General features: G+C 72.5%; 53 protein-coding genes (2 of these 53 only partly in view). 28 read left to right on the top strand and 25 right to left on the bottom strand.

Going from position 1 to position 56190, the window contains the following annotated elements; genetic code table 11:
• The 9 genes from atpB to CXR04_RS09400 all read left to right on the top strand — a co-directional run.
• Positions 1-410: the 3' portion of a F0F1 ATP synthase subunit A gene (gene atpB / locus CXR04_RS09440; protein ID WP_101421410.1), read on the top strand. The gene continues 301 nt to the left of window position 1, outside the view; 410 of the gene's 711 nt are visible here — the last part of the coding sequence; its start codon lies off the left edge, out of view; its stop codon occupies positions 408-410.
• 81 nt (positions 411-491) lie between these two features.
• Positions 492-737, top strand: coding sequence for an ATP synthase F0 subunit C (atpE, locus tag CXR04_RS09435; RefSeq protein WP_101421409.1), 246 nt, complete (start codon positions 492-494; stop codon positions 735-737).
• 29 nt (positions 738-766) lie between these two features.
• Positions 767-1333: a F0F1 ATP synthase subunit B gene (locus CXR04_RS09430; protein WP_101421408.1), complete on the top strand. Its 567-nt coding sequence runs from the start codon at positions 767-769 to the stop codon at positions 1331-1333.
• Positions 1334-1391: 58 nt separating this feature from the next.
• Positions 1392-2207, top strand: coding sequence for a F0F1 ATP synthase subunit delta (locus tag CXR04_RS09425; RefSeq protein WP_101421407.1), 816 nt, complete (start codon positions 1392-1394; stop codon positions 2205-2207).
• A 104-nt stretch (positions 2208-2311) separates the two neighbouring features.
• Positions 2312-3883, top strand: a complete 1572-nt coding sequence (gene atpA / locus CXR04_RS09420; protein ID WP_101421406.1) for a F0F1 ATP synthase subunit alpha — start codon at positions 2312-2314, stop codon at positions 3881-3883.
• A 2-nt stretch (positions 3884-3885) separates the two neighbouring features.
• Positions 3886-4827, top strand: a complete 942-nt coding sequence (locus CXR04_RS09415) for a F0F1 ATP synthase subunit gamma (protein ID WP_101421405.1) — start codon at positions 3886-3888, stop codon at positions 4825-4827.
• Between the two features lie 2 nt (positions 4828-4829).
• On the top strand, positions 4830-6281 hold the full coding sequence (gene atpD / locus CXR04_RS09410; RefSeq protein ID WP_101421404.1) for a F0F1 ATP synthase subunit beta: 1452 nt from the start codon (positions 4830-4832) through the stop codon (positions 6279-6281).
• Positions 6282-6391: 110 nt separating this feature from the next.
• Positions 6392-6772 carry a F0F1 ATP synthase subunit epsilon gene (locus tag CXR04_RS09405; protein ID WP_101421403.1) on the top strand — a complete coding sequence of 127 codons (381 nt, stop codon included), beginning with the start codon at positions 6392-6394 and terminating at the stop codon, positions 6770-6772.
• Between the two features lie 36 nt (positions 6773-6808).
• Entirely contained in the window at positions 6809-7249 is a 441-nt protein-coding gene (locus CXR04_RS09400) for a DUF2550 domain-containing protein (RefSeq protein WP_018842171.1), read from the top strand.
• A 99-nt stretch (positions 7250-7348) separates the two neighbouring features.
• Here the strand turns inward: CXR04_RS09400 and CXR04_RS09395 are convergent, their stop codons facing one another.
• The 3 genes from CXR04_RS09395 to CXR04_RS09385 form a co-directional block, all read right to left on the bottom strand.
• Entirely contained in the window at positions 7349-9103 is a 1755-nt protein-coding gene (locus CXR04_RS09395; RefSeq protein WP_234380730.1) for a glycoside hydrolase family 18 chitinase, read from the bottom strand.
• Positions 9104-9418: 315 nt separating this feature from the next.
• The gene (locus CXR04_RS09390) at positions 9419-10672 is read right to left on the bottom strand and encodes a glycoside hydrolase family 18 protein (RefSeq protein WP_101421401.1); all 1254 of its coding nucleotides are present in this window, start codon (positions 10670-10672) and stop codon (positions 9419-9421) included.
• Between the two features lie 254 nt (positions 10673-10926).
• Positions 10927-11253 carry an ATP/GTP-binding protein gene (locus CXR04_RS09385; protein ID WP_101421400.1) on the bottom strand — a complete coding sequence of 109 codons (327 nt, stop codon included), beginning with the start codon at positions 11251-11253 and terminating at the stop codon, positions 10927-10929.
• 199 nt (positions 11254-11452) lie between these two features.
• Here CXR04_RS09385 and CXR04_RS09380 point away from each other — a divergent pair, with 199 nt between their 5' ends.
• Positions 11453-12484: an LLM class flavin-dependent oxidoreductase gene (locus CXR04_RS09380; protein WP_101421399.1), complete on the top strand. Its 1032-nt coding sequence runs from the start codon at positions 11453-11455 to the stop codon at positions 12482-12484.
• A gap of 67 nt (positions 12485-12551) precedes the next feature.
• Here the strand turns inward: CXR04_RS09380 and CXR04_RS09375 are convergent, their stop codons facing one another.
• On the bottom strand, positions 12552-12944 hold the full coding sequence (locus CXR04_RS09375; RefSeq protein ID WP_101421398.1) for an SCO5389 family protein: 393 nt from the start codon (positions 12942-12944) through the stop codon (positions 12552-12554).
• Between the two features lie 217 nt (positions 12945-13161).
• On the opposite strand from CXR04_RS09375, the gene nucS reads away from it, so the two are divergent.
• Positions 13162-13833: an endonuclease NucS gene (gene nucS, locus CXR04_RS09370; protein ID WP_047018161.1), complete on the top strand. Its 672-nt coding sequence runs from the start codon at positions 13162-13164 to the stop codon at positions 13831-13833.
• Positions 13834-13949: 116 nt separating this feature from the next.
• On the opposite strand, the gene CXR04_RS09365 is transcribed toward nucS, so the two are convergent.
• The 4 genes from CXR04_RS09365 to CXR04_RS09350 form a co-directional block, all read right to left on the bottom strand.
• Complete coding sequence (locus CXR04_RS09365) at positions 13950-16685, bottom strand: ATP-binding protein (protein WP_101421397.1); 2736 nt, start codon at positions 16683-16685, stop codon at positions 13950-13952.
• 109 nt (positions 16686-16794) lie between these two features.
• Positions 16795-17079 carry an STAS domain-containing protein gene (locus tag CXR04_RS09360; RefSeq protein ID WP_047020398.1) on the bottom strand — a complete coding sequence of 95 codons (285 nt, stop codon included), beginning with the start codon at positions 17077-17079 and terminating at the stop codon, positions 16795-16797.
• A gap of 321 nt (positions 17080-17400) precedes the next feature.
• Positions 17401-18255, bottom strand: a complete 855-nt coding sequence (locus tag CXR04_RS09355) for a 3-hydroxyacyl-CoA dehydrogenase family protein (RefSeq protein WP_101421396.1) — start codon at positions 18253-18255, stop codon at positions 17401-17403.
• 320 nt (positions 18256-18575) lie between these two features.
• Complete coding sequence (locus CXR04_RS09350) at positions 18576-19232, bottom strand: TetR/AcrR family transcriptional regulator (RefSeq protein ID WP_101421395.1); 657 nt, start codon at positions 19230-19232, stop codon at positions 18576-18578.
• A gap of 79 nt (positions 19233-19311) precedes the next feature.
• On the opposite strand from CXR04_RS09350, the gene CXR04_RS09345 reads away from it, so the two are divergent.
• From CXR04_RS09345 to CXR04_RS09335, 3 genes are all read left to right on the top strand, one after another.
• Positions 19312-20097: an ABC transporter ATP-binding protein gene (locus CXR04_RS09345; protein ID WP_101421394.1), complete on the top strand. Its 786-nt coding sequence runs from the start codon at positions 19312-19314 to the stop codon at positions 20095-20097.
• Between the two features lie 99 nt (positions 20098-20196).
• The gene (locus tag CXR04_RS09340) at positions 20197-20952 is read left to right on the top strand and encodes an ABC transporter permease (RefSeq protein WP_101421393.1); all 756 of its coding nucleotides are present in this window, start codon (positions 20197-20199) and stop codon (positions 20950-20952) included.
• 23 nt (positions 20953-20975) lie between these two features.
• A complete protein-coding gene (locus tag CXR04_RS09335) occupies positions 20976-21548 on the top strand; it encodes a cob(I)yrinic acid a,c-diamide adenosyltransferase (protein WP_101421392.1) in 573 nt (190 codons plus the stop codon).
• Here CXR04_RS09335 and CXR04_RS09330 read toward each other — a convergent pair.
• Positions 21465-22115 carry a hypothetical protein gene (locus CXR04_RS09330; protein ID WP_101421391.1) on the bottom strand — a complete coding sequence of 217 codons (651 nt, stop codon included), beginning with the start codon at positions 22113-22115 and terminating at the stop codon, positions 21465-21467. The genes CXR04_RS09335 and CXR04_RS09330 overlap by 84 nt on opposite strands.
• A 167-nt stretch (positions 22116-22282) precedes the next feature.
• On the opposite strand from CXR04_RS09330, the gene CXR04_RS09325 reads away from it, so the two are divergent.
• Positions 22283-23554 (top strand): sensor histidine kinase, encoded by a 1272-nt coding sequence (locus CXR04_RS09325; protein WP_101421390.1) that lies wholly within the window; start codon positions 22283-22285, stop codon positions 23552-23554.
• The gene (locus CXR04_RS09320) at positions 23547-24212 is read left to right on the top strand and encodes a response regulator (protein WP_101421389.1); all 666 of its coding nucleotides are present in this window, start codon (positions 23547-23549) and stop codon (positions 24210-24212) included. The genes CXR04_RS09325 and CXR04_RS09320 overlap by 8 nt, the downstream gene beginning before the upstream one ends.
• 67 nt (positions 24213-24279) lie before the next feature.
• Here the strand turns inward: CXR04_RS09320 and CXR04_RS09315 are convergent, their stop codons facing one another.
• The 7 genes from CXR04_RS09315 to mce all read right to left on the bottom strand — a co-directional run bounded on the left by CXR04_RS09315 (position 24280) and on the right by mce (position 33514).
• Positions 24280-25245 carry an ABC transporter permease gene (locus CXR04_RS09315; RefSeq protein WP_101421388.1) on the bottom strand — a complete coding sequence of 322 codons (966 nt, stop codon included), beginning with the start codon at positions 25243-25245 and terminating at the stop codon, positions 24280-24282.
• Positions 25242-26417, bottom strand: coding sequence for an ABC transporter ATP-binding protein (locus CXR04_RS09310; protein WP_101426275.1), 1176 nt, complete (start codon positions 26415-26417; stop codon positions 25242-25244). The genes CXR04_RS09315 and CXR04_RS09310 overlap by 4 nt, the downstream gene beginning before the upstream one ends.
• Before the next feature lie 151 nt (positions 26418-26568).
• Positions 26569-27348 (bottom strand): ABC transporter permease subunit, encoded by a 780-nt coding sequence (locus tag CXR04_RS09305; protein WP_101421387.1) that lies wholly within the window; start codon positions 27346-27348, stop codon positions 26569-26571.
• Between the two features lie 5 nt (positions 27349-27353).
• Positions 27354-28364, bottom strand: coding sequence for an ABC transporter ATP-binding protein (locus tag CXR04_RS09300; RefSeq protein WP_101421386.1), 1011 nt, complete (start codon positions 28362-28364; stop codon positions 27354-27356).
• Positions 28365-28509: 145 nt separating this feature from the next.
• Positions 28510-29445, bottom strand: a complete 936-nt coding sequence (locus tag CXR04_RS09295) for a cellulose-binding protein (protein ID WP_101421385.1) — start codon at positions 29443-29445, stop codon at positions 28510-28512.
• Between the two features lie 103 nt (positions 29446-29548).
• Positions 29549-32923, bottom strand: coding sequence for a polarized growth protein Scy (gene scy / locus CXR04_RS09290; protein WP_101421384.1), 3375 nt, complete (start codon positions 32921-32923; stop codon positions 29549-29551).
• A 153-nt stretch (positions 32924-33076) separates the two neighbouring features.
• Complete coding sequence (gene mce, locus CXR04_RS09285) at positions 33077-33514, bottom strand: methylmalonyl-CoA epimerase (RefSeq protein WP_101421383.1); 438 nt, start codon at positions 33512-33514, stop codon at positions 33077-33079.
• Positions 33515-33646: 132 nt separating this feature from the next.
• Here mce and CXR04_RS09280 point away from each other — a divergent pair, with 132 nt between their 5' ends.
• Positions 33647-34855 (top strand): acetyl-CoA C-acetyltransferase, encoded by a 1209-nt coding sequence (locus tag CXR04_RS09280; protein WP_101421382.1) that lies wholly within the window; start codon positions 33647-33649, stop codon positions 34853-34855.
• Between the two features lie 88 nt (positions 34856-34943).
• Positions 34944-35906 carry a methylmalonyl Co-A mutase-associated GTPase MeaB gene (gene meaB, locus CXR04_RS09275; RefSeq protein WP_101421381.1) on the top strand — a complete coding sequence of 321 codons (963 nt, stop codon included), beginning with the start codon at positions 34944-34946 and terminating at the stop codon, positions 35904-35906.
• Between the two features lie 57 nt (positions 35907-35963).
• Here meaB and CXR04_RS09270 read toward each other — a convergent pair whose 3' ends face one another.
• From CXR04_RS09270 to CXR04_RS09260, 3 genes are read right to left on the bottom strand one after another with little or no spacing between them, the layout of a single operon-like run.
• Entirely contained in the window at positions 35964-36653 is a 690-nt protein-coding gene (locus tag CXR04_RS09270) for an AIM24 family protein (protein ID WP_101426274.1), read from the bottom strand.
• A 23-nt stretch (positions 36654-36676) separates the two neighbouring features.
• On the bottom strand, positions 36677-37327 hold the full coding sequence (locus CXR04_RS09265; RefSeq protein WP_101421380.1) for an AIM24 family protein: 651 nt from the start codon (positions 37325-37327) through the stop codon (positions 36677-36679).
• Entirely contained in the window at positions 37328-37966 is a 639-nt protein-coding gene (locus CXR04_RS09260) for an AIM24 family protein (RefSeq protein WP_101421379.1), read from the bottom strand. It abuts the gene before it with no gap.
• Between the two features lie 121 nt (positions 37967-38087).
• Between CXR04_RS09260 and CXR04_RS09255 the strand changes: the two genes are divergently transcribed.
• The 3 genes from CXR04_RS09255 to CXR04_RS09245 all read left to right on the top strand — a co-directional run bounded on the left by CXR04_RS09255 (position 38088) and on the right by CXR04_RS09245 (position 42437).
• Positions 38088-38441, top strand: a complete 354-nt coding sequence (locus tag CXR04_RS09255) for a DUF3817 domain-containing protein (protein ID WP_442802366.1) — start codon at positions 38088-38090, stop codon at positions 38439-38441.
• 132 nt (positions 38442-38573) lie between these two features.
• Positions 38574-40499, top strand: a complete 1926-nt coding sequence (locus tag CXR04_RS09250; RefSeq protein ID WP_101421378.1) for a glycosyltransferase family 2 protein — start codon at positions 38574-38576, stop codon at positions 40497-40499.
• A 3-nt stretch (positions 40500-40502) separates the two neighbouring features.
• Positions 40503-42437: a galactose oxidase-like domain-containing protein gene (locus CXR04_RS09245; protein ID WP_101421377.1), complete on the top strand. Its 1935-nt coding sequence runs from the start codon at positions 40503-40505 to the stop codon at positions 42435-42437.
• A 132-nt stretch (positions 42438-42569) separates the two neighbouring features.
• On the opposite strand, the gene CXR04_RS09240 is transcribed toward CXR04_RS09245, so the two are convergent.
• Together CXR04_RS09240 and CXR04_RS09235 are read right to left on the bottom strand one after the other, a co-directional pair.
• Positions 42570-43577: a glycoside hydrolase family 6 protein gene (locus CXR04_RS09240; RefSeq protein ID WP_101421376.1), complete on the bottom strand. Its 1008-nt coding sequence runs from the start codon at positions 43575-43577 to the stop codon at positions 42570-42572.
• 121 nt (positions 43578-43698) lie between these two features.
• Positions 43699-44691 (bottom strand): ArsR/SmtB family transcription factor, encoded by a 993-nt coding sequence (locus CXR04_RS09235; protein ID WP_101421375.1) that lies wholly within the window; start codon positions 44689-44691, stop codon positions 43699-43701.
• Between the two features lie 81 nt (positions 44692-44772).
• On the opposite strand from CXR04_RS09235, the gene CXR04_RS09230 reads away from it, so the two are divergent.
• Together CXR04_RS09230 and CXR04_RS09225 are read left to right on the top strand one after the other, a co-directional pair.
• A complete protein-coding gene (locus tag CXR04_RS09230) occupies positions 44773-46134 on the top strand; it encodes an MFS transporter (protein ID WP_234380129.1) in 1362 nt (453 codons plus the stop codon).
• A gap of 21 nt (positions 46135-46155) precedes the next feature.
• Positions 46156-46662 (top strand): MarR family winged helix-turn-helix transcriptional regulator, encoded by a 507-nt coding sequence (locus tag CXR04_RS09225; protein ID WP_101421373.1) that lies wholly within the window; start codon positions 46156-46158, stop codon positions 46660-46662.
• 61 nt (positions 46663-46723) lie between these two features.
• Here CXR04_RS09225 and CXR04_RS09220 read toward each other — a convergent pair whose 3' ends face one another.
• Positions 46724-47065, bottom strand: coding sequence for a DUF3817 domain-containing protein (locus CXR04_RS09220; protein ID WP_101421372.1), 342 nt, complete (start codon positions 47063-47065; stop codon positions 46724-46726).
• Positions 47066-47217: 152 nt separating this feature from the next.
• On the opposite strand from CXR04_RS09220, the gene CXR04_RS09215 reads away from it, so the two are divergent.
• Entirely contained in the window at positions 47218-48918 is a 1701-nt protein-coding gene (locus CXR04_RS09215) for an acyl-CoA mutase large subunit family protein (protein ID WP_101421371.1), read from the top strand.
• Between the two features lie 55 nt (positions 48919-48973).
• Here CXR04_RS09215 and CXR04_RS09210 read toward each other — a convergent pair whose 3' ends face one another.
• Together CXR04_RS09210 and CXR04_RS09205 are read right to left on the bottom strand one after the other, a co-directional pair.
• Entirely contained in the window at positions 48974-49948 is a 975-nt protein-coding gene (locus CXR04_RS09210) for an NAD(P)-dependent alcohol dehydrogenase (RefSeq protein ID WP_101421370.1), read from the bottom strand.
• A 66-nt stretch (positions 49949-50014) separates the two neighbouring features.
• Complete coding sequence (locus tag CXR04_RS09205) at positions 50015-50683, bottom strand: TetR/AcrR family transcriptional regulator (RefSeq protein WP_101421369.1); 669 nt, start codon at positions 50681-50683, stop codon at positions 50015-50017.
• Between the two features lie 196 nt (positions 50684-50879).
• Here CXR04_RS09205 and CXR04_RS09200 point away from each other — a divergent pair, with 196 nt between their 5' ends.
• From CXR04_RS09200 to CXR04_RS09185, 4 genes are all read left to right on the top strand, one after another.
• Positions 50880-51866 carry a tetratricopeptide repeat protein gene (locus CXR04_RS09200; RefSeq protein ID WP_101421368.1) on the top strand — a complete coding sequence of 329 codons (987 nt, stop codon included), beginning with the start codon at positions 50880-50882 and terminating at the stop codon, positions 51864-51866.
• Between the two features lie 465 nt (positions 51867-52331).
• Positions 52332-52961, top strand: coding sequence for a DUF6230 family protein (locus tag CXR04_RS09195; protein ID WP_101421367.1), 630 nt, complete (start codon positions 52332-52334; stop codon positions 52959-52961).
• Positions 52962-53051: 90 nt separating this feature from the next.
• Positions 53052-53612, top strand: coding sequence for a DUF6114 domain-containing protein (locus tag CXR04_RS09190; RefSeq protein ID WP_101421366.1), 561 nt, complete (start codon positions 53052-53054; stop codon positions 53610-53612).
• Positions 53599-54927, top strand: coding sequence for a hypothetical protein (locus CXR04_RS09185; RefSeq protein WP_101421365.1), 1329 nt, complete (start codon positions 53599-53601; stop codon positions 54925-54927). The genes CXR04_RS09190 and CXR04_RS09185 overlap by 14 nt, the downstream gene beginning before the upstream one ends.
• A 21-nt stretch (positions 54928-54948) precedes the next feature.
• Here the strand turns inward: CXR04_RS09185 and pyk are convergent, their stop codons facing one another.
• A protein-coding gene (gene pyk, locus CXR04_RS09180; RefSeq protein WP_101421364.1) for a pyruvate kinase crosses the window boundary here: on the bottom strand, positions 54949-56190 show its 3' portion. It continues 183 nt past the right edge of the window; only the last 1242 of its 1425 coding nucleotides appear in the window; the start codon falls outside the window, past its right edge; it ends in the stop codon at positions 54949-54951.

Raw genomic sequence — 56190 nt, 5'->3', positions numbered from 1 at the left:
CCTTCCCCGCCGCGCTGGCGATCCTGGTCTGGGTGACCTGGATGTCCCTGACCTTCAAGCGGCACGGCTTCGCCGGCGGGTTCAAGAACCTCACCGGGTACGACAAGTCGCTGGGCGGCGTGCTGCCGCTGGTCATGCTGATCGAGTTCTTCTCCAACGTGCTCGTGCGGCCCTTCACGCACGCGGTGCGGCTCTTCGCGAACATGTTCGCCGGCCACCTGCTGCTCGTGATGTTCACCATCGCCACCTGGTTCTTCATGAACAGTTGGGGCTTCGCCTACGCGCCCGTGGCCTTCGTGATGGTGCTGGTGATGGTCGCCTTCGAGCTGTTCATCCAGGCCGTCCAGGCATACGTGTTCGTCGTGCTGACCGCCAGCTACATCTCGGGCGCGCTCGAAGAGGCGCACTGAGGTCACCGCACCACCCGCACCACCCCGAATCGTCCGGTGGCCAACCCCCACCGGCCCGTAGAAGAGAAGGAAGAAACACCCATGGCTGTCATGGAGACTCTCGCCGCCACCGCCGGGATCAAGGGCAACCTCGGCTCCATCGGCTACGGCCTCGCCGCGGTCGGCCCCGGCATCGGCATCGGCTACATCTTCGGTAACGGTGTGCAGGCCATGGCCCGCCAGCCCGAGGCCGTCGGCCTGATCCGGCAGAACATGATCCTGGGCTTCGCCTTCTGTGAGGCGCTTGCCCTCATCGGCATCGTCCTGCCGTTCGTTTACCCGTCCTGAGCGGACTCCTTCCGACGAAAGGCACCGATGTGAACCTCCAGCAGATCGCGGCATCAGGGGATCAGAACCCTCTCATCCCGCCGTTGCCGGAACTCGTCATCGGCCTGATCGCCTTCCTCATCGTCTTCGGCCTGCTGGCCAAGAAGCTCCTGCCGCGTATCAACGAGGTGCTTGAGGAGCGCAAGGCGGCCATCGAAGGCGGCATGGAGAAGGCCGAGGCCGCCCAGATCGAGGCGGAGCAGACGCTCGACCAGTACAAGGCCCAGCTCGCCGAGGCCCGGCACGAGGCCAACCGGCTGCGCGAGGAGGCTCGCGAGCAGGGTTCGGCCCTCATCGCCGAGATGCGGGCCGAGGGCCAGCGGCAGCGTGAGGAGATCATCGCTGCCGGTCACGCCCAGGTCGAGGCCGACAAGAAGGCCGCTTCGCTGGCGCTGCGCCAGGACGTCGGCGCGCTGGCCACCGAGCTGGCCGGCCGGCTGGTCGGCGAGTCCCTGGAGGACCACGCCCGGCAGAGCCGCGTCGTCGACCGGTTCCTGGACGAGCTGGAGGCCAAGGCCGCCGCCCAGTCCGGGACGAAGGCCGAGGCCGGGGCGTGAACGCCGGAACGGCGACGAGTCGAGCGAGCGCCAGCGAGCGAGACGAGGAGCGAGACCGATGAACGGAGCGAGCCGCGAGGCGCTGGCCGCCGCCAGGGAGCAGCTCGACGCGCTGACCGACAGCACCTCGGTCGACGCGGCGGAGCTGGCCGGAGAGCTGGCCGCCGTGACCGTCCTGCTGGACCGCGAGGTGACGCTGCGGCGGGCGCTGACCGACCCGGCGCAGCCCGGCGAGGCCAAGGCCGAGCTGGTCCGCCGGATCCTCGGCGGGCAGATCGGCGGCGAGGCCGCCGACCTGGTCGCCGGGATGGTACGGGCCCGCTGGTCGCGGGCGCGTGACCTGGTCGACGTGCTTGAGGAGCTCGCCGACACCGCGGACCTCACCGCCGCGCAGCGGGCGGGGCAGCTCGACGAGGTGGAGGACGAGCTGTTCCGGTTCGGCCGGATCGTCACGGGCGACAAGCAGCTCCGCGGGGCGCTCACCGACCGGGTGGGCACCGGAGCCGCCAAGGCCGGGCTGCTGCACACGCTGCTGGGCGGCCGGGCCAACCCGGTCACCGAGCGGCTGGTCGTGCGGCTCGTCGAACGGCCGCGGGGTCGTAGCCTGGAAGGGGGCCTGGAGGCCCTGTCCAAGCTCGCCGCGGAGCGCCGGGACCGGATGGTCGCGGTCGTGTCCACCGCCGTGCCGCTCAGCGACGGGCAGAAGGAGCGCCTGGGCGCCGCGCTTGCCCGGCTGTACGGCCGGGACATGCACCTGAACCTGGACGTGGACCCCGCGGTCCTCGGCGGGATCTCGGTGCGGGTGGGCGACGAGGTCATCAACGGCTCCGTCGCCGACCGCCTCGACGAGGTGAAGCGCGGTATGCGGGGCTGACGGTCACCCACCGTCACACACCAACTCCAGAGCATCACCAGCGGCCCGAGTTGGGCCGTGGACGCAAGAACTTACGGGCCCAACAAGGAGAGCAGGGAACCCAGATGGCGGAGCTCACGATCCGGCCGGAGGAGATCCGGGACGCGCTGGAGAGTTATGTCCAGTCGTACCAGCCGGACGCGGCCTCGCGCGAAGAGGTCGGCACGGTATCGCAGGCCATGGACGGCATCGCCAAGATCGAGGGGCTGCCCTCGGCGATGGCGAACGAGCTGCTGAAGTTCGAGGACGGCACCCTCGGCCTCGCCCTCAACCTGGAGGAGCGGGAGATCGGTGCGGTCGTCCTCGGCGAGTTCAGGGGCATCGAGGAGGGGCAGCCGGTCACCCGTACCGGAGAGGTCCTCTCCGTGCCGGTCGGCGACGGTTACCTGGGCCGGGTCGTCGACCCCCTGGGCAATGCGGTGGACGGCCTCGGCGAGATCGCGACCGAGGGCCGCCGTGCGCTGGAGCTGCAGGCTCCCTCGGTCATGCAGCGCAAGTCGGTGCACGAGCCGATGGAGACCGGCTACAAGGCCGTCGACGCAATGACCCCCATCGGCCGCGGCCAGCGCCAGTTGATCATCGGTGACCGGCAGACGGGCAAGACCGCCCTCGGTATCGACACGATCATCAACCAGCGCGACAACTGGCGCTCCGGCGACCCGAACAAGCAGGTCCGCTGCATCTACGTGGCGATCGGCCAGAAGGGCTCCACCATCGCCGGCGTGCGCGGCGCGCTGGAGGAGGCCGGTGCGCTGGAGTACACCACGATCGTGGCGGCCCCGGCGTCCGACCCGGCGGGCTTCAAGTACCTGGCCCCCTACACCGGCTCGGCCATCGGCCAGCACTGGATGTACCAGGGCAAGCACGTCCTGATCATCTTCGACGACCTGTCCAAGCAGGCCGAGGCGTACCGCGCCGTGTCGCTGCTGCTGCGCCGCCCGCCGGGCCGCGAGGCGTACCCCGGTGACGTCTTCTACCTGCACTCCCGGCTGCTGGAGCGCTGCGCCAAGCTCTCGGACGACATGGGCGCCGGCTCGATGACGGGCCTGCCGGTCATCGAGACCAAGGCGAACGACGTGTCGGCGTACATCCCGACCAACGTGATCTCCATCACCGACGGCCAGTGCTTCCTGGAGTCCGACCTGTTCAACTCGGGCCAGCGCCCGGCGCTGAACGTCGGTATCTCCGTCTCCCGCGTCGGTGGCGCCGCCCAGCACAGGGCGATCCGGCAGGTCTCCGGACGGCTGAAGCTGGACCTGGCGCAGTTCCGCGAGCTGGAGGCGTTCGCCGCCTTCGGCTCCGACCTGGACGCCGCCTCCAAGGCGGCCCTGGAGCGGGGCCAGCGGATGATGGAGCTGATGAAGCAGCCGCAGTACGCGCCCTTCCCCACCGAGGACCAGGTCGTGTCCGTGTGGTCCGGCACCAACGGCATCCTGGACGACGTGCCCGTCGCGGACGTCAAGCGGTTCGAGCGCGAGCTGCTCGACCATCTGCACCGGGAGAGCAAGGACCTGCTCACCGGCATCCGTGAGGGCGGCAAGATGCCCGACGAGACCATCGAGGCGCTCCGCGAGGCCGTCGAGTCCTTCAAGCGGCAGTTCGAGACCTCGGACGGCAAGCTGCTGGGCGAGGGCTGAGCATGGGCGCCCAGATGCGGGTCTACAAGAGGCGGATCCGTAGCGTCTCTGCGACCAAGAAGATCACCAGGGCGATGGAGATGATCGCCGCCTCGCGCGTCGTCAAGGCGCAGCGCCAGGTGGCGGCCTCCACCCCGTACGCGACCGAGCTGACCAGCGCCGTCACGGCGGTGGCCGCGGGCTCCGAGACCAAGCACCCGCTGACCACCGAGGTGGAGCGGCCGGTGCGGGCCGCGGTGCTGATGATCACCAGCGACCGCGGTCTGGCCGGCGGCTACAACTCCAACGCCATCAAGCAGACCGAGGCGCTGACCAACCGGCTGACCGGCGAGGGCAGGCAGGTCGACCACTTCATCGTCGGCCGCAAGGGCGTGTCCTACTTCGGCTTCCGCGAGCGGCGGGTGGCCGAGTCCTGGACCGGCTTCACCGACAACCCGACGTACGCGGACGCGAAGCGGGTGGCCGCGCCGCTCATCGCGGCGCTGAGCAAGGAGACCTCGGAGGGCGGCGTGGACGAGATCCACATCGTCTACACCGAGTTCCACTCGATGATGACGCAGACCGCGGTGGACAGGCGGCTGCTCCCGATCGTCTTCGAGAAGACCGCCGCGGACTCCGCGGAGGTCTTCGAGGAGGCGCGCAAGAAGGAGCAGGAGTACCACGCGCTGTACGACTTCGAGCCGTCCGCGGACGGCGTGCTCGACGCGCTGCTGCCGCGGTACGTCGAGAGCCGGATCTACAACGCGCTGCTGCAGTCGGCCGCCTCCAAGCACGCCGCCACGCGCCGTGCGATGAAGTCGGCGACGGACAACGCCGAGGAGCTCATCAAGTCGCTCACACGGCTTGCCAACCAGGCCCGCCAGGCCGAAATCACCCAGGAAATCAGCGAGATCGTCGGTGGCGCGAACGCCCTGGCCGACGCCTCTGCGGGGAGTGACCGATAATCATGACCACTGCTACGACCACCGAAGCGAAGGCCACGGCGACCGGCCGCGTCGCGCGGGTCATCGGCCCGGTCGTCGACGTGGAGTTCCCCGTCGACGCGATGCCCGACATCTACAACGCGCTGACCGTTGAGGTCGCCGACCCCGCCCACGCGGGCGAGATCAAGGTGCTGACCCTGGAGGTCGCGCAGCACCTCGGCGAGGGCGTGGTCCGCGCCATCTCGATGCAGCCCACCGACGGCCTGGTCCGCCAGGCCCCGGTGACCGACAGCGGCGAGGGCCTGACGGTCCCCGTCGGCGACGTCACCAAGGGCCGCGTGTTCAACACCCTGGGTGAGATCCTCAACGACGAGGTCGACGACTCGGAGATCCAGGAGCGCTGGGCGATCCACCGCACGGCGCCCCCGTTCGACCAGCTCGAAGCCAAGACCGAGATGTTCGAGACCGGTCTGAAGGTCGTCGACCTGCTCACCCCGTACGTCAAGGGCGGCAAGATCGGCCTGTTCGGCGGCGCGGGCGTCGGCAAGACCGTGCTCATCCAAGAGATGATCATGCGTGTGGCCAAGCTGCACGAGGGCGTCTCGGTGTTCGCCGGCGTCGGCGAGCGCACCCGTGAGGGCAACGACCTGATCGCGGAGATGGCCGAGTCCGGCGTGCTGCCGCAGACCGCGCTGGTCTTCGGGCAGATGGACGAGCCGCCGGGCACCCGGCTGCGCGTCGCCCTGGCCGGTCTGACGATGGCGGAGTACTTCCGCGACGTGCAGAAGCAGGACGTGCTGTTCTTCATCGACAACATCTTCCGCTTCACCCAGGCCGGCTCCGAGGTCTCCACCCTGCTGGGCCGCATGCCCTCCGCGGTGGGCTACCAGCCGAACCTGGCGGACGAGATGGGCCTGCTCCAGGAGCGGATCACCTCGACCCGAGGCCACTCGATCACCTCGATGCAGGCGATCTACGTGCCCGCGGACGACTACACCGACCCGGCCCCGGCGACCACCTTCGCCCACCTCGACGCGACGACGGAGCTGTCCCGTCCGATCTCGGAGAAGGGCATCTACCCCGCGGTGGACCCGCTGGCCTCCACCTCCCGGGTGCTCGACCCGCGCTACATCGCGCAGGAGCACTACGAGTGCGCCACGCGTGTGAAGGCGATCCTGCAGAAGTACAAGGATCTCCAGGACATCATCGCCATTCTGGGTATGGACGAGCTGTCCGAGGAGGACAAGCTCACCGTCTCCCGCGCCCGCCGGATCGAGCGCTTCCTGTCGCAGAACACCCACGCGGCGAAGCAGTTCACCGGTCTCGACGGATCCGACGTGCCGCTGGACGAGTCGATCGCCGCGTTCAACGCGATCGCCGACGGCGAGTACGACCACTTCCCCGAGCAGGCGTTCTTCATGTGCGGTGGCCTGGAGGACCTGAAGGCCAAGGCGAAGGAGCTGGGCGTCTCCTGACCGGTGCGCCCGCGGTTTTCACCGGCTCCGAGCCAACCGGGGGCGGGGTTCGCCCCGCCCCCGGCCCGCAAACCAGTTATTCTCTGCTAAACCCCAGTTGAGGAGCCATCGTGGCCGAGCTGCACGTCGAGTTGGTCGCCGCGGACCGTAGCGTCTGGTCCGGCGAGGCCAGCCGGGTCATCGCGCGCACCCCGTCCGGTGACATCGGCATCATGCCCGGACACCAGCCGCTGCTCACGGTGCTGGAGTCCGGCCCGGTGACGATCCGTACGACGGGCGCCAGCGGCGAGGGCACGGTCCTGGCGGCCGTGCACGGCGGCTTCATCTCCTTCGCTGACAACAAGCTCTCGCTGCTCGCCGAGATCGCCGAGCTCTCCGACGAGATCGACGTGGAGCGTGCGGAGCGCGCCCTGGACCGGGCCAAAGCCGACGCGGACGCGGGAGCGGAGCGACGCGCGGAAGTGCGGCTCCGGGCCGTGGCGGGTCACTGAGGCCACGCGAGAGGAGCGGCGAGGAGGTCTGTGGAGATGTTCCTCGCTTTGCTGCTGGCCGGGGCGGTGGTCGCCCTGCTGCTGCTCGGCCTCTTCCTCTTCGGCTTGCGCCGCCGTCTCATCCAGCGGGCCGGCGGCACCTTCGACTGCAGCCTGCGCTGGTCCGCCCGCGCCGACCGGCCGGGGAAGGGCTGGGCGTACGGCGTCGCCCGCTACAGCGGTGACGTCATCGAGTGGTTCCGCGTCTTCTCGTACGCACCGAGGCCGCGCCGCGTGCTGCGGCGGGACGGCATCGAGGTGCTGGAGCGCCGGGCCCCCGCGGGCGAGGAGGAGCTCGCCCTGCTCTCCGACGCCGTGGTGCTGGCCTGCCGGCACGACGAGGACCGGATCGAGCTGGCGATGAGCGAGGACGCGCTCACCGGCTTTCTCGCCTGGCTGGAGGCGGCCCCTCCAGGACAGCGCGTCAACGTGGCGTAGCGCCTGAGGAGACTCGTCCGTGGGAACGGGAAAGGGCCTGAACCCGGGGCGGGGAGGCGAGCGCACGCCGGATACCCCGGGCTCAGGCCCGTCTGAGGGTCAGCCGAGACCGTTGTGGACCGCGGTCATCAGCTCGCCGTTGGCGGTGTCACCGCTGAGTTCCCAGATGAACGCGCCGCCGAGGTTCTGGTTCTTGGCGTAGGTCATCTTCGCGGTGAGTGTCGCCGGGGTGTCGTAGCTCCACCACTGGTTGCCGCAGTGGGCGTACGCCGTGCCCGCGACCGTTCCGGTGGCCGGGCACCTGGCTTTCAGCTCCTTGTAGTCGTCGATGCCCTGCTCGTACTTGCCGGGTGCGGGTCCGGTCGCGCTGCCGCCGGGTGCGCTCTGCGTCACGCCGGTCCAGCCGCGGCCGTAGAAGCCGACGCCGAGCAGCAGCTTGCTCGACGGGATGCCCATGCCCTTCAGCTTCTGGATCGCGGCGTCGGAGTTGAACGCGGCGATCGGGATGCCGTCGTACGAGGTGAGGGGCGAGTGCGGGGCGGTGGGGCCCTGGGCGTCCCAGGCGCCGAAGAAGTCGTACGTCATGACGTTGTACCAGTCGACGTACTGGGCCGCGCCGGCGTAGTCGGCCTTGTCGATCTTCCCGCCGCTGGAGGGGTCGGCCGTGATGGCGGCGGTGAGGAGCTTGTTGCCGAACTTCGCGCGGAACGCCTGCATCATGTTCTTCATGACGGCCGGGCCGCTGCTGTCACAGGTGAGACCGCAGGCGTTGGGGTACTCCCAGTCCAGGTCGATGCCGTCGAACAGGCCCTGCCAGCGCGGGTCGTTGACCAGGTCGTAGCAGGACTGGGCGAAGGCCGCGGGGTTCTGCATGGCCTGGGTGAAGCCGCCGGACCAGGTCCAGCCGCCGAAGGACCAGAGGATCCTGATGTGCGGGTACTTCTTCTTCAGCTTGAGCAGTTGGTTGAAGTTGCCGCGCAGCGGCTGGTCCCAGGTGTCGGCCACGCCGTCGACGCTCTCGCCGGCGCCGTACGCCTTCTCGATCGCGGCGTAGGAGTCGCCCATGGTGCAGCGGCCGTTCTGGACGTTGCCGAAGGCGTAGTTGATGGTGTTGATCTTCTGCGCCGTGCCGGAGGTGTCGAGGTTCTTCGCGTGGTAGTTGCGCTGGTAGACGCCCCACTCGGTGAAGTACCCCATCTTGATCTTGCCGCCGCCGGGGCCGCCGCCGCCCGTCGTGGTGACGGTTCGCGAGCCGCTGGAGGGGCCGACCTGGTCCGCGGTGTCGCGTGCGCGGACGCTGTAGGTGTACGGGGTGCCGGCGGTCAGGCCGGTGTCCGTGTACTTGGTGTCGGTGACCGTGGCGACCTTGGTGCTGCCGCGGTACACGTCGTAGTTCTTGATCCCCTTGTCGTCGGTGGCCGCCGTCCAGCTCAGCGCGACGGAGGTGTCGGTGATGGTCCCGGCGCTGGGCGTGCCGGGAGCCGAGGGGGCGCTGTCGCCGGGGACGCCGCCGCCGTCGCAGGGGTCGCCGTTCAGGGTGCAGTTGGTGACGTTGCCGCCGCCGCTGCCCGAGCCGTTGAAGCCGAAGGTGAGGCTGGCGCCCGGGGCCAGGCTGCCGTTGTAGGACTTGTTCTTGGCGGTCCAGCGGGTGCCGGTGCTGGTGACGTCCGCGTCCCAGGAGGATGTGACGCTGGTGCCGGCGGGGAAGTCCCAGGAAATGGACCAGGAGGAGAGGGGCGCGGTGCCGGTGTTCTTCACCGTCCACCTGCCCTCGAAGCCGGTGCCCCAGTCTGATGCCTTCTGGTACGTCGCGGTCGCCCCGGCCGCCTGGGCGGGGCTGGCGAGTCCGACCATGGCGGCGAGCGGGATGGCCACGGCGGCCACGATGGCCGTGGCGCGTCTCAGCAGGCGACTGCCGGTGGGGGATCTCAAGGTGTGTCTCCCTCGTCGAGTGCCGTTCCGTCAGGTGCGGGCGGCGCGTCCGCGCGTACGGCCGCCCGTCGTACACGAGCCAGATTCTTGTTCATGCCATGACACTCACTCGCCAGGGAGGCTATTGGTACATACCAATGCGGTCAATAGGTCTGGACCAAATGGAAGAAGCCCGGGTCGGCGGGGGCGACACCACCGTCCCGGGCTCCGGCCGGCGCGGCGGCCGGCCGAACGGCCTCAGCCGAGGCCGCTGTTGACGGCGGACATCAGCTCGCCGTTCGCGGTGTCACCGCTCAGCTCCCAGATGAACGCGCCGCCGAGGCCCTGCTGCTTGGCGTAGGACATCTTCCCGCCGATGGTCTGCGGGGTGTCGTAGCTCCACCACTGGTTGCCGCAGTGGGCGTACGCGGTGCCGCCGACGGTGCCGGTGGCGGGGCACCTGCCCTTCAGCTCCTTGTAGTCGTCGATGCCCTGCTCGTACTTGCCCTGCGCGGGCCCGGTCGCGGTGCCGCCGGGCTCGGCCTGGGTCACGCCGGTCCAGCCGCGGCCGTAGAAGCCGATGCCCAGGAGCAGCTTGTTCGCCGGGACGCCGGCGGCCTTGAACTTCTCGATCGCCGCGGTGGAGTCGAAGCCCTGCTTCGGGATGCCGTCGTACGAGGCGAGCGGCGAGTGCGGGGCGGTGGGGCCCTGGGCGTCCCAGGCGCCGAAGAAGTCGTACGTCATGACGTTGTACCAGTCGACGTACTGGGCCGCGCCGGCGTAGTCGGCGGCCTCGATCTTCCCGCCGGCGGAGGCGTCGGCGGTCACGGCCGCCGTCACCAACTGGTCGCCGAACTTGCCGCGGAACGCCTGCATCATGTCCTTCATCACCGCGGGACCGCTGCTGTCGCAGCTCAGCCCGCAGGCGTTGGGGTACTCCCAGTCCAGGTCGATGCCGTCGAACAGGCCCTGCCAGCGCGGGTCGTTGACCAGGTCGTAGCAGGACTGCGCGAAGGCCGCGGGGTTCTGCATGGCCTGGGTGAAGCCGCCGGACCAGGTCCAGCCGCCGAAGGACCAGAGAATCCTGATCTGCGGGTACTTCTTCTTCAGCTTGAGCAGTTGGTTGAAGTTGCCGCGCAGCGGCTGGTCCCAGGTGTCGGCCACGCCGTCGACGCTCTGGTCGGCGGTGTAGCTCTTCTCGGTGGCCGCGAAGGAGTCGCCCATGGTGCAGCGGCCGCCCTGGACGTTGCCGAAGGCGTAGTTGATGGTGTTGATCTTCTCCGCCGTGCCGGAGGTGTCCATGTTCTTCACGTGGTAGTTGCGGTCGTAGACGCCCCACTCGGTGAAGTAACCCATCTTCACGCCGGCGGCCTTGGGGCCCGCGGGGGTCGTCGCGGCACCGGCGGTGCTCGACGGCGCCAGGGTGGCCAGCACGGTGAGCGGGATCGCGAGCGCCAGGGTCAGCAGGATGCCGATGACGCGGGTGCGGGTGCGTACGTGGGGGGATCTCAAGGGCGTGCTCCTCGAGCTAGGTCCGGATATGTGTGGGGGTGGGACCTGCGTCGCCCGGTGGGCATGCGAATGTCATGCTCACCGCAGTGATGGGCGAGCGTAGGGAAGGTCTGCACCAATCGTCAATAGGTCTGGACCACAGGGGGTTTGCGCGGTCCGCCGCGAGCGGTGCCTTACGGGCAGGCGGGCGCGGGCGCCGGTGGCGCGGGTGCCGGTGGTCCGGGCGCCGGTGGTCCGGGCGTCAGCGGCGCGTGTCAGTGGCGCGGGGCGTTCCGCGAGCGCTGCGGCCGGGTGCCGCGGCGGTCGCGCGCGTTCCAGCAGGCCGTGTGCCAGTGCCGGCGCAGGTCCGCGCCGCGGTGCTCGGGCCACGCCACCACGTGCGGCGTGCCGGGGCGGATCTCCTGGTCGCAGCCCGGGCAGCGGTAGCTCTTGTCGGCCGCGGAGCCGGCGACGCGGCGGACGAGGAACTCCTCGCCCCCGTAGTCCGCCGCGTCGGGCGTGCCGACGCGGCCGGCGAGGTCGTCGTCCGCGGACGGACGGGCGGCGCCGCGGGAGTGCGGCTTGTTCCGGCGGGGGGACACGTCGGCACCTCGGAAGATCGTCGTGACGGAATGCCTTACCAGGGTACGGGGTGCGAAGTCCAGCCCCGGGTACAAAGAATGACGATTCACCCGTCGATCGCCAACAATGAAGACGACTTCGGGGTTGCGCCCCGTCGCCGCAGGTGACGGGCCGTTCGTACCCCGCGCGCGACAGCACCATCGGTACACAGGGGGCAGGATGCACATCGGCTCGTTCGTGCTCGGCGCCCAGTTCCCCGGCCAGGGACAGGGCGACGCCCTGCACCGCGCCGTGCGGACGGGCGTCGCGGCGGAGGAGGCGGGGCTCGACTCCGTCTGGCTCGCCGAGCACCACTTCATCCCGTACGGCACCTGCCCCTCGGCCGTCACCCTCGCCGCGCTGCTCCTCGGCCGCACCAGCCGGATCCGCGTCGGCACCGCCGTCAGTGTGCTGCCCACCCAGCACCCCGTCGCCCTCGGCGAGCAGGCCGCGCTGCTGCACCACGCCGCGCAGGGGCGCTTCGTCCTCGGCGTCGGGCGCGGCGGGCCCTGGGTGGACCTGGAGGTCTTCGGCACCGGGCTCGCGGCGTACGAGAGCGACTTCCCCGAGTCGCTGGACCTGCTGCTGCGCTGGCTGCGTGAACCGCGGGTCGGGGCCGGCGGCGACCGGTACGCGTTCCGCGAGGTCGCCGTCGTGCCCCGGCCGGCCGAGGCGCTGCACGGCGCGGAGGACGTACCGGTGCTCGTCGCCTGCACCTCGCCCGGCACCGTCCGGCTCGCCGCGGGACGCGGGCTGCCGATGCTGCTCGGGATGCACTGCGGCGACGAGGAGAAGGCGGAGATGGTGCGGCTGTGGCGGCGTACCGCGCGGGAGGCCGGGATGAGCCCGGAGGCGATCGACGCGGCGGGCCACGTCTCGGCCGGCGTCGCCCAGGTCGACGACACCCCGGAGGGCGCGGCGGAGCTGCTGCGCACGGCCCTGCCGGGGGCCCTCCGCAGCGGCGTGGGGGCGATGGAGACGGTGGACGGCAGAAGGCGTCCGATGCGCGATCCGGAGGCGTACACGGAACTGCTGTGCGCGCTGCACCCGGTGGGCCCGCCGCGGCTCTGTGCCGACCGGCTGGCGGCGACCGCGGAACGTACCGGCATCACGCGCTTCGCGCTGCTCGTGGAGGGCTCGGGGGAGCTGGGCGCCACCGAGCGGAACGTACGGCGTATCGGTGCGGAGGTGCTGCCGCTCCTCGCTCGCTGACCACCCGAGGGGGCGGCGCGAGCGGACGGCGTGGGGAGCGGCAGCGTGGGGGGTGTCCTGGGGCCCGTCAGCAGTCACGCAGCTCCGGTGACTGGTTGAGCAACTGCGCCCGCACAGAGGTGAAGCGGGCCAGCGGCTCCTCTGCCGAGGCTTCCAGGGGGAAGACCGCCACGCGATGACAGTTCTGGAAAGCGAGCCGGACGCCGAAGTGGCGCTCCAGCGCCCCCCGTATCGCATTGCTGGCGAGCGCGCGCAGGAGCTGGCCGCGGGCGTGCTCGTCCGGGGGCGGTACCTGGTTGTCGGCGAAGTTTCCGCCGTCGACCTTCAGTTGTGCCACCAGGGAACTGATCATGTCCCAGGCATAGGGAAGCGAGGTCCGGACGCAGTCGACAAACTCCCTTTCGTCGACCTCGCCCCGCTCGGCTTGATCGAGCAGAGCAGGTGGGACGTCCAGCGACATGGATTCTCCTCTCGCAGCCCCGCGGGGTTCGGGCGGGGCCTGACCGGACAGGTACGACGATCACCACTCTCGGTGCCCATATGGCGACCGACTGCTTCCACCGTAGGGCGGAGGATGCCGCTCCACCACAAGAACGCGTACACAACTGGCCATTACCGAAAGGTGCATCAGGGGTCAGATCGCTGTGTGTGCCAGGAGTCGAGTAGCGTGGTGCGCCATGCGCCTCGTCATCGCCCGCTGCTCCGTCGACTACGCCGGGCGGCTCACCGCCCACCTCGCCTCCGCGCCCCGGCTGATCCTGGTCAAAGCAGACGGCAGCGTCTCCGTCCATGCCGACGACCGTGCGTACAAGCCCCTCAACTGGATGTCACCGCCGTGCACTCTGAAAGAAGGTGAACAGGACGGTGTCGCCGTGTGGACGGTCGAGAACAAGGCAGGCGAAAAATTGATCATTACGATCGAGGAATTGCTGCACGACTCGTCGCACGAACTGGGCGTCGACCCGGGCCTGGTCAAGGACGGGGTGGAGGCGCACCTCCAGGAACTGCTCGCCGACCGCATGGAGGCGCTGGGCGAGGGCTGGACCCTCATCCGGCGCGAGTACCCCACGGCGATCGGCCCCGTGGACATCCTGGGCCGCGACGAGAAGGGGACGACCGTCGCGGTGGAGATCAAGCGGCGCGGCGAGATCGACGGGGTGGAGCAGCTCACCCGCTATCTCGACCTGCTGAACCGCGACCCGCTGCTGGCCCCGGTGCGGGGGGTGTTCGCGGCGCAGGAGATCAAGCCGCAGGCGCGGGTGCTGGCCGCGGACCGCGGGATCGAGTGCGCGGTGCTGGACTACGACGCGCTGCGCGGAACGGACGACGGCAAGCTGAAGCTGTTCTGACCCGGGGGCGTTCGCCGCGCCCGCCGGCGGCCCCGTACGGCTCCGCGGCCGGTACGGGGCCGTCCCCCCGTACGAAACCGCTGACTTACGGGCTCACGGGGCCGTCGCGGCCGGCGTCAGGCCGCGTCGCCGGACGGGGCGCCGTCCGCTTCGCCGGATGCCGCCGAGTCGGTGCCGGTGGTGGTCGTGCCCTCCACCGTCCCGCCGTTGTCGGTGGTGCCGCCGTTGTCGGTGGTCCCGCCGTCGTCGGTGGTGCCCCCGTCGTCGGTCGTCCCGCCGTCGTCCGTCGTCCCGCCGTCGTCGGTGGTGCCCCCGTCGTCGGTGGTGCCGCCGTTCTGGGTCGTACCGCCGTCTGTCGTCGCGCCGCCGTTCTGCGTGCCGCTGCTGCCGCCGCCCGTGTCCGTACCGCCGCCGTTCGACGTACCGCCCTTCGAGGACCCGCCGTCCGACGACGAACCGCTGCCCGACGGCGTACCCGGCGAACTGCTCGACGGGCTCTGCGGCGGCGCGCTGCTCGTCTCGTCGCCGGTGTCCGTCCACTCCTCGGACGGCTCCGGAGCGGACGACTCCGGCGTCGGCGGGGCCGACTCCGAGGACGGGCTGCGGGACGGCTCCTCGGTGGGCAGCCCGTCGTCGTCCGCGGCGGCCGAGCGCTCCACCTCGACCCGGTCGGCGGGCGGGTCGTCGCTGCCCGCCATGCCCAGGGTCACCACCGTGCCGAGCACCGCGACGAGCAGCGCGCCGGCGCCCGCCGCGATCAGGTTGCGCTTGGACGCGGACGCCGCCTCGGCGCCCGGCCCGCGGACCGTGGGCGTCACGGTCGTCTCCGTGCCGCCCGAGGACGGGGAGATGAGCACGGTGGGCCGCTCGGCGCCCTCGCCCGGCTCGTCGAACGCCGCCGCCCCCTCCGGTACGGAGGTGGTGCCGGCCGGCACCACCGGCAGCGCCGCCGTCACCGCCTCGCTGCCTGCACCGTGCGTGACCAGCGCGAGCGCGCGCCTGCTGGCGATCTCGCCGCCGCGGTCGGAGATCGCCCCGCGCAACGCGAGCGCCGCCTCCAGCTCGGCCCGCGCCCGGGCGGTGTTGCCCGTGCACAGCGCCAGCACGCCCAGCTCGTGGTGGAAGTACGCCTCCGCCGCGACCTCGCCCGCGCGCCGGGCCGCCTCCTGCCCGTACCGCAGCGCCCGCTCCCAGGCGCTCCAGCGCAGCGCCGCGGCGAACGCGGGCGCGGCGGCGCGCGCGAGCAGCACCGCGGTGGAGGCGGTGGTGCCTTCCCGGTCGGCGACGAGGCCGCCGAGCACGGCGAGGATGGCGTCCGCGTCGTCCGCGACCGTCTCCGGGGTCACCGAGCGGTGCGCGGACCACCAGGCGTAGTGCTGCGCGGCGGTGAGCGCCGGGTCCTGGCCGCCCTCGGCCGGCAGGGCGTAGCCCGCGGCGGTCAACTGGGCGGAGACGCCCGCGGCCAGCCGGTAGCGGCCGAGGCCGCCGGAGACCAGCCCGCAGCCGGCGAGTTCGGCGAGCGCGGTGTCGGCCAGCGCCTCGCCGGCGAGCGCGGGCAACTGCGCGTGGTGCGGGAAGACGCCGCCGAGCGCCACGGCGAAGCGCAGCGCGGTACGGGCCGCGTCGCTGAGCCGTGACGCCAGCAGCGCGGCCGGCGCGGCGCTCTCGGCCAGCGTCGGCAGCGGCTCGCCCGCGCCAGGACCTGCGAGCCGCAGCACCGCACCGGCCTGCACGAAGCGCAGCGGCAGCCCCTCCGACTCGAACCACAGGTCCGCGGCCCAGGTGCGCTCCTCGTCGCCGAGCGGCAGCCGCCCGGCGCGCTCCAGCAACTGCATGCAGGCGGCCCGGCCGAGGCCCGGCAGCGCGACCTCTTCGAGGTACGAGGCCGCCGTCGGCCCGGCGACGTCGGGGGTGACGGCGATCAGGTACGCGCACTCGGGGGTGGCGTCCAGCAGCTCTTCGAGCGCGGTGCCGCCGAACTCGGCGTCGTCGAGCACCACGACCGCGCCGATCTGCGGCAGCAGCTCGGCCAGGTGGCCGGGGTCGGGGCGCCGGCCGGTCAGCTCGTAGACGGCGGCGCACAGTTCGTAGCGCAGATCGGTGGGGGTACGGGCCCGGCCGTTCAGCCGGATGACGCCGTCCGGCGCCAGCTCGGCGCAGTCGGCGGCGACGGCCTCCAGCAGCGCGGTGCGGCCGGAGCCCGAGGGGCCGGTGAGGCGGACGGAACGGCCGCGGGAGAGCAGGCGCACCAGCCGCTCGCGGATCTCGTCGCGCTCCAGCAGCGGCAGTTGCGGCCCGGCGGGGCCCGGCGGCGGCGACGGCGGCCTGCGGTGCTCGGCGCGCTCCTCCGGGGTCATCCGGCGCGGCGGCCCCGGGCGTTCCGCGGGCGGGCACAGCTCGGCGTGGGTGCCGTCGACGGGGTTGACGGTGAGCCGGTACTCGCCGGCGATGACGCGGGCCGTACGGGCCGGGCCAGGGCGCGCGCCGGGGGAGAGGCCGTCGCCGGGACGCCCGCGGCCGCCGCCCTTGCCGCCGGAGCCGGGGAGCGGGCCGGGGAAGGAGCCGGGGGCGGAGACGGCGGGCGGGCCCGCGGTCGCGTCGGATTCCTCGACGTAGGGGCGCAACGCCTCGTCGGCGTACGGCCGCACGGGCTCCTCGCCGGGGAACGCCCCCGTGCCGTCGTCCCCGTACCCGCCCGCGCCGCCGTCGTGCTCCGGGTACGCGGCCCCCGGTTCTTCCGGATCGGGGTGCGTGTGCGCCGGCTCGCCGGGGTACGAACCCGGGGAAGAGCCCGCGGGCGGGGATATGCCCTCGGGTGTGCCGTCCTGTCCATGGCCCGTGTTCGGGTCCATCGCGAAGCCCCCTGCCCGCCGTCCTACGCCGTGCCGCTCCCCGGCCCGGAAACCCTATGACCTCCGCCGGGCGATCTCCGAGGGGGGACGCCCCGACGACGCCGTTTGTTCACTGAATCGTGAGGATGCGGTGGAGCCGCGTGGCCACCAGCAGTCGCTGCATCTGCGGCGGCACCCCGCGCAGCACGAGCCGGCGATCGGCCCGTCCCGCCCTGCGGTGTGCCCCCATGATGACACCGAGCCCGGTGGCGTCCCAGGAGTCCAGGTCGGTGAGGTCGAGGACCAGGTCGCCGCGGCCCTCGTCGACGGCCCGGTGCAGGGCGACCCGGGCGTCGGCCGCGCTGCGCACGTCGAGGCAGCCCCCGACGGTCAGTTCCGCGCAGTCCCCTTTGATGTACGCGGGCGCCCCGGGGCCCGTGCCGTCCGCGGCGCCGTCGGGGACGGGGCGGCGGGCGGCCCTGCGTGCGGGGCCCGCGCGATGGCGGGCCGGGTGGTGGTAGGGCGGGGCGCTGTCGCGGCCCTCCGCCTCAAACATGTGCGCTCCCCGTCTGCGGGTTCTCGTGGTCGTGATGCCGAGTCCGTGCCGGTTCCTCTATAGGTCTGACTGTCCTGGACGGTCCCGGGTTGCCGTCTGTACGGGTATCCGTACCGATTTCACCCCTGTGGGGGACGCCGGTACCCGCCCCGGCCGCACCGGGCGGCGGACGGCCCGGGGTCAGTGCTCGTAGAAGCCGCGGCCGCTCTTGCGGCCGATGTCGCCGGCGTCGACCATGCGGCGCATCAGCTCCGGCGGCGCGAACTTCTCGTCCTGGGTCTCGGTGTAGATGTTCTCGGCGGCGTGCAGCAGGATGTCGACGCCGGTCAGGTCGGCGGTGGCGAGCGGCCCCATGGCGTGGCCGAAGCCGAGCCGGCAGGCGACGTCGATGTCCTCCGCGGTGGCGACACCCGACTCGTACAGCTTGACGGCCTCGACGACGAGCGCGGTGATCAGCCGCGTGGTCACGAAGCCGGCCACGTCGCGGTTGGCGACGATGCAGGTCTTGCCGGTGGATTCGGCGAAGGCCCGGGCGCGGGCGAGGGTGTCGTCGCTGGTCTTCAGGCCCCGTACCAGCTCGCAGAGCCCCATCATGGGGACCGGCGAGAAGAAGTGCGTGCCGACGACGCGTTCGGGGCGGGCGGTGACCGCCGCGATCTTGGTGAGGGGGATCGCGGAGGTGTTGGAGGCGAGCACCGCGTCGTCGCGCACCAGGCCGTCGAGGGCGCGGAAGATGTCCTGCTTGACGTCGAGCCGTTCGAAGACCGCCTCGACCACGATGTCCGCGTCGGCGGCGGCGTCGAGGTCGGTGGTGGTGGTGATCCGGGCGAGCGCCTGCTCGGCGGTGGCCGCGTCCAGCTTGCCCTTCGCGACGAACTTCTCGTACGAGCCCTTGATGCCGTCCGCGCCGCGCGCCAGCGCCTCGTCGGTGAGGTCGCGCAGCACGACGTGCCAGCCGGCCTGGGCGGCGACCTGGGCGATACCGGACCCCATGAGTCCGGCTCCGACGACGGCGAGCTTTCCGGCGGATTCCACGGTGGTTCCCTCGCTATACGGCTCGTTCACGTGCTCTGAAGCGGACACTGGGGTCTGTCGTCGATCTCGCGTCGTTCGCCCGCAGGGCGGGCGGCGCGGCGGCGGGCGTGCGATCGCAAGGCGGAGGGCCGACCGCATACTGGGCCTGTGCGGTCGATCCCGACAACGCGGCGAGCGTGCGTGCCGGCCTCCCCCACAGCGCGCTGCGCGCACGTGGGCGGTACCCCCAGCCGCAGACGGGAGATTGAAGACAGACCCTAGCGCTCCCGGTGCGTTCGCGGAGCGCTTAGAGATGCGCGTCACGTCTCAGATGACGGACATCACACGTGCGAGGCTCGGTCTCCGGCCCTGCGTGCGTAGTTGAGCACCTTTTCGCCCAACAGCTCCTCCATCTCGTCCAGCAGGCCGAGCGCGTCGCGCGAGACGGCCGCCGGGTCGCGGCCGGCGATCATCTCGCGCCGGATGAAGTCGAAGAGCGCGATGTTGACCCAGGAGAGCTGACCCGCGATCAGGTCCGGAAGCCAATCGTCCGCGGCGGCCCCGGTCTCCTCGCGCAGGGTGGTGGCGAGGCGCAGCACGCCCTCCTGCTGCATCTGCCACAGCCGCGCCTGGAGGGCGTTCGCCTCCTCGACGACGACCAGGAACTTCCCGATCCCCGGGTTGAGTCCGACCCGGCCGGAACCCGCCTCGACGTCGTCGCGCAGCCCGCGCAGCACGGCGTCCGCGGCGGACTCGCCGGGCGCCCGGCCGCGTACGTCGCGGGAAGTGCGCTCCACGAGGCCGCGGCTGCGGTCGAGGAAGAGGTCCTCCTTGGCAGGGAAGTAGTTGTACACGGTGTTGACCGAGACGTCGGCGGCCTCGGCGACCTCGGCGACCGTGACCGCGTCGAAGCCGCGCTCCAGGAACAGGCCGGTGGCCACGTCCGAGATGAGCTGCCTGGTCTGCCGCTTCTTGCGCTCCCTGAGTCCCTCGGCCATGCCCTCATGGTACTCACGCTGGTCTGAGTGAAAAATTAGAGCCATTGCAAAAATTAAGTGACTCTGTTTTTCTGGAGTCATGGCCATCCTCAGCGCGTCCGGCCTCGCCCGGACCTTCACGACCAAGCAGGGGCCCGTCGAAGCCGTCCGCGGCATCGACCTGCGCGTCCAGCCCGGCGAGATCGTCGGGCTGCTCGGGCCCAACGGCGCCGGCAAGACCACCACCCTGCAGATGCTCACCACGCTGCTGCCGCCCACCGGCGGCGCCGCCACCGTCGCCGGCCGCGACCTGGTCGCGGACCCCGCGGGTGTGCGCGAGCGGATCGGGTACGTGGCCCAGAGCGGCGGCGTCGATCCGCACGTCTCCGTACGGGAGGAACTGGTCACCCAGGGCCGCTTCCACCGGCTGGCCAAGCCCGCGGCCGCCGCGCGGGCCGCCGAACTCGCCGCGGAACTGGGCCTCGAAGACCTGCTCGACCGGCCCTGCGCGTCGCTCTCCGGCGGCCAGCGGCGCCGGCTCGACCTCGCGCTCGGCCTCGTCCACCGGCCCGAACTGCTCTTCCTGGACGAGCCGACCACCGGGCTCGACCCGGGCAGCCGCGCCGACCTGTGGGACCTGGTGCGCCGGCTGCGCGCCGAGCAGGGCACCACCGTGGTGCTCACCACCCACTACCTCGACGAGGCTGACGCGCTCGCCGACCGGATCGTGGTCGTCGACCACGGCGTGGTCGTCGCGGACGGCACGCCGCGGGAGTTGAAGGAGCGTCACGCCGGCTCCCCCGACGCCTCGCTGCAGGACGCCTTCCTCGCCCTCACCGGCCGCGGCCCCGCCGCCCGCGAGGACCCCGCCCCGCTCGCCGTCTGACACCGGCAGCCCACAGCCCGAAGGGCCCGACAGCCGGAGAGCCCGTCCGTCGGCCCGCCACGCCCGTTCCGTACGCCCTCAGCCTCCCGGGAGACCGCCGTGCCCGCCCTCGCCGCCGACACCGCCCTCGTCTTCGGCCGCTACGCCCGCCAGACGCTGCGCTCGCGCTTCCAGATGCTCTTCGGCATCCTCATGCCGCTGCTCTACCTCGTCTTCTTCGGCCCGCTGCTGCGCGACCTGCCGCTGTCCGCCGAGGGCAACTCCTGGCAGGTCCTGGTCCCCGGGCTGCTGATGATGCTCGGGCTGCTCGGCGCCTCGTTCGCCGGCTTCGGCATCATCGTGGAGAAGAACCTCGGCGTGCTCGACCGCATGCGCGCCACCCCCGTCAGCCGGCTCGCGCTGCTGCTCGGCCGGGTGCTGCGCGACGCGCTGCTGCTGCTCTTCCAGTCCGTGCTGCTCGTCGTCACCGCGGTGGCGATGGGACTGCGCGCGCCGCTGCCCGGGGTGCTGATCGGGCTGGGGTTCGTCGCGCTGGTCACGATCGCGATGGCCTCGCTGTCGTACGCCTTCGCCCTGCGGGTGCCGACGCCGCAGGAGTTCGGCCCCGCGGTCAACGCGGTCTCGCTGCCGTCGATGCTGCTGTCCGGGCTGATGCTGCCGATGACGCTGGCGCCGGGGTGGCTGGACACGCTGTCGCACGCGGTGCCGTTCCGCTACCTCGTCGACGCCGTACGCGCCGCCTTCGTCGGCGAGTACGCGGGCGCCGAGATGCTCCGGGGCGTGCTCGTCGCCGCCGCGTTCGCCGCCGGGGCGGTGACGCTGGGCACACGCGTGTTCCGCGCCGCCGGGGCGTAGCGCCGCGGGCATACGCTGGGCACATGGTCAACCTGACGCGGATCTACACCCGTACCGGAGACAAGGGCACCACCGCCCTCGGCGACATGAGCCGGGTGCCCAAGACCGACCCGCGGATCTCCGCGTACGCCGACGCCAACGAGGCCAACGCCGTCATCGGCACCGCCCTCGCGCTCGGCGGGCTGTCCGAGGAGGTCGCCCGCGTCCTCACCCGGGTGCAGAACGACCTCTTCGACGTAGGCGCCGACCTCTCCACTCCCGTGCAGCCCGACCCGGAGTTCCCGCCGCTGCGCGTCGAGCAGGAGTACGTCGACCGGCTGGAGGCCGACTGCGACCGCTTCCTCGCCGACCTGGAGAAGCTCCGCAGCTTCATCCTCCCCGGCGGCACCCCCGGCGCGGCGCTGCTGCACCAGGCGTGCACGGTGGTGCGCCGGGCCGAGCGGTCGACGTGGGCCGCCCTGGAGGTCCACGGCGAGACCATGAACCCGCTGACGGCCACGTACCTCAACCGGCTATCGGATCTGCTCTTCATCCTTGCGCGCACCGCCAACAAGACGGTCGGAGACGTGCTGTGGGTGCCCGGCGGCGAACGCTGAGCCGTCCCGCCGGGCCTCCGGCTCCACCGCACCCGCGGGACGCTGCTTGGGGAAGACCGTGTAGCTCACGGCGATGATGAGGTTGATGCCGATGACGACGAGCATCCGCGCCTGCCACGCCCGCAGCGATTCGGTCTCGCCGTCGTCGCCCACGTACCAGATGGCGCCCTGCAGCAGCGCCATCGCGATGCCGCTCGCCAGGATCCAGCGGACGGCGACCGACCACTCGTGCCGCGCCCGCGCCATCCCGTACTTCGGCGGCTTCACCGGCGGCGGCCCGCCCGCGAAGCGGTGCGCGAAGCGGGCGTCGACCCAGCGGATCGTCGTCGGGCCGAGCGCGACGGAGAAGCCGATGTACACCGCGGCGAGGCCGTGCTTCCAGTCCGGCTCCGCGCCGTTCTTCAGGTCGATCGCCGTGACGACCAGCAGCACGACCTCCAGCAGCGGCTCGCAGAGCAGCACCGCGGTGCCCAGCCGCGGCTTCCTCGCCAGATACCGCAGCGCGAGCCCCGCCGCGAGCAGCACCCAGAAGGCGACCTCGCAGACGATGATGAGCGTGACGATCACGGTGTGCTCTCCCTTCCCCGTCCTCCCTTCCAGGCTCCCGCCCGGCGCGCGCGGACACGTCGTCGTACGCGACGATCCCGGACTGCATCCTTCGATGTAGCGCCCGCCCGCCCAAAGCCGCCCGCGATACGGAGGCCGCCGGGGCGGCGGCCGTGTTTGATGGGGGAGTGAGCAGCTCACGCCCCTCCCTCCGGCCGCACCGCGACGACGTGCTCATCGCGGTCCTCGGCCTGCTCGGCGGGGTGGCGCTGTGGGCGCTCGGGCTGCACACCCAGGGCGGGCGGCCGTTCCACGACTCGCGGCTGACTCTGATCCCGCTCGCCGTCATGGCCGGCGCCGAGCTGCTGCGCCGGAGCCGGCCGATGACCGCGCTGGGCATCGCCGTCGTCGCCGTCGTCGCCGACCAGTTCACGTGGGGCACGCTGGCCACGATCCTGATGTTCACGGACCTGATGTACGCGGCCGTGCTCTACGGCACCGCGACCGCGGCCCGCTGGATCCCGCGGGCCGCCGCCGCGCTCACCGTGGCCTCGACCGTCGTCGTGCTGGCCGTCTTCCAGGACCGGGCCGCGATCCTCCTCGGCGTCGCCGTCGGCCTCATCACGCTCGCCCCCGCCACCACCGGCGTCGCCGTACGCACGCACCGCCAGGCCGCCGACGCCGCCCGGCTGCGGGCGCAGCAGACCGCGCTGCTCGCGGAGCTGGACCGGCGCGAGGCCATCGGCGCCGAGCGCGCCCGGATGGCCCGCGAACTGCACGACATGGTCGCCAACCACCTCTCCGCCATCGCCATCCACGCCACCGCCGCCCAGTCCATCGACGACCGGACGGCGTCCCGGGAGGCGCTGTCCGTCATCCGCGAGAACAGCGTGCAGGGGCTGGCGGAGATGCGCCGCCTGATCGGCCTGCTGCGCGCCGCCTCCGACACCGACGCCGCGGAGTCGGAGCCGGCGGCGGCCCCGACGCTGGCCGGGCTGGCCGCGCTGGTGGAGCAGGCCCGCGTCAACGGCGCGGCCAGTGGCCTCGGCTTCGCCCTCGACGACGCCCGCGAGCCGGGCGCGGGCTTGCCCGCGCCGGTGGAGCTGGCCGCGTACCGCATCGTGCAGGAGTCGCTGACGAACGCGCTCAAGCACGCCGCTCCCGGCGAGGTACGGGTCGCGCTCGCCGGGCCCGAGCCGCTGACGGTGGCGGTGACCAGTCCGCTGGGCGACGGGCGGCAGCAGGACGGACGGCCGGGTGGTGGGCCCGTGCCGCGGGCGCCGGGCTCGGGCGCCGGGCTGATCGGGATGGAGGAGCGGGTGGCCCTGCTGGGCGGCTCGTTCAGCGCAGGACCCGAGGACGCCGCCGCCGGACCCGGCGCCGGCAAGCGGTGGGCCGTCCGGGCCGGGCTGCCCACCGGCGAGGACACCACCGCACCGCAACGGAGGACACATGGCTGACGCCGCCCCGCCCGTCCGGATCCTCGTCGCCGAGGACCAGCAGGCCGTACGCGCCGGGCTCGTGCTCATCCTGCGCTCCGCCGCGGGCCTCACCGTCGTCGGCGAGGCCGCCGACGGCGAGGAGGCCGTGCAACTGGCCCGCGAACTGCGGCCGGACGTGGTGCTGATGGACATCCAGATGCCCAAGCTCGACGGGGTGGCGGCCACCCGGCGGATCAGCGCCGAGGAGCTGGCGGACGTGCTGGTGCTGACGACGTTCGACCTCGACGAGTACGTCTTCGGCGCGCTGCGCGCCGGCGCCGCGGGCTTCCTGCTGAAGAACACCGAGGCGGACGCCCTGGTGGAGGCGGTACGCACCGTCGCCCGCGGCGAGGGTCTGATCGCCCCGGCGGTCACCCGGCGGCTGATCGCCGAGTTCGCGGGCGGCCGGCGGGCCCCGTCGCCGGACGGCCCCGACCCGGCGGTCCTGGAGACGCTCACGCGGCGCGAGCGGGAGGTGCTGGCCTGCCTGGGGCAGGGCATGTCCAACGCGGATGTCGCGGCCCGGCTCGACATGGCGGAGGCCACGGTGAAGACGCACGTCAGCCGGCTGCTGGCGAAGCTGGGGCTGCGCAGCCGGGTGCAGGCGGCGGTGCTGGCACAGGAGTTGGGCGTCTGAGCGGGCGGGGGCGGAGCCCGTACGGTCGCGTCCCGTACGGTCTCCGCCCCCGGCCCTGTGCGCGCGGTTAGACGTCCCGCTTCGACAGCAGCGCGAACGCCAGCAGGAGCATCCCGCCGGTGACGGCGGCCAGCAGGCCGAGGAGCCCCCAGCCGCCGACGCTCGCGTCATCGAAGAACGGGATGCCGAAGAGCGAGGCCAGACCGCTGAGCGGGGAGTACTCGATCAGCTTGCGCTGGACCTCGCGCAGGCTCTCCGCCTGCATGAACAGCGCGATGATCAGCGGCAGCAGGATGAAGCCGACCATCGTGGTGATGGCGCCCGCGGAGTGCCGCAGGATCGCGCCCACGGCCAGCGCGAGCAGGCCCAGCAGCGACACGTACAGCGCCGCGCCCACGGTGGCGTCGAACCACTGGCTGCCGGTGGCGATCAGCTCGCCGCTGTCGGAGACCGAGTCCTTGAACGTCGAGCTGTCGAGCTCGTACTCCGGCACGGTCTGGCCGCCGAGGACCGCCGAGTGGACCAGCGCGGTGATCGCGCACGCCGCGGTGGTCAGCACGAAGGCCAGCACGAAGAAGACCACGGCCTTGGCCGCCAGCACCCGCCAGCGCTGGGGCGAGGCGGTGAGCGTGGTACGGATCATGCCCGTGCCGTACTCGGAGGTGATCACCAGCACGCCGAGCGTGACGATGCAGATCTGGCCGAGCATCAGACCGAAGAGGCCGCCGGAGAGCAACGGGGCACCGACCCAGTCGTCGCTGCTCATCGCCAGCGCGATGAGGAAACCGACGCCGACGACGAGCAGGAGCATGACGCCCAGCGTCCACATGGTGGAGCGCACCGAGCGGATCTTGGTCCACTCGGAGGCGAAGGCGTGGCCCAGGTGCGTCCTGACGATCGGGATCGGCGAGGAGTAGCCGCCGCCCGGGGGCGGGCCGGCCGGCGGCGCGGCGCCGGGGACGGGGCCGGGAGCGGCGCCGGGGACCGGGGGCGCGCCGGGGGCGGGGGCGGAGGGCTGCGGCGGGTAGCTCATCGGGGGGTCTCACCTTCGCGCGGGGCGGGAGCGGCGGCGCCGGCCGGGCCCTGCGGCGCGGCCGGGGGTGGCGGCGGGGCGTACCCCTGCGGCGGGGGCGGGGCGTAGCCGGGCTGCACGCCGGGCGGCGGCATTCCGGGGCCGCCCTGCGGCATCCCGGGAGCGCCCATGGGCGGCGCGTAGCCGGGGCCGGGGGGCGCGTAGCCCTGCGGGGGCACCGGGCCCGCCGGCTGCTGCAGGCCGGTGCGGTGGTCGGCGGTGGAGCGGAAGTCCACGGCGCCCTGCGTCATCCGCATGTACGCCTCCTCCAGCGACGCCTCGTGCGGGGACAGCTCCCACAACTGGATCCGCGCGTCGTGCGCCAGGTCGCTGATCCGCGGCAGCGGCATCCCGCCCACGCGCAGCGCCCCGTCCTCCTCCTGCTGCACCTGCGCGCCCTCCCCGGTGAGCAGGGCGGTCAGCTTCTCCCGCAGGCCCTGCTCCCGGTCGGGCACGCGGACCCGGGCGAAGCTCGCCGAGTGCGTGTTGATGAAGTCCCGCACGCTCATGTCGGCCATGAGCTGGCCGCGGCCGATGACGATGAGATGGTCGGCGGTCAGCGCCATCTCGCTCATCAGGTGGCTGGAGACGAAGATGGTGCGGCCCTCGCTCGCCAGCCTCTTCATCAGGTTGCGGATCCACAGGATGCCCTCGGGGTCGAGGCCGTTGACCGGCTCGTCGAAGAGGAGGATCTGCGGGTCGCCGAGGAGCGCGCCGGCGATGCCGAGGCGCTGGCCCATGCCGAGCGAGAAGCCCTTGGAGCGGCGCCCCGCGACCTCGCGCAGCCCGACCACGTCGAGCACCTCGTCGACGCGGCGCTGCGGGATGCCGGAGAGCTGGGCGACGCAGCGCAGGTGGTTGCGGGCGCTGCGGCCGCCGTGCACCGCCTTGGCGTCGAGCAGGGCACCGACCTGGCGGGGGGCGTTGGGCAGCTTGCGGTACGGGTAGCCGCCCACGGTGACGCTGCCGCTGCTCGGCTCGTCGAGCCCGAGGATCATGCGCATCGTCGTCGACTTGCCCGCCCCGTTGGGGCCCACGAAGCCGGTGATGACACCCGGTTTGACGGTGAAGGAAAGGTTGTAGACGGCGGTCTTCCCGCCGTAGGTCTTCGTCAGACCCTGTGCTTCGATCATGTGGCCCCCTGCGTCGGACACGGGGGCACACGCGACTTCCCGTCCCCCTTCAGGCTAAGAGGCTATCGGGACGCTTCCGGTTCCCGGCGGGCAGGCCGCCGGGCTGCCGGAAGAGGCACCGGGGGAGCGGTAGGGGGCGACGGGCGGGGGGTCAGGCGTCGCGCTTCTTCAGCACGACGTACCCGCCGATCAGCGCCGCCGCCGTCCACGCGCACATGATGGCGAAGCCGCCCCACGGCCCGTACGGCGTCTCGTCGCTGTTCAGGGCGCCGGGCACCACCTGCATGACCCGCGACCCCGCCTGGTCCGGCAGGTACCGCGCGACGTCCCTGGTGGCCGGGACGCCCGCCAGGATCGAGGAGATCAGGAAGAAGAACGCCATCAGCAGGCCGAGCGAGAGCACCGTACTGCGCAGCATCGAGGCGACGCCCATGGAGAACATCGCGATCACGCCCATGTACAGGCCGGCGCCGACGACGGCCCGCAGTACGTGCTCGTCGCCGATCGACGCCTTGTGGTCGCCGAGCAGCGACTGGCCGAGGAAGAACGTGATGAAGCTGGTGAGCAGTCCGACGACCAGGGCGAGCGCCGTGGCGACGGCGATCTTCGAGACGTAGAACGCGGCCCGCTGCGGCACCGCGGCCAGCGAGGTCTTGATCATGCCGGAGCTGTACTCGGTGCTGATCACGAGGACGCCGAAGACGACCATCGCGAGCTGGCCGAGCATCATGCCGAAGAAGCTCACCAGGGTCGGGTCGAAGGTGAGCCGCTCGGCCTCGGAGAGGTCGTCGAACGTGGCGTTCATGACGCCGGACAGGAGCGCCCCCACCGCGGCGGTGAGGACCAGCGCGGCGGCCAGCGTCCACATCGTGGAGCTGACCGAGCGGATCTTGGTCCACTCCGACTTGAGCACTGCCGAGGGTGCTGCCATGGCCGTCAGTCTCCCTTGCCCCACTGCGGACCCGGTGCGGGCGGCGCGTTCGGCGCGGGCGGCGCCGGGGGCGCGGCTCCGGCCGCCGCGGCGGCGTTCGGGTCGCTCAGATCGTGCGCGTGGTACTCGACCGCCTGGGCGGTCATCTGCATGAACGCCTCCTCCAGGGAGGCCTGTTGCGGGCTCAGCTCATGCAGCGTCACCCGGTGCTGCGCGGCCAGCTCGCCGACCGGCTCGGCCATGTCGGCGCCCTCGACCTCGAACGCGCCGTCCCCGTGCAGGCTCACGGACATGCCCGCGGCGCTCGCGGCGTCCCTGAACTGCTCGGGCTGCGGGGTGCGTACGCGCACGTACGACCGGGAGTTCTCCCGGATGAAGCCGGCCATCGAGGTGTCGGCGAGCAGCTTGCCCTGGCCGATGACGACGAGGTGGTCGGCGGTGAGCGCCATCTCGCTCATCAGGTGGCTGGAGACGAAGACCGTGCGGCCCTGGGCGGCCAGGCTCTTCATCAGGTTGCGGATCCAGTGGATGCCCTCGGGGTCGAGCCCGTTGACCGGCTCGTCGAACATCAGGATCTCGGGGTCGCCCAGCAGCGCGTACGCGATGCCGAGCCGCTGGCCCATGCCGAGCGAGAAGCCCTTGGACTTCTTCTTCGCCACCGCCGTCAGGCCGACGGTCTCCAGCACCTCGCGCACCCGGGCGTCGGGGATGCGGTTGCTCTGGGCCAGGCACAGCAGGTTGTTGTACGCGCTGCGGCCGCCGTGCATGTTCTTCGCGTCCAGCAGGGCGCCGATGTACTTCAGCGGCTCCTGGAGTTCGCGGTAGTGCTTGCCGTCGATGCGCACGGAACCGGACGTGGGGTTGTCGAGGTCGAGCATCATCCGCATCGTCGTCGACTTGCCGGCGCCGTTCGGACCGAGGAATCCGGTGATCATGCCCGGCCGCACCTGGAAGGTCAGGTGGTCCACGGCGAGCTTGTCGCCGTACCGCTTGGTCAGCCCCTCCAGTTCGATCATGCGCTAACCCTAGGCGGCGAGGTCATCGAACGCATCTCCTGGGAGTAATCGACACAACCGGATTGGCGCCCTCCGCCTGCGGGGCGGAGGGCGCCGGACACGTACCGCACGACCGGGCGGAGCGGTCCGCCCGGCCGTACCGGACTCAGCGGGACTGCTGGGCGGGCACGCCCGGCTTGTCCTCCACCTCGTCGGCACCGGTCTGGGCGGCCACCTGCGCGCCGGTCAGCGTCGCCAGCATCTCGCGGACGTTGGTGAGCTGGGCGTTGATGCTGTCGCGGCGGTTGGTGAGCGCCGCCAGCTCGCGCTCCGACTCGCTGCGGATCCGCTCGGCCTTCGAGTTCGCGTCCGCGACGATGTCCTCGGACTGGCGCTGCGCGGTCTCGACCGTCTGCCGGGCGCGGCGCTCGGCGTCGGTACGCAGCTTCTCGGCCTCCAGGCGGAGCTGCTCGGCCCGGTGCTCGATCTCCGCGAGCCGCTTCTCGGCCTTGGCCTGGCGGGAGGCGAGGTCGCGCTCCGACTGCTCCCGGCGCTTGGCGAGGTTGGTCTCGAAGTCCGCGGCGGCCTGGGCGGCCTTGGCGCGGGTCTCCTCGAAGAGGGTGTCCGCCTCCTCGCGCTTCGACTGCGCGTCCTTCTTCGCCTCGGCACGCAGCCCGCTGGCCTCGCCCTTCGCCTTCTCGACGATCCGCGCGCCCTCGTCCTCGGCCTTCGCCTTGCGCTCGGCGGCGAACGACTCGGCGTCATTGCGCACCTGCTGCGCGGCGGACTCGGCCAGCTCGCGGTGCTGGTCGGCGGCGCGGCGGGCCTCCTCGCGCAGGTCCTTGGCCTCTTCCTCGGCGAGCCGCAGGATCTTCTCCACCCGGGCACCGAGGCCGGCGTACGACGGCTCGGAGTCGGCGATCTGCGCCTGTGCGTTCTGCGTCTCGAGGTGAAGCTCCTCGATCCGCTTCTCAAGGGAGGTGATGCGCGAGAGGGCACTGTCGCGGTCGGCTACGAGCTTGGTGATCCGCTCGTCCACCTGTTCGCGGTCGTATCCGCGCCTTGCGAACTCGAAACCGAAGGGGTTGGCCGTGTCGCTCATGGGGTTCCTGTCGAAAGAGACCGAGTGAGGTGATAAGGGGAATCCTAGGGGTGCTGACGGCGTGTCACAGCGTCAATCCAGGTTTGATCTGGAGAATGTCCGCTCAATCGAGTGGTCTGCCACCGGACTGCTTTCCCCCCGACCGGGCCGCGGCGGCGGCGGGGGCCTTCCCGCCGCCGTCCTTCCCCTTGCTGACCTGGCTGTTCTTGCCGTCCTTGGCGTCCTTGCCGTTGGCCCCCGCGGTGCCGGGGCTCTCGAAGGACTCCAGGGCTTCGAGGACGTCCTGCACGCGGGAGATCTCCGCGTTGATGTCCTCGCGTCTGCGGGTGATCAACTCCAGTTCGCGGCGGCCCTCGTCGACCATCCGCTTGGCCTCCGCGCGCGCCTCGGCCTTCGTCCGCTCGGCCGTGTCGAACGCCTCGGCCTGCTTCTGCTCGGCCTCGTTGAGCAGCCCCTCCGCCTTCTTCACCGCGGCGATACGGACCTTGCCGGCCTCGCCCTTGGCGTCGGTGAGCATCTGCTCGGCGCGCACCTCGGCCGCGTTGAGCTGCTCGTGAGCTGCGGCGACGAGCTTGTCGACGCGCTCGCCCGCGGCCTTGGTGGCCTCGGCGGCCTCGCGCCGGGCGCGGTCGTGCAGCGCGTCGGTCTCCGCCTCCGTGCGGGTACGCAACTCCTCGGCGCGCTCGCGGATCGCATGCGAGTCCCGGCGGGCCTCCTCCAGCATCCGGTCGGCGTCGGCGCGGGCCTTCTCCACCAGACCGCTCGCCTCCGAGCCGGCGCCGCGCACCAGCCGATCGGATTCCTTGCGGGCGGCGGCGACCATCACGTCGGCCTGCTCCTCGGCCGCCGCGGTGGCGCGGGTGGCCTCCTCGTGCGCCTTCTCGACCAGCTTGTCGGCCTGCTCCGCGGCCTCCGTACGGCGCTTCGCGGCATCGCCGCGGGACTCGTCCCGGACCCTTTCGGCCTCGGTACGCAGGCGTTCGGCCTCTGCTAGCGCGTCGTTGACGGTCGATTCCGCCAACTCCTTGGCGGCGTCCGTCTCTTCCCTGGTCTCCCGGCGCAGCGTGGCCGCGGCGTGCTCCGCGGCCGACCGCAGCCCCGCGATCTCCTCGTCGGCCTGCGCCCGCAGCTCGCTGACCGAGTCCCGCACCTGCTGGGCGGTCTGCTCGGCCGCGGTCACCAGCTCGCGCGCCCGGCGCTCCGACTCCTCGGTGACCCGGGCGGCTTCCGCCTGCGCCTCCTCGACCCGCTTGCGCGCCGAGGCAAGCAGGTCCTCGGCCTGCCGGGTGGCCTGCGTACGCTCGCGCTCCGCCTCGCCGCGGGCGGCGGTCAGCATCTCCTCCGCCTCGCGCCGCCGGCGCGCGGCCTCCTCCTGCGCCGCGGTCAGCGCCTCCTGCGCCTCCGCCGCCAGCCGCTCGGCGGCGGCGGACGCCTCCGAGCGGATCCGGTCGGCCGCCTCCTGAGCCTCGCGGCGCAGCCGCTCGGACTCCCCGGTGGCATCCTCGTGCAGCCGCCGGGCGGCGGCCTCGGCCTCGGCACGGGTCGTGGCCGTCTCTGCGGCGGCCTCCTCGCGCATCCGGGTCGCCTCGGCCTGTGCCGACTGCTGGAGCGTACGCAGCCGCTCAGCGGCCTCCGCACGCAGCCGCTCGGTCTCCTCCGCGGCCTCCCGGCGGATCCGCTCCGCCTCGCCGCGGGCCGCGGCCAGCGCCTCGTCGGCGGCCGTGACCCGGGCGGCCGCCTCCTGCTGGAGCCGGTCCAGCTCCGTCTGCACCTCGGCCCGGCGGGCGGTGACGGCCTCGTCGGCCTCGGTACGGGTCTTGCGCGCGGCCTCCGCCGCCGCCTCGGTGATCTTCTCGGCCTGCGCCTCGCCCTCGGCGCGCAGCTCGTCGGCCTCGGTACGGGCCTTGGCCAGTGCCTCCTCGGCCCGCTCGCGCAGCGTCGCGGCCCGCTCGGCGGCCTCGCCCCGTACCCGCTCGCCCTCCGCCGTCGCGGCCTCGCGCAGATCCTCGGCGTCCGTGCCCGCCTTCGCGAGCAGCTCCTCGGCGGACTTCGCCGCCTCCTCGATCTGCGCGACCGCGTCCCTGCGGGCCTCGCCGCGGATCCGCTCGCCCTCGGCGGTGGCCTCCGCGCGCAACTGCTCGGCCTCGTCCCGCAGCCGCCGGGCCTCGCCCTGCAGCTCGACGGTCTTGGCCCGGAACTCCTCGGTGTCGTCCTTGGCCGCGCCCTTGAGCTGCTCGGCCGCCGCCGCGGCCTCGTCCCGCAGCCGCTCGGCCTCGGCCTCCGCCTCCCGGCGGATCCGGTCGGCCTCCTCGCCGGCGGCCGTGGTGGTGTCCTCGGCCTGCTTGGACGCCTTGTTGAGGACGTCCTCAGCGGTCTTGGCGGCCTTGGCGATGGCGTTCGCGCTGTCCTCCGCGGAGCGCGTACGGGCCGTCTCCTCGGCCTCCGCGATCAGGGCCTCGGCCTGGGTACGGGCGTCGGCCCGCACCTGCTCGGCCTCCGCCTTGATCGCCTCGGCCTCCTTGGTGGCCTCGCCGACCAGCCGCGCGATCTCGTTGCGCGTGGTGCGCATCCGCTGGTCCGCGCCGGCCTCGGTCTCGGCGATCTTCTTGGTCGCCGCCTCCTCGGCCTGCGCCACCAGACGGTCCGCCTCGGTGCGCGCGGAGCGCAGCGAGGTCTCGGCCTCCGCCAGCTTCTCCTCGGCCCGGCGCTGCGCGTCGGTGGCCTCCCGGCGGGCCTCCTCCGCCTCCCCGGCCGAGGAGCTGCGCAACTGCTCGGCGTGGGTGGTGGCCTCCTGGGCCTGGGTGGACGCGGCGTTCAGCAGCCGCTCGGCGTCGGCGCGGGCACGCCGCAGCAGGTCGTCGGCCTCCGCCCGGGCGGCCTCGGCCTCGCTGCCGACCCGCTGGCGGGTCTGCTCGGACTGGCGCTGCGCCTCGGCCCGGGCGGCGGCGACGAGCCGGTCCGCCTCGGTCCTGGTCTCGTCCATGAGCCGGCGGGCCTGCGCCTCCGTACGGGAGCGCAACTGCTCGGCCCACGACACGTTCTCGTTGACGTGGGTCTCGACGGTGGTGCGGCGCTCCGCCAGCTCCTCGTCCAGCCGCTGCCGCCGGGCGATCGCCTCGGCGTGCAGGTCGGCCTCCATCCGGGCCTGGCGCTCGGCGTGTTCCTGGAGCAGCCGCTGCGCCTGGGCGCGGGCCTCGCGCAGCTCGCGCTCGACGTCGGCGCGCAACTGGTCGGCCTGGGCCTGGGCGTTGCGCAGCAACTGCTCGGCCTGGTGCGAGGCGCTGTCGAAGGACGTGCGGGCGCCGAGTCCGCGGCGCGCCTCGTGCAGCTTGGCGCGCAGCACCTCGACCTGGTAGCCGAGGTCCTCGGCGTGCTGGACGGCCTTCTCCCGCTCCTTCTTCAGCCGCTCGATCTCGGCCTCGAACTGCGAGAGCCCGTCCATGACGGCGTCAGGCTCGTAGCGGTCGTAGCCCCGCACTGCGCGGTCCCATCCGTCCCCGGGTCGTTTCTGCCTGCTGGCAATGGCGATGACGTGTGCTGCGTTCGTGTGCTGGTATCGATGGTGTCAGATGATCGGGCCGCCCAGGACGCGGGCGGCCCCCTGCACTCTACCGGCCACGGGTATCAAAGGTCAGTGTGCGCCCGCGGCCGATGCGGAAGTGACCAATTCTGTCAGCACGCCGTGGCAGTCCTTGGGGTGCAGGAAGGTGATCCGCGAGCCCATCGAGCCGCGCCGCGGCTCGTCGTAGAGGACACGTACGCCCTTGTCACGGATGGCGTCGGCGTCGGCGTCGACGTCCGGGGTGCCGAAGGCGATGTGGTGGACGCCCTCGCCGTTCTTCGCCAGCCACTTGCCGACCGCGGAGTCCTCACGGATCGGTTCGAGCAGTTGCAGGTACGAGGCGCCGCCGTCGGACGTCTCGTTGATCTTCAACATGGCCTCGCGGACCCCCTGCTCCTCGTTGACCTCGGTGTGGAACACCTCGAAGCCGTAGGTGGCGCGGTAGAACCCGACGGTTGCGTCAAGGTCGTGACAGGCGATTCCGATGTGGTCGATGCGCGTCAGCATGCGCACAGTCCACCGCCGCAGGGAAGGTTACGCAACGTGCGCACGGTCACACCGAACGAACCGTGACCCGGACGCGTACCGCTCAGTACGCTGAAGTTAACCCTCATTCACTCCTCCCCGAAGGGGACGCGCATGACTGGCAGCGGCACTTCAGGCACCACGTCCGTGATCGTCGCGGGCGCCCGTACCCCCATGGGGCGCCTCCTCGGCTCCCTGAGGGCCTTCTCCGGCGCGGATCTGGGCGGCTTCGCCATCGAGGCGGCCCTGGCGCGTGCGGGCGTCGCGGCCGACCAGGTGGAGTACGTGATCATGGGCCAGGTGCTCCAGGCCGGGGTCGGGCAGATCCCGGCCAGGCAGGCCGCGGTCAAGGCGGGCATCCCGATGAGCGTGCCCGCGCTGACCGTGAACAAGGTGTGTCTCTCCGGGCTCGACGCCATCGCCCTGGCCGACCAGCTCATCCGCGCCGGCGAGTTCGACATCGTCGTCGCCGGCGGCCAGGAGTCCATGACCAACGCACCGCACGTGCTGCCGAAGTCCCGGGAGGGCGTGAAGTACGGCGCCCTGCAGATGCTCGACTCCATGGCGCACGACGGGCTCACCGACTCCTTCGAGGGCATCGCCATGGGCGAGTCCACCGAGAAGCACAACACCCGCCTCGGCATCGCCCGCGAGCCCCAGGACGCCTTCGCCGCCGCCTCCCACCAGCGGGCCGCCGCCGCGCGGGAGCGCGGGATCTTCGCCGAGGAGATCACCCCCGTCGAACTGCCCGCGCGCCGGGGCGCCGCCGTCGTCGTCGACACCGACGAGGGCATCCGCCCGGACACCACCGCCGAGGGCCTGGCCAAGCTGCGCCCCGCCTTCGCGCCCGACGGCACGATCACCGCCGGCACCGCCTCGCAGATCTCCGACGGCGCCGCCGCCGTGGTCGTCATGAGCCGCGCCAAGGCCGAGGAGCTGGGGCTGACCTGGCTGGCCGAGATCGGCGCCCACGGGAACGTGGCGGGCCCGGACAACTCCCTGCAGTCCCAGCCCTCCAACGCCATCCTGCACGCGCTGAAGAAGGAGGGCATCGACGTCGGCGACCTCGACCTCATCGAGATCAACGAGGCCTTCGCCGCCGTCGCCGTGCAGTCCATGAAGGACCTCGGCGTCACCCCCGAAAAGGTGAACGTCAACGGCGGCGCCATCGCGCTGGGTCACCCGATCGGGATGTCCGGCGCCCGGCTCGTCCTGCACCTCGCCCTCGAACTGAAGCGCCGCGGCGGCGGCGTCGGCGCGGCCGCCCTGTGCGGCGGCGGCGGCCAGGGCGACGCGCTGGTGGTGCGGGTCCCGAGGGCCTGAGGGGCGCGGCGGCCCCGGTCCGTACGGTGACCGGGGCAGGGGAGGGGCCGGGGAGCAGGCCCCGTACGGACGCAAGGAGCGATCACACATGCCAGCCGCAGACGTAGCCGCGCTCGTGGCCGCCGCCCGCGAGGGCAGCCCGCGGGCCGTCGCCCGGCTCATCACCCTGGTCGAGGGCGCGTCGCCGCACCTGCGCGAGGTGATGGCCGCCCTCGCCCCGCTGGCCGGCCGCGCCTACGTCGTCGGGCTCACCGGAGCGCCCGGCGTCGGCAAGTCCACGTCCACCTCCGCCCTGGTCACCGCGTACCGCAGGCGCGGCAAGCGGGTCGGCGTGCTGGCCGTCGACCCCTCCTCGCCGTTCTCCGGCGGGGCGCTGCTCGGCGACCGGGTGCGGATGGGCGCGCACGCCGCCGACCCCGGCGTCTACATCCGCTCCATGGCCACCCGCGGCCACCTCGGCGGGCTCGCCTGGTCCGCGCCGCAGGCGATCCGCGTGCTGGACGCCGCCGGCTGCGACGTGGTGCTGGTGGAGACCGTCGGCGTCGGGCAGTCGGAGGTGGACATCGCCGGGCAGGCCGACACCTGCGTGGTGCTGCTGGCGCCCGGCATGGGCGACGGCATCCAGGCGGCCAAGGCCGGGATCCTGGAGATCGGCGACGTGTACGTGGTCAACAAGGCCGACCGCGACGGCGCCGACGCCACCGCCCGCGAGCTGAACCACATGCTCGGCCTCGGCGAGGCCCGCGCCCCCGGCGACTGGCGCCCGCCCATCGTCAGGACCGTCGCCGCCCGCGACGAGGGCACCGACGAGGTCGTCGAGGCGCTGGAGAAGCACCGGGCCTGGATGGAGGAGCACGGCGTGCTGGCCGAGCGCCGGCTGCGGCGGGCGGCCCGGGAAGTCGAGACGATCGCGGTCACGGCGCTGCGCGAGCGCATGGCCGACCTGCACGGCGACCGGCGGCTGTCGGCACTCGCCGAGCGGATCACCGCGGGCGAGCTGGATCCGTACGCCGCCGCCGACGAGCTGCTGGAGGGCCTCACCGGCGGCTGACGGCACGGGCGGGGGCGTACGGACCGGAGGCCGGTCCGTACGCCCCCGCCGCGTCCGCTACCTGCCGTACCCCGCGGGAGTGCCGCCCGGCACGCCCTGCTGATGCGGCACGGCCCCCGTCGCCAGCCCGGCCTGCATCGTCTCGGTCGACTGCAGCAGCACCTGCCCGGCGCCCGTGAACTGGAACTGGTGCTCCTCGCCGGACGCGCCGCCGATGCCGGTCATCGCCCGGATCCCGCCGAGGAGGCCCTGCATGTAGCCGTGGTCGTAGTGGTGGCACGGCGACGGGCAGTCGGCCCAGCCCACCAGCGCCTGCGGGTCCACCCGGATCGGCGGCTCGACGAAGACGACGGCGCCGTTGGAGACGGCGACGAACTTGCCCGTGCCGATCAGCGTCAGGAAGCCCGGCACGATGGACTGCTTCAGCTCCAGCCCCGGCTCGAACGCGAGCAGGTTCCCGGAGCGGATCGTGAGGTTGCCGTCGTCCAGGTCGAAGGAGTTGACGTCGAACGCCCGGTCCGCGAGGACCATCACACCGCTGCCCTGCGCCACCACCCAGTCCGCGGCGTGCAGCGGCGAGTGGAAGCTCCCGGCCACCAGCCCGTCGAACGCCCCGTGGCCGACGCCCTCGAAGGAGATCTGCCCGTAGTAGGCGATCATCTTCCCCTTCTGCAGGAACCACTGCCCGTTGAGCGCGACGCTGAAGGCGTACGGGTGGACGTTGTCGTTGCGCGGCAGCGTGTTCATGTCGTGGACGACGGGTCCGGCGGTCACAGTTTCTCCTCCGATGCCTGCACGTAGACCGTGCCGTTGCCCGACAGTTCCAGTTGGAACGCCTCGCCGGAGCCGCGGCCCACCATGTCGCGCCAGCCGAGGGCGGTGGAGAGCTTGTTCTGCACCTGGCCGCGGTGGGCGACGTACGCCTGCGGGTCCACGTGCACCGGGCGCTGCGGGGCGATCGGCAGTTCCAGGACGCCGCCGTGGGCCATCACCGCCACCGCGCCGTGGCCGGCGAGGGTGGTGGTGAACAGCCCCTGTCCGGTGACCTGGCCGCGGACCATCCCCATGACGCCGCCCTGCGAGCCCATGAACATGGTGCCCTGCTGGAGTGAGCCGTCGAAGGCCAGCAGCCGGTCGGCCTCCACGTACAGGGTGTCACCGGCCAATTCGATCACGTGCACCTCGTGGCCGCCGTGCCCGAACATCACCGTGCCCGAGCCCTCGACGGTCATCAGCGGCGTCGCCTCGTTCGCCACCCGGCGGCCGATCATCGACGTCAGCCCGCCCTGGCCGCCCTGGATGTTGGGCGTGAAGCGGACCTGCCCGGTGTACGCGAGCATCGCCCCCCGCTGGCTGAACATCGTCTGGCCTGGCAGCACCTGCGCCTCGGCGATCTTCGAATTGAGCATCCGGAACGGCATCTAGACCGCACCCCCCACCGTGTTGCGCTCGCTGGGCTGTACGTAGACCAGCCCGTCCCCCTCGAAGCGGATCTGGAACCCCTCGCCGCCCCCCTCGCCTATGAGGGTGCGGAACGTGGCGCCGGACTGGAAGTGCTGCTGCACCTGCCCGGTGTGCGCGACGTACGCGCCCGGGTCGACGACCAGCGGCGTGCCCGGCGTCACCCGCAGCACCACCGCGGGCCCGTCCGACATGATCGCCGCCTGTCCCGTGCCCTCCACCGTGGTGGTGAAGAGCCCGGTGCCGGTGCTGGCGCCGCGCATCCCGGTGAAGCTCGTCCCCGTCTTCAGCCCGCCGTCGGTCGCCAGCAGGTTGCTCGACTCCACGTACAGCTTGTCGGCCTGGAGGCCGACAAGATTGATCACGCTGGCCCGGTCGGCGAAGAAGCAGGTGCCCTGCCCCTTCACCTCCATCAGCTCCATGGACTCGCCGGTCAGCCGGCGCGTCACCATCCCCCGTATCCCCTCGCCGCCCCCTGTGAGCTTCTTGAACGACATCTGGCCGTCGTAGGCGACCATCGAGCCGTTCTTCGCTTTCACCGCGTCGCCGGCCATGTCCACGGCCAGCACCTTGCTGCCTTGCAGTCGAAACTGAGCCACGGGGCGACGCTAGCGGCTCGGCCACCCCTCCCGGAAGGCCGGGTATGGGCGGCTGACACAATGGGGTCCAGTTTGCCCGGGGAGATCCCCCCGGATTCCGGACGATCCGAAAGCTGTTCCCATGGACCCTGTGGCCACCGACACCGCATCCGCACTCCGCCGGCTCCGGCTGATCTCGGCCCCCGAGGCGGTCTCCTTCCTCCTGCTGCTCGTGTGCTCCGTGCTCAAGCGGACCACCGACTTCGATGCGGTCCCGGTGATGGGCATGATCCACGGGCTGCTCTTCATCGGCTACGTGCTCTTCCTCGCCGACGCCTGGAACCGCACCCGCTGGCCGCTCAAGCGCGGGGCGCTGTACTTCGTCCTCGCCGTGCTGCCCGGCGGCGGCTTCGCCGCCGAGCGGATGCTGCGCCGCGAGCTGGAGGCCGGGATCATCGCCGACCGCGCCCGCCGCGAGGGTGTCGTCGGCACCTGACCGCCGTCCGCTGACGCCCCGTCCGGCCCCTTCGCGGGACGGAAACCCCCGCACGGCCCTCCCCGGTTCGACACGCAACCAATTTCCGCTTTTGGTGGGATATGTCGGCGTTGTCGTATCTGCGGAGGGACCGTGCGGCCGGAAGGCTATGACTACGAGAAGTTCAGCCGCCTCGCGGGGCCGCTGACGGATCCCGATCCGTCCAGGCCCTACCGGGTGCGCTACACGCGACTGCTCTCCCGTGAGCCCCACCGCGTCCGGGCGGTCCTGCTCATGGCGCTCGCGCCGCTGCTGTCCTGCGCCCTGCTGCTCTACCTCGTCTGGCCCTCGCACTGGACCGAGCGCACCGGCGCCCCGCCCTGGCTGCTCACCGCGGACGCGGTGATGCTCATATCGATCGGGCTGATCGAGTCGTTCCGGCTGGTCAACGTCGTCTCGATCGCGCACGCCACGATGGTCGCCCGGGATCCGGTCCCGGTCACCGCGGAGCCCGGCACCCGGGTCGCGTTCCTCACCACGTACGTGCCGGGCAAGGAACCCATCGCCATGGTGCGCGCCACGCTCACCGGCGCGGTCGCGCTGCGGCACGACGGGCCGCTGGACGTCTGGCTGCTGGACGAGGGCGACGACCCCGAGGCCCGGGCGCTCTGTGCGGAGCTGGGCGTACGGCACTTCAGCCGCAAGGGCGTGCCGCAGTGGAACGCCGAGGAGGGCCCCCACCGGGCGAAGACCAAGCACGGCAACTACAACGCCTGGCTGGCCGCCTTCGGCGACGGCTACGACTTCTTCGCCTCGGTCGACACCGACCACGTGCCGCTGCCGAACTACCTGGAGCGGATGCTCGGCTACTTCCGCGACCCCGACGTCGCCTTCGTCGTCGGCCCGCAGGTCTACGGCAACTACGACACCGCCGTCACCAAGTTCGCGGAGAGTCAGCAGTACCTCTTCCACGCGCTGATCCAGCGCGCCGGCAACGCCTACGGCTCGCCCATGTTCGTCGGCACCAACAACGCCGTACGCATCACCGCGCTCCGCCAGATCGGCGGCCTCTACGACTCGATCACCGAGGACATGGCCACGGGCTTCGAGCTGCACCGCACCCGCAACCCGGCCACCGGCCGGCACTGGTCGTCGGTCTACACCCCGGACGTGCTGGCCGTCGGCGAGGGGCCCAACTCCTGGACCGACTTCTTCACCCAGCAACTGCGCTGGTCGCGCGGCACGTACGAGACGATCATCGGCCAGTACGGGCGCGGCAAGGAGCGCTTCCCCCTCCGGCGGCTCCTCAACTACTCGCTCATGCTCGTCTATTACCCGATGACCGCGGTCAACTGGCTCCTCGGCGCGCTGAGCTGCGTCCTCTTCCTCTGGCTCGGCTCCTCGGGCACCCAGGTGCCGGCCTCGATCTGGCTGATGCTCTACAGCGACGCGGCGGCCCTGCAGATCGGCCTCTACCTGTGGAACCGGCGGCACAACGTCTCGCCGCACGAGCCCGAGGGCTCCGGCGGCCTCGCCGGGATGCTGATGTCGGCGATGTCGGCGCCGATCTACTTCACGTCCTTCAAGGCGGCGGTGCTGCGCCGGCCGTGCCGCTTCGTGGTCACGCCCAAGGGCGGCGACGCGAGCCCCGACCGGCTGGCGACGTTCCGCATCCACTTCTTCTGGGCGGGGGTCCTCGCGGTCTCGTTCCTGGCGTCGGTGGTGCTGGGCCACACGCACGTCGCGATGCGCACCTGGACGGTGCTCGGGGTGTGCCTCGCGCTCGCGCCGGCGGCGATCTGGCTCTGGTCCTCCTGGCAGGTACGGACCGCGAACCGGCGCGAGGACGCCAGGCGCCGGGCGGCGGTGGCCGCCGCCGCTGCCGTACGCGGCCGGGCCAGAGGGCTGCGGACGAGGCTGTGGAAGCCGGCCAGGGCGGCGGAGGACGCGGCACCGGCCACCACGGCAGCCGCCACCACCGCCACGACGGCCACCGCCACGACGGCCACCGCCACGACGGCCACCGCCACGACGGCGACCACGGCGACCACCACTGCGACGACGAGCGGGAGGAGCTGATCCATGGGGTACCGGCCCGGCAAACGGTTCAAGAAGGCGGCGATAGGCACGGGCGTGGTCCTGGTGCTGGCGGCACTCAACGCCCCCGCGGCCATCGGCTTCGCCGAGGAGCAGTACCACGAGTACCGAATATCCCGGCCGGGGTACCAGCGGGAGTTCGGCTCCTGGCAGGTGCAGGGCACCCCGGACTCGTACCACCTCAACGCCATCCACGCCACGCTGCTGCACACCGGCAAGGTGCTGCTCATCGCCGGCTCGGGCAACGACCAGAAGCAGTTCGACGCCGGCACCTTCCGCACCATCCTGTGGGACCCGGAGAAGAACAGCTACGAGGAGATACGCACCCCCGCCGACCTGTTCTGCGCCGGCCACACCCAACTCGCCGACGGCCGGCTGCTGGTCGCCGGCGGTACCGCCCGCTACGAACTCCTCGACGGCGACGTCGAGCGCGCCGGCGGCCGGATGCTGGTGAAGAACGAGAACCCGGACGATCCCGTCAGGCTCAAGAAGGGCACCGGCTTCATCGCCCCCTCCGGGCTCGTCTACCGCACCACCGCCGCCGTCACCGTCCCGGCCGCGGAGAAGAAGGCCGCCAAGCGCGGCAGGAAGGCGGTCGTCACCGCCGCAGAGGCCAACGTCTTCGTCGAGGCCGAGGAGGAGGGCCGCGGCTACGTCCAGGACCGGCAGGCGCAGTACGCCGTCGAGGGCCTGACGGGCAAGAGCGCGGACAACGTCTACGGCCTGGCGCAGAAGCTCACCATGGACAAGCAGGACTTCCAGGGGATCAAGGACACCTTCGAGTTCGACCCGGTCCGGGAGCGCTACGTGCGCGTCGACCCGATGGACAAGGCCCGCTGGTACCCCACCCTCGTGACGCTGCCCGACGGCAAGGTCCTCTCGGTCTCCGGCCTCGACGAGTCGGGCGAGATCCTCTACGGCGACAATGAGGTCTACGACCCGAAGACCAAGAAGTGGTCCAAGGCGCCGAACCGCTACTTCCCGACGTACCCCGCCCTCTTCCTCACCGCGGGCGGCAAGCTCTTCTACTCCGGCGCCAACGCCGGCTATGGCCCGGCCGACCGCGGCCGCAAGCCCGGGATCTGGGACCTGAAGGACAACTCGTTCACCACCGTGCCCGGCATGACCGACCCCGACCAACTGGAGACCGCGGGCTCGCTGCTGCTGCCGCCCGCGCAGGACCAGAAGGTCATGGTGCTCGGCGGCGGCGGGGTGGGGGAGTCGGCCAAGGCGACGCCGCGCACCTCGATCATCGACCTGACCAAGGACCGGCCCGCGTACGCGGACGGCCCGGAACTGCCGCAGGGCACCAGGTACCTGAACAGCGTGATCATGCCGGACGACACGGTCTTCACCAGCGGCGGCTCCGCCGACTACCGCGGCCGCGGTAACAGCGACATCCACAAGGCCCAGTTCTACGACCCGGGCACCAACTCCTTCACCCGCGCCGCCGATCCGAAGGTGGGCCGCAACTACCACTCCGAGGCCGTGCTGCTGCCCGACGGCCGGGTGGCCACCTTCGGCTCCGACTCCCTCTTCGGCGACAAGGCCAACACCCGCCCCGGCACCTTCGAGAAGCGCATCGAGATCTTCACGCCGCCGTATCTGCACACGGCCGAGGACGGCAAGCGGCTGTCGATCGGCGCGGGTCCCGAGCAGCCGGGGCGCGGGCAGAAGGCGACGTACGAGGTCGAGGGGGCCGAGCGGGTCGCGAAGGCGCGGCTGATCCGGCCGGGTTCCGTCACCCACGTCACGGACGTCGAGCAGCGCTCGATCCAGTTGGACGTGAAGAAGAGTGCCGGGAAGGTGACGGTGACGGTGCCGGCTGACCCGAGCCTGGTGCCGCCCGGCTGGTACATGCTCTTCGTCGCCGACGGCAAGGGCGTGCCGTCCGAGGCGAAATGGGTGCACGTGCCCTGACAAGCCCGTCGGCGGGGCCGCTGCCCCTCGGCCCCGCCGGCGTACCACCCCGCGGGCAGGCGCCTTCCGGTCGTCCGGGGGCGCCTTCCGCCCGTACGGGGAGCGTTCTGCCGCTCGTACGCGCCGGGGAGTTCAGCCCGCGCGGCGGGCCAGGCCCAGGGCGTAGTCCGGCCACCACGTGCCGGCCTCGGGGCCCCCGCGGCACGGCCCGTCCGACTCCCCGGGGCGCTTGACCCACAGGAACGCGTCGGCCCGCTCGTCGCCGGTCCGCGTCGTCGGCGGCTCGCCGAGCGCCCGGCCGGGCGGGTTGCACCACACCTGGTCCGGGGCGCCGGAGAGCGGGCCGTTGCCGTTGCGGCTGGTGTCGACGACGAAGTGGGCGCCGTCCAACTGCTCGGAGAGCCGGCGGCCGTAGGCGAGCTGCTCTCCGGTGCGCTGGAAGTTGGAGACGTTGAGCGCGAAGCCGTCGGCCGCGCCGATGCCGGCCTGGCGCAGCGCCTGGGCGAGCCGGCCCGGGTCGGCGATCCAGGAGGAGTTGCCGGCGTCGAGGTAGACCTTGACCCCCGGGTGCTGCTGGAGCCGGGCGATGGCGCCGGAGATCAGCCGGTAGCGCTCCTCGTGCAGCTCCGGCGGGGTGCAGCCGTCCACGACGTGCGGGACGGCGTCGGGTTCGAGGATCACCAGCGCCTTCGCGTCGCCGATGCCGTCGGCGAAGGAGCCGATCCACTGCTCGTACGCGGCGGCGTCGGGGGCGCCGCCCGCGGAGTGCTGGCCGCAGTCGCGGTGCGGGATGTTGTACGCCACGAGCACCGCCGTGCGGCCGCCCGCCTCCGCGCCGCGTACCGCGTTGCGCACGTCGCCGCCGGGGTCGTGCCCCGCGGGCCACTCGGCGACCGGCCGGCTCGCGATCCGCTCCAGCAGCGCGGCGTCCTCCGCCCGCCCCTGCTGCTTCCACGCCTGCACCTGGCGGGCGGCCGGGGAGCCGGGGTCCACCCAGAACGGCGTCTTCGCCGCCGTGGCCGGCCGCGCCCGCTCGCCGTCCCGCGGCCCGGCACCGTCCCCGTCGCCGCCCCCGGGCGTGCAGCCGAGCAGGACCCCGAGGAGCAGGATGCTGATGAGCGTACGGATCCGCGCCGACATGCACTTCTCCCGCGGGAGGCGATCGAACAGAACCCGTCGATCGTGGCATGAGCGGATCTTTCGCTACGGAACGCCGCGCCCGCGCGGCCGGTGCCGCGGTCCCGAGGCGTCCGGATGGGCGTCAGCCGCCCGCGGCCAGCGCACCGCCCAGCGGCGTGCGCTCGTAGAGCACCCGGTGGCGCTCGCGGTGGGACGTCAGCAGGCCCGCCCCCTTCAGCACGGTCAGGTGCGCGGAGACCGAGGAGGGGGCCAGGCCGAGGCGGCGGGCCAGCGCGGAGGTGGAGGCCGGCTCGTCGAGCGCGGCCAGGACCGCGGCCCGGCCGGCGCCGAGCAGCCGCCCCAGCGCCTGCGCCGCCTCGGGTCCCGACTCCGCCCACAGGGTGCCGACGCCGCGGGCGGGGTAGATGACGGTGGGCTGCCAGGGAGGCTGGAAGCCGGTCACCACGTCCGGCCAGGCGAAGGCGCTGGGCATCAGCAGCAGACCGTCGCCGGCGAGGTCGCGCTCGTAGTAGTAGTCGTTCTTGGTGCGTACGGTCAGCAGGCCGTCCTCGTACGACAGCCGGTTGTGCAGCAGCGCGAACAGCTCGCCGAGACCCGCGGAGGCGAGCTGCCGGGCGCGGTAGTCGATGTCCGCCTCCAGCAGGTCGTGCACCCGCGGCCAGAACGGCTCGACCAGCGCGTGCCAGGCGCGCTCGGTGACGTCGGCCATCAGCTCGATCGCGGCGGCCGGGTCGTCGAGCAGCTTGCGGCCGAGCGGGGACTCGGCGGCGCCGGGCATGGTGCTGAACGAGAGGGTCATCTCCGCGCGCGCCAGCGCCGGGTCGGTGGCGCGAAGCCGGGCCAGCCCCTCGGCCACCGAGGTGTACGCCGCCTGCGGCGGGCCGCCGAGGAAGTCCGGGGTGTAGCCGTTTCCCGTGTGCGGCATGAAGATCCACAGCGGTGCGAGGTCGAGCCCGGCGGCGGCGTCGCCGAGGCGGCGCAGCCACGGCCGGTGGTAGCCGTGCCGCTCGGTGCGGCGCAGCGTCCGTATCGCCTCGTGGGTCTCGAAGACCGGGGAGACCGCGAAGCGGCAGCGCAGCAGGTCGTCGGAGCCGAAGCGCATGTACACCGGCACGGCGCCCTCCTCGCTGCCTGACTGATTCGGCTGGTGCCGAAAGACTACGGCCCCCCGCCGGCAGCGGGCGAGGCTCCGGGGATGAGCGACACCACAGCCCCGGACGGCGCGGCCGCACCCGTGCCCGCGGCCCCGCCGTCCGGCCAGGACGGCACCGGCGCGCCCGCCGGCGTACCCGCGGACGCGCCCGCGGGCGCCGCCGACCCGCGCGCCCGCTACGCCGACGTCTTCCGCGTCCGCGAGTTCCGGTTCGTCTTCGCCGCGCACGTCATGTCGATCCTCGGCGAGGTCGTCGCGGCCATCGCGCTGACCGTCCTCGTCTACGACCGCACCGGATCCCCGCTGCTGAGCGCGCTCACCCTGGGCGTCGGCCTGCTGCCGTACCTCGTCGGCGGGACCCTGCTGTCCTCGATAGCCGACCGCCTCCCGGCCCGCCGGGTGCTGGTGACCTGCGACCTGCTCGCCGCCGCCTGCTTCCTCACCATGGTGCTGCCCGGGATGCCCGTCGCCGCGCTGCTGGCGCTGCGCTGCGTCGCCGGGGTCATCTCGCCGGTCTTCACCGGCACCCGGATCGCCACGCTGGCCGACATCCTCGGCACCGGCGACCGGTTCGTCCTCGGCCGCTCCGTCATCCGGCTCACCGCGCAGGCGGCGCAGCTCGTCGGCTTCGCCCTCGGCGGGCTGCTGGCGGCGTTCTCCCCGCGCGCGACGCTGACGCTGACGGCGGTGGGGCTGCTCTGCTCGGCGCTGGTGCTGCGCTTCGGCACCCGCGCCCGCCCGCCCCGTACCGCCGCCGGGGGCGCCGCGGGGGCACCCGGCCGCACGAGCACCGTCGGCGACTCGCTCGCCGCCGCCGGCACCTTCCTGCGCGACCGCCGCATCCGCGCGCTGCTGCTGCTCACCTGGATCCCGCCGACCTTCGTCGTCGCCCCCGAGGCGCTGGCGGCCGCGTACGCCGACGACCTCGGCATCGGCGCCCTCGGGCTCGGACTGCTCATGACCGGCATGCCGATCGGCGCGGTCACCAGCGAGATCCTGGCCGGCTCGCTGCTCGGGCCGCGCGGCAGGGAACGGATCGTCTTCCCGGTGGCGGTGTTCGCGACGGTGCCCGCGATCGGCTTCGTGACGCACCCGTCCTTCGGCTGGGCACTGCCGCTGCTGGTGCTCACCGGCTTCGGCATCTCGTACTCGCTCGGCCTCGACCAGTGGTTCGTCGCCGCCGTGCCCGAGGAGATGCGCGGCCGGGCGATGACGCTGCAGACCGCCGGGCTGATGACGCTGCAGGGGGTGGGCATGGCATGCGCGGGCGCGGTCGCGGAGTTCGCCCCGGTGCACCTGGCCGTCGCCGCGGTCGGCGTCACGGGCACGGTGTGCTCGCTGCTGGTCTGTCTGGAAGTGCGCAGGACCCGACCGAAGGGTGAGACCGGGCTGACCGCGACGTGACCGGGCGGTAGGGTCGGCGACGTGCCGAAGCCGCTGAGCCTGTCGTTCGACCCCATCGCGCGCGCCGATGAACTCTGGCGCCAGCGCTGGGGAGCCGTGCCCGCGATGGGGGCCATCACCTCGGTGATGCGCGCCCACCAGATCCTGCTGGCGCAGGTCGACGCCGTCGTCAAGCCGTACGGGCTGACCTTCGCGCGCTACGAGGCACTGGTGCTGCTCACCTTCTCCAAGGCCGGCGAGCTGGCGATGTCGAAGATCGGCGAGCGGCTGATGGTGCACCCGACGTCGGTGACCAACACCGTCGACCGGCTGGTCAGGTCCGGCTACGTGGCCAAGCGGCCCAACCCCAACGACGGCCGCGGCACCCTCGCGTCGATCACCGACCGGGGCCGCGAGGTCGTCGAGCAGGCGACGCGCGACCTGATGGCGATGGACTTCGGGCTCAGCGCGTACGACGACGAGCAGTGCGCGGAGATCTTCGCCATGCTCCGCCCGCTGCGGATAGCCGCGGGCGACTTCGAGCAGTAGTCCGCCCGGCCGCGCGCCGGCGCCCGCGCCGCCTTCCGGCGCTCGGCCTTCCCGCGCCTGCCTACGCCTTCGCCGCCGCGGGCTCGCCCTCGCGGACGACCAGCGGCCCGACCTCCCGGGTGAGCTTCCGCTCCACGAAGAACGCCGCCGTCGGCACCGTCCCCGCGAGCAGCACCCAGATCAGCCTGCCGACCGGGAGCTTCGCCTTGGACCCGAGGTCGAAGGCGAATACCAGGTAGAGGATGTACAGCCAGCCGTGGGCGATGCTCACGACCTTCGTGAAGCCGTCCGCGCCGGAGAGGTCCAGGGCGTACTTGCCGATCATGCCCAGGGTCAGCAGGACGAGGAGCACGCCGGTCACGTACGCCATCGTGCGGTAGCGGGTGAGGACGCTCTTCTTCATGGCATCGAGCCTAAACCCCGCCGGAAACGCGCCGTGACCACCCCCACTCCCCGGCCGCGTATGCCGCGCGGGGGCCCGGGGCATGCAACACTTAGTAGGACGTCCTATTAAATGCGCCGCGCGATCCGCGCGCAGAGAGAGGCGGTACGGGCATGGATGCTGCGGCCATGGAAGAGGGCCGGCGCCGCTGGCAGGCGCGTTACGACGCGGCCCGCAAGCGCGAGGCAGACTTCACCACGCTCTCCGGCGACGACGTCGAGCCGGTCTACGGCCCGCGTCCCGGGGATGTCTACGAGGGCTTCGAGCGCATCGGCTGGCCCGGCGAGTTCCCGTACACCCGCGGCCTGTACGCCACCGGCTACCGCGGCCGGACGTGGACCATCCGCCAGTTCGCCGGCTTCGGCAACGCCGAGCAGACCAACGAGCGCTACAAGCTCATCCTCGGCGCCGGCGGCGGCGGCCTGTCGGTCGCGTTCGACATGCCCACCCTCATGGGCCGCGACTCCGACGACCCGCACGCGCTGGGCGAGGTGGGGCACTGCGGCGTGGCCATCGACTCGGCCGCCGACATGGAGGTGCTCTTCCGCGACATCCCGCTGGGCGACATCACCACCTCGATGACGATCAGCGGCCCCGCGGTTCCCGTCTTCTGCATGTACCTGGTCGCCGCCGAGCGCCAGGGCGTCGACCCCGGCGTGCTCAACGGCACGCTGCAGACCGACATCTTCAAGGAGTACATCGCGCAGAAGGAGTGGCTCTTCCGGCCCGAGCCGCACCTGCGCCTCATCGGCGACCTGATGGAGTACTGCGCCGAGCGCATCCCCGCGTACAAGCCGCTGTCCGTCTCCGGCTACCACATCCGCGAGGCCGGCTCCACGGCCGCGCAGGAACTGGCGTACACCCTCGCCGACGGCTTCGGCTACGTGGAGCTGGGCCTGTCCCGCGGCCTCGACGTCGACGCCTTCGCCCCCGGCCTGTCCTTCTTCTTCGACGCCCACGTCGACTTCTTCGAGGAGATCGCCAAGTTCCGCGCCGCGCGCCGCATCTGGGCCCGCTGGCTGCGCGACGTGTACGGGGCGCGCAGCGAGAAGGCGCAGTGGCTGCGCTTCCACACCCAGACCGCGGGCGTCTCGCTGACCGCACAGCAGCCGTACAACAACGTGGTGCGCACCGCCGTCGAGGCGCTGGCCGCCGTCCTGGGCGGCACCAACTCGCTGCACACCAACGCCCTGGACGAGACCCTGGCGCTGCCCAGCGAGCGGGCCGCGGAGATCGCGCTGCGCACCCAGCAGGTGCTGATGGAGGAGACCGGCGTCGCCAACGTCGCCGACCCCCTCGGCGGCTCCTGGTACGTCGAGCAGCTCACCGACCGGATCGAGGCCGACGCGGAGAAGATCTTCGAGCAGATCCGCGAGCGCGGCCGGCGCGCCCACCCCGACGGGCGGCACCCCATCGGGCCGATCACGTCCGGGATCCTGCGCGGCATCGAGGACGGCTGGTTCACCGGCGAGATCGCCGAGTCGGCCTTCCGCTACCAGCGGTCGCTGGAGAAGGGCGACAAGAAGATCGTCGGCGTCAACTGCCACACCGGCTCCGTCACCGGCGACCTGGAGATCCTGCGGGTCAGCCACGAGGTGGAGCGCGAGCAGGTGCGCACGCTGGCCGTCCGCAAGGGCGCCCGCGACGACGCGCGGGTGCGCGCCGCGCTGGCGGCCATGCTCACGGCGGCCCGGGACGGCGGCAACATGATCGAGCCGATGCTCGCGGCGGTACGGGCCGAGGCCACGCTCGGCGAGATCTGCGACGCGCTGCGCGACGAGTGGGGCGTCTACACCGAGCCGGCGTCTTTCTGACGCACGCGCGCGGGCCGGTCCGTGCGCGGGCGGGTCCGCGCGGTGCGGAGCGGGGTCACACGACGAGGACGGACTTGCCGCGCGTGTGGCCCTTCTCCCAGTCCCGGACCGCCTCGGCGGCCCCGGCGAGCGGGTACGTCCGGCCCACGACCGGCGTGATCGTGCCGGACTCCAGCAGGCCGCGCACCTCCTCGACGTCCTCCGGCCGGGGGCGCACGTAGGGCGCCTTCACCTTCCGGGCGGAGAACAGGGAGCGCACGGAGCCGCCGAGCGAACGCCGCAGGTCGCCGACCCACCTGTCGCCGCCCTCGCCGCCGACGAGCACGATCGTGCCGCGCGGGGCGAGCACGCGGCGCAGCGCGGCGAGCGGGCGGTTGCCCGCGGTGTCGAGGACGAGGTCGTAGCGGCCGGGGCCGGCGGTGACGTCCCGCTCGGTGTAGTCGACGACGTGGTCCGCGCCGAGCGAGCGGACCAGTTCCGTCTTGTCCGTACCGCAGACGCCGGTGACCTCCGCCTGCCGCGCCTTGGCCAGTTGGACGGCGAACGTGCCCACGCCGCCGCCGGCGCCGAGCACCAGGACGCGCCCGCCCGTCCGCAGCCCGCCCGCGTCGCGCAGGGCACGCAGCGCGGTGATCGCGGAGGTGGGCACGGCCGCGGCGGCTTCGAAGCCCACCCCCGCGGGCTTGGCCGCGAACATCTCCGCGGCGCCCCGGCAGTACTCCGCGAAGGTCCCGCCGCTGCCGACGCCGAACACGTCGTCGCCCGGCGCGAAGCGGGTGACGCCCGCGCCGACCGCCGCGACGGTCCCCGCGGCGTCCCAGCCGCGCACCCGGTCCTTCGGCCGGCGCAGGCCGAAGCCCATCAGGCGCATCATGTACGGGAGTCCGGTCATCAGGTGCCACACACTGGGGTCGAGTCCCGCGGCCCGTACCCGTACGACGATCTCGCCCGCACCCGGTTCCGGCCGTTCGGCCTCGGCCTCCCGCAGCACCCCGGCCGGGCCGTAGCGGTCCTGGACGATCGCCTTCATGGGCCCTCCTTCGTGGCGGGCTGCCAGCATCCCGCTCCGGGCGCGGCCGGGACAGGCCCGAAGGACCTATTGCGCGGCCGGGTCCCCGCTGCCCGCGGCCGGGTCGGGTGCCGGGTCCGTCAGAGCGGCCAGGCCCCCGGTCAGCAGGGTGGCGAACGCCGTCGCCCACGCGGCCGTCACCGGCTCCGCGCTGACCAGCAGCCGGTGCAGCACGGAGCCGGCGATCACGTCGAAGATCATGTCCGCGGTACGGTCCGCCGCCGCCGCGTCCGGCTCCGCCGGCAACTCCCCCCGCGCCTGCGCCCGTGCGCGGCCCAGCAGCACCAGATGCCGCTGCCGGTCGACGATCGCGCCGCGGATCCGCTCACGCAGCGCCGCGTCCTGCGTCGCCTCGGCCAGCACCGCCATCAGCGCGCCGCGCGTGCGCGGCTCCCGCAGCAGTTCGGCGAACTGCAGCACCACGCACTCCACGTCCCGCGCCAGGCTGCCGTGGTCCGGCAGCCGCAGCGAGTCGAAGAGGTCGGCGAGGGCGTCCAGGACGAGTTCGTTCTTGCCCGGCCAGCGCCGGTAGAGCGTGGTCTTCGCCACTCCCGCGCGGGCCGCGACCCCGCCGAGTGTCACCCCGGCCCAGCCCGTCTCGGCGATCGCGGCCCGGGCGGCGTCCAGGATGGCCCGGTCCGCGGTCGCGCTGCGCGGCCGGCCCGCGCGCCGTGCGGCGGGGGTCTCGTGGCTCATGAGCTGGACCTTATCCCTTCTCCGCGCCGCCGCAGGTGGGTTACGCTACGGCCCGTAGCGTAAGTCACCCCCGAGCGACCGGTGTCTTCTGCTGCACCTTGGAACCCGCCCGGGACGAACCCTTCCGGGCGGGTTCGCCGAGTCATCCGCGGCCCGTCCGTTCAATGCACCGGGCGAAGGGGGGAGGATAGGGCGTATGCAGCCACGCAACATGTCTATGAGCGGAGCGGTCGACCTGGCCGCGGTGAAGGCGGCCGCGGAGGCCAAGGAGAAGGCGGAGGCGGCCCGTGCCCAGGCCGCCCGGGACGGGGTGCCCGCGCCCGGCGCCGGTGCGCTCGTCATCGATGTCGACGAGGCCGGCTTCCAGCAGGACGTCCTGCAGCGCTCCACCGAGGTCCCGGTCGTCGTCGACTTCTGGGCCGAGTGGTGCCAGCCGTGCAAGCAGCTCAGCCCGCTGCTGGAACGGCTGACACAGGAGTACGCCGGGCGGTTCGTGCTGGCCAAGATCGACGTGGACGCGAACCAGATGCTGTTCCAGCAGTTCGGCGTCCAGTCCATCCCGGCGGTCTTCGCGGTCGTCGGCGGGCAGGCCATCCCGCTGTTCCAGGGCGCCGCCCCGGAGCCGCAGATCCGCGGGGTGCTGGACGAGCTGATCAAGGTCGCCGAGCAGCAGTTCGGCATCGTCGGGCAGGCGGTGGCCGATGAGGACGCGGCGGCCGGCGAGGACGGCGCCGGTGAGCGGGAGGCGCCGGAGGAGCCCGTCGGCCCGTACGACAGCGCGCTGGCGGCGGCCGGTGACGCGCTGGACCGGGGCGACCTCGGCGGCGCGGTCCAGGCGTACCAGAACGTGCTGTCCGACGACCCGGGCAACGTGGAGGCCACGCTGGGCCTCGCGCAGGCGGAGCTGCTGCGGCGGGTGGAGGGGCTCGACCCCGCGGCCGTACGCAAGGAGGCGGCGGACGATCCGGCGGACGTGGCGGCGCAGATCCGGGTCGCGGACCTGGACCTGGTCGGCGGGCACGTCGAGGACGCGTTCGGGCGGCTGGTCGACACGGTGGCGCGGACCGCGGGCGAGGACCGGCAGGCCGCGCGGGTGCGGCTGCTGGAGCTGTTCGAGGTCGTCGGCGGCGACGATCCGCGGGTGGTCGCGGGGCGGCAGGCGCTGGCCCGGGTGCTGTTCTGAGCAGAGGTTGACGTAGGGTGACAGCCCGTGCTGCTTTGCCAAAAATTGACGGTGAGCAGGGCTGTTACTCGGAGTAACTGACGCGCTGTCAGATGACCGTCTTTGTCATGCCTTGTCATCGGGTACGTCCGCGGTCGGCGGCGACCCAGGGTGCAGGATCCGGCCACCGTGGCCGGATCCGCCTCACCCTCGCGTTACCCGTTGGTAACGAACCCCTTGTGCGCCCCCCTTCCGATGGACCACGATCGCCATCCGGACAGGGGGGTTCCCCGTTTCCGCGGACCGTTCCCGCGGACCGGAACCTGTCCGGACAACGAGTCGCTCGGGGGTAACGCCCCCTTCGACGTAGCGCGTCCGCGCCCGTACCGGACCCGCAGAGCCGCGCCCGCGAGCGCGTGCGGATCCTCCTCGCTCCCGAGGACCGGCCCACGGGCCCAGGACGTACGTCCGAGAAGGAGGAGAGGCATGGAGTCCCAGGCACGTGGTGGGACCAGGTGGAAGCGGTTCGCGGTGGTCATGGTGCCGAGCCTGGCGGCGACCGCCGCGATCGGGGTGGCGCTGAGCCAGGGCGCGCTGGCGGCGTCGTTCAGCGTGTCGGGCCAGGAGTTCAAGGTCACGGCGGACCGGCTGGAGGGCATCGGCTTCGTCCAGTACAGCGGTATCGACAGCGGTCACGACCTGGAGGGCAACGAGGCCACCCGGCCGGTCGCGATCTCCGCGTTCAGGGAAGCGAAGATCAACGGCATGTGCCAGTCGGTCGTCACGCCCGACGTCCCGCTCATCGGCTCGGTCAGCCTGGTGCTGACGGCCGGTGACGACAAGCCGGTGGAGGCGAAGAACCTCTACATCGACATCGCGCAGCTCGACGCCGACGCGACGTTCGAGAACATCAACATCGGTGTGGCCGCCGGGTCCAGCACCAAGGGACCGGGCATCGGCAAGGGCGACAACGCGAACCCGAACGGGTTCGCGCAGGAGGCCGACAAGGCCGTCCTCACGGACGTGAAACAGACCGCCTGGGCCACCAGCGCCGGCACCTTCAAGCTGAGCGGGCTCAGCATGAAGCTGCACAAGGGCGTCAAAGAGTGCTTCTGACCACGCACTCGGCCGGCGGGGAGGCGCGTACCGCTCCCCGCCGGACCCCCCACTGACCGCACCGCACCGCCGTACCGGGGAGCTGCATTCATGAGCGCCGAGTTGCCGGACCTGCTGCACCGTCTGAACACCTGGCGGCTGGGATTCCGTGGCTGGCGCGGCTCCCGTCCGTTCTGGGCGGGTCTGCTGACCATCGCGGGCGGCGTGCCGATCGGCGCGCTGCCGTACTACAACATCAAACTCGGCAACCTCAGCCTGCAGATGGCGACGCAGGCGGGGGCCGGCGGCCTGATCATCGGCGTGCTGCTGGTGACACTCGGGCTGACCATGTGGTTCCACGCCGTCGTCCGGGTGTTCGCGGGCGTCGCCTCCATCGTGCTGGCGCTGGTGTCCATTCCGGTGTCCAACTTCGGCGGGCTGCTGGTGGGTTTCCTGCTGTCGATGATCGGCGGGGCGCTGGCCGTGTCGTGGGCGGCGGGTGTGCCGGGCGCCGCGGAGGCCGCCGGCGACTCCGGTGCCGCCGGCTCCGAAGACGGGGCGGCGGACGACGCCGCGGACGGCGCGGCGGAGGAGAAGAGAGCCGACGCCGGCGAGCTGGGCATGGACGTGCTGGAGGACATCGACGGCGGGAGGCACCGTGCGGCCGGATGACCATGCGAGGGCGGTACGCCGGGGGCCGCGGCACGCGGCGCCGCGCAGGTCGCTGCTCGGCCGGGTGCCGGCGGGCAGGGCGATAGCCCTGGCGGCCATGCCCACCGCGGTCTTCCTGGGGCTGGGGCTCACGCCGCGGCCCGCGATCGCCGAGGACGACCCGGCGGAACGCTGGCGGCCGGGGCCGTGCGCGGAGCAGTCGGAGGAGCCGAAGGACGAGGAGCCGGCGGACGCCGGGGACGCGCCGGAGGCCGGGAACCGCGAAGAGGCGCCGGGCGCCGGGGAGTCGGCGAAGCCCGGCGGCGGTCCTTCGCCGAGTCCGTCGGCGACGGACGACGGGCCGGCCGCGGAGCGGCCGGGCGGCGGTGGTGACGGCTCGGGCTCCGGCTCGGGCGGTGCCTCCGGCGGCGGGCCGGACGGCGGCGGAGCCGGGGAGTCCGGCAAGGCGGAGCCGAGTCCTTCGCCGTCGGAGTCCCGCCCCTGGTACGACCCGCTGGGGCTCGGCGACACCCTGGACGGCCTGCTCGGCCCGGACGACTCCGCAGCGGAGACCGGGCCAGGGGACGAGCCGTCCGGCGGTTCGGACGGCGCCGATGCCGGTGCCGGCTCCGCCGGTTCGGGCCCGGGTTCGGACGGCGGCAAGGAGTCCGGCTCCGGCGCCGCGTCGGACGAGGAGCGGCGCGAGAAGGAGAAGGCCGTACGCGACGCCGCCGACGAGGCGGGCGCCACCGTGGAAGAGCTGGACGACAAGGTGCGGGACACGGCCGAGGACCCCGCGGACGAGAAGCCGGACGCCGGGGACGACGCCGCGGACGCGGACGGCAAGGAGCCGTTCCCCTGCCCCACCCCCGACCCCGGGGCCCTGGCGAACGCCGCGCTCGAACCCGGGCTGCCGCTGCTGCCCGACGACCCCTGGCGGCTGGAGAGCACCAAGCTCACCCTCAAGGGGCTCAAGTACCACGGCATCGTCGAGGTGAAGACCTACAGCGGCAAGGTCAAGAAGGTGCTGAAGTACACCGCGGACGACGGGGTCGACATCCGCGACATGCACCAGACCGTCGTCGGCCCCGGCCGGAACACCTCGCACGTACGGGCCGCGGAAGGCAGCACCTCCACGATCCGCGACGGCCGGGTGACCATGTACACCGAGGAGCTGAAGGGCAGTCTCTTCGGGCTGATCCCGATGACGTTCAGCCCGGAGAGCCCGCCGCCGCTGGACCTGCCGTTCGCGTTCTTCACCGACGTCCAGGTCGTCCAGGCCGGTCAGTTCGGCGGCACGCTCACCGTGCCGGGCCTGAAGAACACCATCGAGTAGCGCGGGCCGCGCCGCCCGGCTTCAGCGCTCGCCGCCCAGGTGGTGCACGCGGACCATGTTCGTGGTGCCCGGCACCCCGGGCGGCGACCCGGCGGTCATGACCATCGTGTCGCCCTCGCGGAAGCGGTTGAGCTTCAGCAGCTCCGCGTCCACCAGGTCCACCATCGCGTCGGTGTTGTCCACGTGCGGCACCAGCACCGGCTCCACGCCCCAGCTCAGCGTGAGCTGGTTGCGCGTGTGCTCGTCGGTGGTGAAGGCCAGGATCGGCTGGCACGCGCGGTAGCGCGACAGCCGCCGCGCGGTGTCCCCGGACTGCGTGAACGCCGCCAGCGTCTGGGCGTCCAGGAAGTCCGCGATCTCGCACGCCGCCCGGGCCACGGACCCGCCCTGCGTACGCGGCTTCTTGCCCGGCACCAGCGGCTGCAGCCCGCGCGACAGCAGCTCGTCCTCCGCCGCCACCACGATCCGCGCCATCGTCTTGACCGTCTCGATCGGGTACTTGCCGACCGACGACTCGGCGGACAGCATCACCGCGTCCGTACCGTCCAGGATCGCGTTCGCGACGTCGGACGCCTCGGCGCGCGTCGGACGCGACGAGTTGATCATCGACTCCATCATCTGGGTCGCGACGATCACCGGCTTGGCGTTGCGGCGGCACATCTCGATCAGCCGCTTCTGCACCATCGGCACCTTCTCCAGCGGATACTCCACCGCCAGGTCGCCGCGGGCCACCATCACGCCGTCGAAGGCGAGGACGATCTCCTCCATGTGGTCGATCGCCTGCGGCTTCTCGACCTTGGCGATGACCGGCACCCGCCGCCCGGCCCCGTCCATCACCCGGTGCACGTCGGCGATGTCGCCGGCGTCGCGGACGAAGGACAGCGCGACCATGTCGCAGCCCATGCGCAGGGCGAAGCGCAGGTCGTCCACGTCCTTCTCGGAGAGCGCCGGGACGTTCACCGCCACGCCGGGCAGGTTGATGCCCTTGTGGTCGGAGACCACGCCGCCCTCGATGACCATGGTGCGCACCTCGGGGCCGCGCACCTCCAGCACCTCCAGGGCCACCGCGCCGTCGTTGACGAGGATGCGCTCGCCGGGGGAGACGTCACCGGGCAGGCCCTTGTACGTGGTGCCGCAGATGGTGCGGTCGCCGGGCACGTCCTCGGTGGTGATGGTGAACTCGTCGCCGCGCGCCAGCTCCACCGGGCCCTGGGCGAAGGTCTCCAGCCGGATCTTCGGGCCCTGGAGGTCGGCCAGCACGCC

This window comes from Streptomyces sp. CMB-StM0423, assembly GCF_002847285.1.
In the GTDB taxonomy this organism is placed as follows: Bacteria; Actinomycetota; Actinomycetes; order Streptomycetales; family Streptomycetaceae; genus Streptomyces.
The sequence above is the reverse complement of the archived record's forward strand: the minus strand, read 5'-3'. Positions and strand labels throughout refer to the sequence as shown.

Excerpts from the sequence above, each read along its gene's own strand:
- CXR04_RS09210 (WP_101421370.1), bottom strand. The coding sequence starts at position 49,948 with ATGAAGGCGATCGTCCAGGACCGCTACGGCCCGGCCGGGGTGCTGCGG.
- CXR04_RS09295 (WP_101421385.1), bottom strand. The coding sequence starts at position 29,445 with ATGAGCGACACGGCCAACCCCTTCGGTTTCGAGTTCGCAAGGCGCGGA.
- CXR04_RS09200 (WP_101421368.1), top strand. The coding sequence starts at position 50,880 with ATGCAGCCACGCAACATGTCTATGAGCGGAGCGGTCGACCTGGCCGCG.
- CXR04_RS09195 (WP_101421367.1), top strand. The coding sequence starts at position 52,332 with ATGGAGTCCCAGGCACGTGGTGGGACCAGGTGGAAGCGGTTCGCGGTG.
- CXR04_RS09345 (WP_101421394.1), top strand. The coding sequence starts at position 19,312 with ATGGCCATCCTCAGCGCGTCCGGCCTCGCCCGGACCTTCACGACCAAG.
- CXR04_RS09215 (WP_101421371.1), top strand. The coding sequence starts at position 47,218 with ATGGATGCTGCGGCCATGGAAGAGGGCCGGCGCCGCTGGCAGGCGCGT.
- CXR04_RS09350 (WP_101421395.1), bottom strand. The coding sequence starts at position 19,232 with ATGGCCGAGGGACTCAGGGAGCGCAAGAAGCGGCAGACCAGGCAGCTC.
- atpE (WP_101421409.1), top strand. The coding sequence starts at position 492 with ATGGCTGTCATGGAGACTCTCGCCGCCACCGCCGGGATCAAGGGCAAC.
- meaB (WP_101421381.1), top strand. The coding sequence starts at position 34,944 with ATGCCAGCCGCAGACGTAGCCGCGCTCGTGGCCGCCGCCCGCGAGGGC.
- CXR04_RS09320 (WP_101421389.1), top strand. The coding sequence starts at position 23,547 with ATGGCTGACGCCGCCCCGCCCGTCCGGATCCTCGTCGCCGAGGACCAG.
- CXR04_RS09205 (WP_101421369.1), bottom strand. The coding sequence starts at position 50,683 with ATGAGCCACGAGACCCCCGCCGCACGGCGCGCGGGCCGGCCGCGCAGC.
- CXR04_RS09400 (WP_018842171.1), top strand. The coding sequence starts at position 6,809 with ATGTTCCTCGCTTTGCTGCTGGCCGGGGCGGTGGTCGCCCTGCTGCTG.
- CXR04_RS09230 (WP_234380129.1), top strand. The coding sequence starts at position 44,773 with ATGAGCGACACCACAGCCCCGGACGGCGCGGCCGCACCCGTGCCCGCG.
- CXR04_RS09240 (WP_101421376.1), bottom strand. The coding sequence starts at position 43,577 with ATGTCGGCGCGGATCCGTACGCTCATCAGCATCCTGCTCCTCGGGGTC.
- CXR04_RS09300 (WP_101421386.1), bottom strand. The coding sequence starts at position 28,364 with ATGATCGAACTGGAGGGGCTGACCAAGCGGTACGGCGACAAGCTCGCC.
- CXR04_RS09315 (WP_101421388.1), bottom strand. The coding sequence starts at position 25,245 with ATGAGCTACCCGCCGCAGCCCTCCGCCCCCGCCCCCGGCGCGCCCCCG.
- CXR04_RS09310 (WP_101426275.1), bottom strand. The coding sequence starts at position 26,417 with ATGATCGAAGCACAGGGTCTGACGAAGACCTACGGCGGGAAGACCGCC.
- nucS (WP_047018161.1), top strand. The coding sequence starts at position 13,162 with ATGCGCCTCGTCATCGCCCGCTGCTCCGTCGACTACGCCGGGCGGCTC.
- CXR04_RS09415 (WP_101421405.1), top strand. The coding sequence starts at position 3,886 with ATGGGCGCCCAGATGCGGGTCTACAAGAGGCGGATCCGTAGCGTCTCT.
- CXR04_RS09335 (WP_101421392.1), top strand. The coding sequence starts at position 20,976 with ATGGTCAACCTGACGCGGATCTACACCCGTACCGGAGACAAGGGCACC.
- atpD (WP_101421404.1), top strand. The coding sequence starts at position 4,830 with ATGACCACTGCTACGACCACCGAAGCGAAGGCCACGGCGACCGGCCGC.
- atpA (WP_101421406.1), top strand. The coding sequence starts at position 2,312 with ATGGCGGAGCTCACGATCCGGCCGGAGGAGATCCGGGACGCGCTGGAG.
- CXR04_RS09375 (WP_101421398.1), bottom strand. The coding sequence starts at position 12,944 with ATGTCGCTGGACGTCCCACCTGCTCTGCTCGATCAAGCCGAGCGGGGC.
- CXR04_RS09365 (WP_101421397.1), bottom strand. The coding sequence starts at position 16,685 with ATGGACCCGAACACGGGCCATGGACAGGACGGCACACCCGAGGGCATA.
- CXR04_RS09220 (WP_101421372.1), bottom strand. The coding sequence starts at position 47,065 with ATGAAGAAGAGCGTCCTCACCCGCTACCGCACGATGGCGTACGTGACC.
- CXR04_RS09265 (WP_101421380.1), bottom strand. The coding sequence starts at position 37,327 with ATGCCGTTCCGGATGCTCAATTCGAAGATCGCCGAGGCGCAGGTGCTG.
- CXR04_RS09255 (WP_442802366.1), top strand. The coding sequence starts at position 38,088 with ATGGACCCTGTGGCCACCGACACCGCATCCGCACTCCGCCGGCTCCGG.
- CXR04_RS09305 (WP_101421387.1), bottom strand. The coding sequence starts at position 27,348 with ATGGCAGCACCCTCGGCAGTGCTCAAGTCGGAGTGGACCAAGATCCGC.
- CXR04_RS09270 (WP_101426274.1), bottom strand. The coding sequence starts at position 36,653 with ATGAACACGCTGCCGCGCAACGACAACGTCCACCCGTACGCCTTCAGC.
- CXR04_RS09425 (WP_101421407.1), top strand. The coding sequence starts at position 1,392 with ATGAACGGAGCGAGCCGCGAGGCGCTGGCCGCCGCCAGGGAGCAGCTC.
- CXR04_RS09190 (WP_101421366.1), top strand. The coding sequence starts at position 53,052 with ATGAGCGCCGAGTTGCCGGACCTGCTGCACCGTCTGAACACCTGGCGG.
- CXR04_RS09280 (WP_101421382.1), top strand. The coding sequence starts at position 33,647 with ATGACTGGCAGCGGCACTTCAGGCACCACGTCCGTGATCGTCGCGGGC.
- CXR04_RS09380 (WP_101421399.1), top strand. The coding sequence starts at position 11,453 with ATGCACATCGGCTCGTTCGTGCTCGGCGCCCAGTTCCCCGGCCAGGGA.
- CXR04_RS09395 (WP_234380730.1), bottom strand. The coding sequence starts at position 9,103 with ATGGTCGGACTCGCCAGCCCCGCCCAGGCGGCCGGGGCGACCGCGACG.
- CXR04_RS09245 (WP_101421377.1), top strand. The coding sequence starts at position 40,503 with ATGGGGTACCGGCCCGGCAAACGGTTCAAGAAGGCGGCGATAGGCACG.
- mce (WP_101421383.1), bottom strand. The coding sequence starts at position 33,514 with ATGCTGACGCGCATCGACCACATCGGAATCGCCTGTCACGACCTTGAC.